The sequence below is a fragment of the Priestia sp. JV24 genome (genome assembly GCF_025910025.1).
GTDB classification, from domain to species: Bacteria; Bacillota; Bacilli; order Bacillales; family Bacillaceae_H; genus Priestia; species Priestia megaterium.
Map to the genome: position 1 here is coordinate 519045 of NZ_JAPCIN010000012.1, position 57671 is coordinate 576715.

General features: G+C 34.9%; 60 protein-coding genes, 2 pseudogenes and 1 riboswitch (1 of these 63 only partly in view). Of the genes and pseudogenes, 41 read left to right on the forward strand and 21 right to left on the reverse strand.

Annotated elements, in window-relative coordinates:
- The first annotated feature begins 50 nt into the window (after positions 1–50).
- Positions 51–257 (forward strand): DUF1272 domain-containing protein, encoded by a 207-nt coding sequence (locus OK414_RS08300; RefSeq protein WP_016766371.1) that lies wholly within the window; start codon positions 51–53, stop codon positions 255–257.
- Positions 258–644: 387 nt separating this feature from the next.
- Here OK414_RS08300 and OK414_RS08305 read toward each other — a convergent pair whose 3' ends face one another.
- On the reverse strand, positions 645–1142 hold the full coding sequence (locus tag OK414_RS08305) for a DinB family protein (protein ID WP_095379972.1): 498 nt from the start codon (positions 1140–1142) through the stop codon (positions 645–647).
- A gap of 213 nt (positions 1143–1355) precedes the next feature.
- Here OK414_RS08305 and OK414_RS08310 point away from each other — a divergent pair, with 213 nt between their 5' ends.
- Positions 1356–2144 carry a hypothetical protein gene (locus OK414_RS08310; protein ID WP_263045375.1) on the forward strand — a complete coding sequence of 263 codons (789 nt, stop codon included), beginning with the start codon at positions 1356–1358 and terminating at the stop codon, positions 2142–2144.
- 36 nt (positions 2145–2180) lie between these two features.
- On the forward strand, positions 2181–2693 hold the full coding sequence (locus OK414_RS08315) for a hypothetical protein (RefSeq protein WP_016766374.1): 513 nt from the start codon (positions 2181–2183) through the stop codon (positions 2691–2693).
- 237 nt (positions 2694–2930) lie between these two features.
- On the opposite strand, the gene OK414_RS08320 is transcribed toward OK414_RS08315, so the two are convergent.
- Together OK414_RS08320 and OK414_RS08325 are read right to left on the reverse strand one after the other, a co-directional pair.
- The gene (locus tag OK414_RS08320; RefSeq protein WP_034653083.1) at positions 2931–3242 is read right to left on the reverse strand and encodes a DMT family transporter; all 312 of its coding nucleotides are present in this window, start codon (positions 3240–3242) and stop codon (positions 2931–2933) included.
- The gene (locus OK414_RS08325) at positions 3242–3580 is read right to left on the reverse strand and encodes a DMT family transporter (RefSeq protein ID WP_034653082.1); all 339 of its coding nucleotides are present in this window, start codon (positions 3578–3580) and stop codon (positions 3242–3244) included. Before OK414_RS08325 ends, OK414_RS08320 begins: the two co-directional genes overlap by 1 nt.
- Before the next feature lie 184 nt (positions 3581–3764).
- On the opposite strand from OK414_RS08325, the gene OK414_RS08330 reads away from it, so the two are divergent.
- The 5 genes from OK414_RS08330 (at position 3765) to OK414_RS08350 (ending at position 6484) form a co-directional block, all read left to right on the forward strand.
- Positions 3765–4652, forward strand: a complete 888-nt coding sequence (locus OK414_RS08330; RefSeq protein WP_016766377.1) for a LysR family transcriptional regulator — start codon at positions 3765–3767, stop codon at positions 4650–4652.
- Positions 4653–4798: 146 nt separating this feature from the next.
- Positions 4799–5275 (forward strand): hypothetical protein, encoded by a 477-nt coding sequence (locus OK414_RS08335; RefSeq protein ID WP_263045374.1) that lies wholly within the window; start codon positions 4799–4801, stop codon positions 5273–5275.
- A 79-nt stretch (positions 5276–5354) separates the two neighbouring features.
- Positions 5355–5840 (forward strand): hypothetical protein, encoded by a 486-nt coding sequence (locus OK414_RS08340; RefSeq protein WP_016766379.1) that lies wholly within the window; start codon positions 5355–5357, stop codon positions 5838–5840.
- A 34-nt stretch (positions 5841–5874) separates the two neighbouring features.
- Positions 5875–6000 (forward strand): DUF5412 family protein, encoded by a 126-nt coding sequence (locus OK414_RS08345; RefSeq protein WP_252342945.1) that lies wholly within the window; start codon positions 5875–5877, stop codon positions 5998–6000.
- A 187-nt stretch (positions 6001–6187) separates the two neighbouring features.
- On the forward strand, positions 6188–6484 hold the full coding sequence (locus OK414_RS08350) for a hypothetical protein (RefSeq protein ID WP_263045373.1): 297 nt from the start codon (positions 6188–6190) through the stop codon (positions 6482–6484).
- A gap of 80 nt (positions 6485–6564) precedes the next feature.
- On the opposite strand, the gene OK414_RS08355 is transcribed toward OK414_RS08350, so the two are convergent.
- The 3 genes from OK414_RS08355 to OK414_RS08365 form a co-directional block, all read right to left on the reverse strand.
- Positions 6565–6711, reverse strand: a complete 147-nt coding sequence (locus OK414_RS08355) for a BH0509 family protein (RefSeq protein ID WP_013056404.1) — start codon at positions 6709–6711, stop codon at positions 6565–6567.
- A gap of 883 nt (positions 6712–7594) precedes the next feature.
- Positions 7595–7795 (reverse strand): cold-shock protein, encoded by a 201-nt coding sequence (locus tag OK414_RS08360; protein WP_016766383.1) that lies wholly within the window; start codon positions 7793–7795, stop codon positions 7595–7597.
- Between the two features lie 620 nt (positions 7796–8415).
- Positions 8416–9060: a hypothetical protein gene (locus OK414_RS08365; RefSeq protein WP_034653077.1), complete on the reverse strand. Its 645-nt coding sequence runs from the start codon at positions 9058–9060 to the stop codon at positions 8416–8418.
- Between the two features lie 455 nt (positions 9061–9515).
- On the opposite strand from OK414_RS08365, the gene OK414_RS08370 reads away from it, so the two are divergent.
- Positions 9516–11111 carry an acetolactate synthase large subunit gene (locus tag OK414_RS08370; RefSeq protein WP_216874765.1) on the forward strand — a complete coding sequence of 532 codons (1596 nt, stop codon included), beginning with the start codon at positions 9516–9518 and terminating at the stop codon, positions 11109–11111.
- 60 nt (positions 11112–11171) lie between these two features.
- On the opposite strand, the gene OK414_RS08375 is transcribed toward OK414_RS08370, so the two are convergent.
- Both OK414_RS08375 and OK414_RS08380 read right to left on the reverse strand, forming a co-directional pair.
- The gene (locus tag OK414_RS08375) at positions 11172–11732 is read right to left on the reverse strand and encodes a hypothetical protein (protein WP_263045372.1); all 561 of its coding nucleotides are present in this window, start codon (positions 11730–11732) and stop codon (positions 11172–11174) included.
- Positions 11733–12083: 351 nt separating this feature from the next.
- Positions 12084–13514, reverse strand: a complete 1431-nt coding sequence (locus OK414_RS08380) for a PQQ-dependent sugar dehydrogenase (RefSeq protein ID WP_034653073.1) — start codon at positions 13512–13514, stop codon at positions 12084–12086.
- 214 nt (positions 13515–13728) lie between these two features.
- On the opposite strand from OK414_RS08380, the gene OK414_RS08385 reads away from it, so the two are divergent.
- From OK414_RS08385 to OK414_RS08395, 3 genes and pseudogenes are all read left to right on the forward strand, one after another.
- Positions 13729–14103: a cupredoxin domain-containing protein gene (locus OK414_RS08385; protein ID WP_034653071.1), complete on the forward strand. Its 375-nt coding sequence runs from the start codon at positions 13729–13731 to the stop codon at positions 14101–14103.
- Between the two features lie 252 nt (positions 14104–14355).
- Positions 14356–14547 carry a hypothetical protein gene (locus OK414_RS08390; RefSeq protein WP_013082598.1) on the forward strand — a complete coding sequence of 64 codons (192 nt, stop codon included), beginning with the start codon at positions 14356–14358 and terminating at the stop codon, positions 14545–14547.
- A 122-nt stretch (positions 14548–14669) separates the two neighbouring features.
- Positions 14670–14843 (forward strand): annotated as a pseudogene (locus OK414_RS08395) (DUF3243 family protein); the annotation flags it as partial.
- Positions 14844–15091: 248 nt separating this feature from the next.
- Here the strand turns inward: OK414_RS08395 and OK414_RS08400 are convergent.
- Positions 15092–15262: a hypothetical protein gene (locus OK414_RS08400; RefSeq protein WP_013082601.1), complete on the reverse strand. Its 171-nt coding sequence runs from the start codon at positions 15260–15262 to the stop codon at positions 15092–15094.
- Positions 15263–15279: 17 nt separating this feature from the next.
- Complete coding sequence (locus OK414_RS08405) at positions 15280–15450, reverse strand: H-type small acid-soluble spore protein (protein ID WP_263045989.1); 171 nt, start codon at positions 15448–15450, stop codon at positions 15280–15282.
- Positions 15451–15854: 404 nt separating this feature from the next.
- Between OK414_RS08405 and OK414_RS08410 the strand changes: the two genes are divergently transcribed.
- Both OK414_RS08410 and dapA read left to right on the forward strand, forming a co-directional pair.
- Positions 15855–16142 carry a hypothetical protein gene (locus OK414_RS08410; protein ID WP_216874767.1) on the forward strand — a complete coding sequence of 96 codons (288 nt, stop codon included), beginning with the start codon at positions 15855–15857 and terminating at the stop codon, positions 16140–16142.
- 296 nt (positions 16143–16438) lie between these two features.
- Positions 16439–16617, forward strand: a riboswitch (Lysine riboswitch).
- 127 nt (positions 16618–16744) lie between these two features.
- A complete protein-coding gene (gene dapA, locus OK414_RS08415; RefSeq protein WP_263045990.1) occupies positions 16745–17632 on the forward strand; it encodes a 4-hydroxy-tetrahydrodipicolinate synthase in 888 nt (295 codons plus the stop codon).
- A gap of 261 nt (positions 17633–17893) precedes the next feature.
- On the opposite strand, the gene OK414_RS08420 is transcribed toward dapA, so the two are convergent.
- A complete protein-coding gene (locus OK414_RS08420; protein ID WP_074897199.1) occupies positions 17894–18739 on the reverse strand; it encodes a DMT family transporter in 846 nt (281 codons plus the stop codon).
- Positions 18740–19107: 368 nt separating this feature from the next.
- On the opposite strand from OK414_RS08420, the gene OK414_RS08425 reads away from it, so the two are divergent.
- Positions 19108–19533, forward strand: coding sequence for a CBS domain-containing protein (locus tag OK414_RS08425; protein WP_216874769.1), 426 nt, complete (start codon positions 19108–19110; stop codon positions 19531–19533).
- Positions 19534–19722: 189 nt separating this feature from the next.
- On the opposite strand, the gene OK414_RS08430 is transcribed toward OK414_RS08425, so the two are convergent.
- Positions 19723–20373, reverse strand: a complete 651-nt coding sequence (locus OK414_RS08430; RefSeq protein ID WP_095379977.1) for a DUF421 domain-containing protein — start codon at positions 20371–20373, stop codon at positions 19723–19725.
- Between the two features lie 499 nt (positions 20374–20872).
- On the opposite strand from OK414_RS08430, the gene OK414_RS29970 reads away from it, so the two are divergent.
- The 17 genes and pseudogenes from OK414_RS29970 to OK414_RS08510 all read left to right on the forward strand — a co-directional run bounded on the left by OK414_RS29970 (position 20873) and on the right by OK414_RS08510 (position 41422).
- Positions 20873–21055 (forward strand): GntR family transcriptional regulator, encoded by a 183-nt coding sequence (locus OK414_RS29970; RefSeq protein ID WP_404932074.1) that lies wholly within the window; start codon positions 20873–20875, stop codon positions 21053–21055.
- Positions 21056–21245: 190 nt separating this feature from the next.
- Positions 21246–22472 (forward strand): CynX/NimT family MFS transporter, encoded by a 1227-nt coding sequence (locus OK414_RS08435; protein WP_263045991.1) that lies wholly within the window; start codon positions 21246–21248, stop codon positions 22470–22472.
- 730 nt (positions 22473–23202) lie between these two features.
- Positions 23203–23898 (forward strand): Na-translocating system protein MpsC family protein, encoded by a 696-nt coding sequence (locus OK414_RS08440; RefSeq protein WP_034653045.1) that lies wholly within the window; start codon positions 23203–23205, stop codon positions 23896–23898.
- Positions 23899–24075: 177 nt separating this feature from the next.
- Positions 24076–24291: a hypothetical protein gene (locus OK414_RS08445; protein WP_034653043.1), complete on the forward strand. Its 216-nt coding sequence runs from the start codon at positions 24076–24078 to the stop codon at positions 24289–24291.
- A gap of 139 nt (positions 24292–24430) precedes the next feature.
- Positions 24431–25120, forward strand: coding sequence for a Na-translocating system protein MpsC family protein (locus tag OK414_RS08450; RefSeq protein WP_095379984.1), 690 nt, complete (start codon positions 24431–24433; stop codon positions 25118–25120).
- 117 nt (positions 25121–25237) lie between these two features.
- Positions 25238–25669 (forward strand): ATP-binding protein, encoded by a 432-nt coding sequence (locus tag OK414_RS08455; protein WP_263045992.1) that lies wholly within the window; start codon positions 25238–25240, stop codon positions 25667–25669.
- Positions 25670–26171: 502 nt separating this feature from the next.
- A complete protein-coding gene (locus OK414_RS08460; protein ID WP_034653037.1) occupies positions 26172–27560 on the forward strand; it encodes a PLP-dependent aminotransferase family protein in 1389 nt (462 codons plus the stop codon).
- Between the two features lie 112 nt (positions 27561–27672).
- A complete protein-coding gene (locus tag OK414_RS08465; RefSeq protein WP_263045993.1) occupies positions 27673–29001 on the forward strand; it encodes an MFS transporter in 1329 nt (442 codons plus the stop codon).
- 651 nt (positions 29002–29652) lie between these two features.
- The gene (locus OK414_RS08470) at positions 29653–30417 is read left to right on the forward strand and encodes an IclR family transcriptional regulator (protein ID WP_034653033.1); all 765 of its coding nucleotides are present in this window, start codon (positions 29653–29655) and stop codon (positions 30415–30417) included.
- A gap of 75 nt (positions 30418–30492) precedes the next feature.
- Positions 30493–31386 (forward strand): fumarylacetoacetate hydrolase family protein, encoded by an 894-nt coding sequence (locus OK414_RS08475; protein WP_263045994.1) that lies wholly within the window; start codon positions 30493–30495, stop codon positions 31384–31386.
- A 110-nt stretch (positions 31387–31496) separates the two neighbouring features.
- Complete coding sequence (gene gucD, locus OK414_RS08480; RefSeq protein ID WP_034653029.1) at positions 31497–32963, forward strand: alpha-ketoglutaric semialdehyde dehydrogenase GucD; 1467 nt, start codon at positions 31497–31499, stop codon at positions 32961–32963.
- Positions 32964–33065: 102 nt separating this feature from the next.
- On the forward strand, positions 33066–34370 hold the full coding sequence (locus tag OK414_RS08485; RefSeq protein ID WP_095379988.1) for an MFS transporter: 1305 nt from the start codon (positions 33066–33068) through the stop codon (positions 34368–34370).
- A gap of 308 nt (positions 34371–34678) precedes the next feature.
- Positions 34679–35599 carry a dihydrodipicolinate synthase family protein gene (locus OK414_RS08490; RefSeq protein ID WP_034653027.1) on the forward strand — a complete coding sequence of 307 codons (921 nt, stop codon included), beginning with the start codon at positions 34679–34681 and terminating at the stop codon, positions 35597–35599.
- Positions 35600–35718: 119 nt separating this feature from the next.
- Positions 35719–37707 (forward strand): annotated as a pseudogene (locus tag OK414_RS08495) (YjhG/YagF family D-xylonate dehydratase).
- Positions 37708–37903: 196 nt separating this feature from the next.
- Positions 37904–39358 (forward strand): GntP family permease, encoded by a 1455-nt coding sequence (locus tag OK414_RS08500; protein WP_263045995.1) that lies wholly within the window; start codon positions 37904–37906, stop codon positions 39356–39358.
- A gap of 346 nt (positions 39359–39704) precedes the next feature.
- Positions 39705–40967, forward strand: a complete 1263-nt coding sequence (locus OK414_RS08505; RefSeq protein ID WP_205662607.1) for a glycoside hydrolase family 18 protein — start codon at positions 39705–39707, stop codon at positions 40965–40967.
- Between the two features lie 119 nt (positions 40968–41086).
- Positions 41087–41422, forward strand: coding sequence for a L,D-transpeptidase (locus OK414_RS08510; protein ID WP_013082624.1), 336 nt, complete (start codon positions 41087–41089; stop codon positions 41420–41422).
- A gap of 147 nt (positions 41423–41569) precedes the next feature.
- Here OK414_RS08510 and OK414_RS08515 read toward each other — a convergent pair whose 3' ends face one another.
- The 3 genes from OK414_RS08515 to lgt form a co-directional block, all read right to left on the reverse strand.
- Positions 41570–42529: an aldolase catalytic domain-containing protein gene (locus OK414_RS08515; protein ID WP_016766402.1), complete on the reverse strand. Its 960-nt coding sequence runs from the start codon at positions 42527–42529 to the stop codon at positions 41570–41572.
- 476 nt (positions 42530–43005) lie between these two features.
- Positions 43006–44052, reverse strand: coding sequence for a YeiH family protein (locus OK414_RS08520; RefSeq protein ID WP_034653024.1), 1047 nt, complete (start codon positions 44050–44052; stop codon positions 43006–43008).
- 281 nt (positions 44053–44333) lie between these two features.
- Entirely contained in the window at positions 44334–45149 is an 816-nt protein-coding gene (gene lgt / locus OK414_RS08525) for a prolipoprotein diacylglyceryl transferase (protein ID WP_034653022.1), read from the reverse strand.
- A 260-nt stretch (positions 45150–45409) separates the two neighbouring features.
- On the opposite strand from lgt, the gene OK414_RS08530 reads away from it, so the two are divergent.
- From OK414_RS08530 to OK414_RS08550, 5 genes are all read left to right on the forward strand, one after another.
- Complete coding sequence (locus OK414_RS08530; protein WP_034653019.1) at positions 45410–45991, forward strand: MarR family winged helix-turn-helix transcriptional regulator; 582 nt, start codon at positions 45410–45412, stop codon at positions 45989–45991.
- 74 nt (positions 45992–46065) lie between these two features.
- Positions 46066–47094: a serine hydrolase domain-containing protein gene (locus OK414_RS08535; RefSeq protein WP_216874790.1), complete on the forward strand. Its 1029-nt coding sequence runs from the start codon at positions 46066–46068 to the stop codon at positions 47092–47094.
- A 220-nt stretch (positions 47095–47314) separates the two neighbouring features.
- Entirely contained in the window at positions 47315–48142 is an 828-nt protein-coding gene (locus OK414_RS08540; protein ID WP_234943179.1) for a mechanosensitive ion channel family protein, read from the forward strand.
- A 226-nt stretch (positions 48143–48368) separates the two neighbouring features.
- Complete coding sequence (locus OK414_RS08545; RefSeq protein WP_263045996.1) at positions 48369–49130, forward strand: class I SAM-dependent methyltransferase; 762 nt, start codon at positions 48369–48371, stop codon at positions 49128–49130.
- Positions 49131–49408: 278 nt separating this feature from the next.
- Entirely contained in the window at positions 49409–49882 is a 474-nt protein-coding gene (locus OK414_RS08550) for a hypothetical protein (RefSeq protein ID WP_034653014.1), read from the forward strand.
- Positions 49883–50097: 215 nt separating this feature from the next.
- Here OK414_RS08550 and OK414_RS08555 read toward each other — a convergent pair whose 3' ends face one another.
- Entirely contained in the window at positions 50098–50472 is a 375-nt protein-coding gene (locus tag OK414_RS08555; RefSeq protein ID WP_263045997.1) for a winged helix-turn-helix transcriptional regulator, read from the reverse strand.
- 102 nt (positions 50473–50574) lie between these two features.
- Here OK414_RS08555 and OK414_RS08560 point away from each other — a divergent pair, with 102 nt between their 5' ends.
- The 3 genes from OK414_RS08560 (at position 50575) to OK414_RS08570 (ending at position 53015) form a co-directional block, all read left to right on the forward strand.
- Positions 50575–51249 (forward strand): MBL fold metallo-hydrolase, encoded by a 675-nt coding sequence (locus OK414_RS08560; RefSeq protein ID WP_034653010.1) that lies wholly within the window; start codon positions 50575–50577, stop codon positions 51247–51249.
- Positions 51246–52052, forward strand: coding sequence for a carbon-nitrogen family hydrolase (locus tag OK414_RS08565; protein WP_263045998.1), 807 nt, complete (start codon positions 51246–51248; stop codon positions 52050–52052). Before OK414_RS08560 ends, OK414_RS08565 begins: the two co-directional genes overlap by 4 nt.
- A gap of 369 nt (positions 52053–52421) precedes the next feature.
- Positions 52422–53015, forward strand: a complete 594-nt coding sequence (locus tag OK414_RS08570) for a hypothetical protein (protein WP_263045999.1) — start codon at positions 52422–52424, stop codon at positions 53013–53015.
- Between the two features lie 307 nt (positions 53016–53322).
- Here the strand turns inward: OK414_RS08570 and speG are convergent, their stop codons facing one another.
- Entirely contained in the window at positions 53323–53847 is a 525-nt protein-coding gene (gene speG / locus OK414_RS08575; RefSeq protein ID WP_013056444.1) for a spermidine N1-acetyltransferase, read from the reverse strand.
- A 175-nt stretch (positions 53848–54022) separates the two neighbouring features.
- Between speG and OK414_RS08580 the strand changes: the two genes are divergently transcribed.
- Positions 54023–55345, forward strand: a complete 1323-nt coding sequence (locus OK414_RS08580) for a right-handed parallel beta-helix repeat-containing protein (protein WP_034653005.1) — start codon at positions 54023–54025, stop codon at positions 55343–55345.
- Between the two features lie 305 nt (positions 55346–55650).
- Here the strand turns inward: OK414_RS08580 and recA are convergent, their stop codons facing one another.
- From recA to OK414_RS08600, 4 genes are all read right to left on the reverse strand, one after another.
- A complete protein-coding gene (gene recA / locus OK414_RS08585) occupies positions 55651–56685 on the reverse strand; it encodes a recombinase RecA (RefSeq protein WP_016766415.1) in 1035 nt (344 codons plus the stop codon).
- A complete protein-coding gene (locus OK414_RS08590; RefSeq protein ID WP_263046000.1) occupies positions 56682–56876 on the reverse strand; it encodes a hypothetical protein in 195 nt (64 codons plus the stop codon). Before OK414_RS08590 ends, recA begins: the two co-directional genes overlap by 4 nt.
- Positions 56877–57136: 260 nt before the next feature.
- Entirely contained in the window at positions 57137–57559 is a 423-nt protein-coding gene (arsC, locus tag OK414_RS08595; protein WP_013056447.1) for an arsenate reductase (thioredoxin), read from the reverse strand.
- A gap of 24 nt (positions 57560–57583) precedes the next feature.
- A protein-coding gene (locus OK414_RS08600) for an arsenic transporter (RefSeq protein ID WP_263046001.1) crosses the window boundary here: on the reverse strand, positions 57584–57671 show its 3' portion. The gene runs 1211 nt beyond the window's last position; only the last 88 of its 1299 coding nucleotides appear in the window; its start codon lies beyond the right edge, outside the window; its stop codon occupies positions 57584–57586.

Consider the following 57671-nt stretch of genomic DNA (forward strand, 5'->3'; position numbering starts at 1 on the left):
AAATAGAAATTTATAGAATACAATTTAATTATATCAAAAGGAGGGATTTAATGGCTTTAGAAATGAGAAATACATGCGAAAAGTGCAATAAGAAACTCCATAATAGCTCTGTTGCTTATATCTGTACACATGAATGTACATTTTGTGATAAATGTAGTGAAAACGAGATGTATATTTGTCCTAACTGTGGAGGAGAACTAGTTAAAAGACCAAGGGGTAAAGAACATTCGTTAAGTTGCTCACTGAGCTTGTCATGAATTTAGATGCAACACTACATAGATAGTGCAGTCAAAACAGCTACTATCAATGAGGTGGGCATTCAACAGCGAGCCGCAACAGGTTTAAGTACGGAACAAATTATAAAGCATCATAGTGAAAGTTTACATGGTCATTGCAATGTTGCACACTTTCAATTGTCAGAAATGCAGAAGAAGACTTGCTTCGTCTGACATATTATTCTTATAGGTAATTAATTGCACGAAGACAAAGATTTTTAGAGTACTGAAAATCGAATTCAGTAATCAATTGATTTATAGATAAAACAAAAGGTAATAGCACATAACTAAAACAAAGCCCTAAAAGTGTCTAATCGACGATTCTTAGGGCTTTGTTTCTGCCAATCATTGGGGCTCAATCGGTTTGTATTAAGCAGGAAAGCCTCCTGTTGGCGGTGGCCATGCTCCGTTTAACCTTCTCATAATGACAATTTCACCTAGATGATAGCTGTTGTGAGAAGCAATATTACGCAGTAATCCCCCTGGGGTTTCACTTGGCCAAGCATCCAGAGGTTCTTCGATTGCTAATGTATCAGCTAAGTGACAAGCTTCGTCAATTCCATCACAAAAATGCTGGATTGTCTTTTTCCATTCTTCCTCATCAACCGGAGCAGGGTGTTCAGGCCAGCTTTTACTTACACTTTTCGGTCTTTCAGGGTTTTCTCCTTTAGCAAGGGCAAGTAAAAAGTCTTGCCAATAGCTCATATGCTTCACTAATTGATAAATAGAATAAGGTAATTCTTCTTGTTTATGTGAAGCAAGCTCCATATTAATATCAGTTATTGCGTTAATCGTCGGAAGATGGCCTCTTTCACCTCGCAGTGATTTGATAAGCGCATTACGAAATGCTGTATTCGTTTGTGTCATGTTTTTTCAGCCTTTCTTTTTCAAAGTATTAAGCTTGTAACAGTCTAACACAAATCAGTTTAATATATGTACTTCTGTGATTAACGACTTACTATAACAAAGCCACTAAAATAAATAGTATCAATCACAATTTTTTGTTTGTAAGTCACCTTTATATGAAGAAATATGGTTTAATATAAAATATATAGAAATAAGTAGAAAAAGGTACCCTTTATGGAAAGTGAAAAAGATTATGTGATTTTGAGAAAGACGATAACAACTCTTTCTACAAGCTTTATTTTAGCTTACCTTTTGACAATAACAGGTCTGGTTCAACAGCTAACTGACGGAGAAGAACTATCGTATCATACTGGAAATGACATGGCAGGGTGGTTCCTTGTATATCTTTTTTATGTAGGGGCAGTTATTGCTGTATACGGAAATTTTGTCTCAGTTATACTGGACGCTATTCGAAAGAAATGGCTTCCCAACATGAGATGGCTATTTGTCTTCTTCCACGGCATATTAGGCTTAATTAACGGCTTGTTTTTTCAAGATACATATTTGGCTTATTACGGGATGGCAGCTGCTATGTTATATGCATGTATAGATGTGTGGATAGAAAGAAGAATTGACAGGGAAAAAAGTACAAAAGTATTGCTAATTATACCTCTTATTCTTTTACTTCTCAGTTGGAGTATACTAGAAGCAATATCACCTAGTCTTCCGTCATTTACGAAAGAAGATGCTATAGAGTTTGCGACAAGTGGTGAAGGAACGGATATTGATCTATTTCCTGATAAAGCGGGAACGTGGAAAGGAACGTTTGAGGGATATCACGTTCAAAGAAGCACCCGTGCTAAAAAGTTAAATAAAGAGTTATACCTTGTGACCTTTGAAGAAAACTGGACCAACGGGAAACGAAAAGGACACTATGTAATGTCTTATAAAGTAAATCGCAGCAGTGTCTCAGGGTATGGCGGAAGTGATACAACACGAAAAGGTATTAGAACAATAAAATAGTAAAAATTAAGTTTATGAATAAAGGAGCTTTGATCTATGTCTAAAATTTCCCTAGCAGAGGCTGTGAAATTGAAAAGTGTATTATCAAAACGAATACACGAATTAGAAGAAGAGATGGATCGTGTTGCATTTGTAGAGATTGAAAAAGGGGAGAAGATTCCTCCTCAGGCTCGATCACTATCTGATGTTGAACAGGATTTAGAGGACATTCGAAAGGATTTGCGTCTACTTGATAAATTAATGTATCAGGCCAATATCCAAAATAATATTACTTATAATGAACACAAACTAACAATTGTAGAAGCGATTGAATATGCCACTCAATTACGTGCTAAAGCAAGAAAATACAAAGAGTTTGGATCATCGTCTAAAGAAGAATATCCCTACTATGGAGAAGGGGTATCCATTATTAAAGTGGCTACATTTGATCCTGAAGAATATCGTCTAAGAGGGCTAGAGGTTGAAAAGAAAGCAAATAGATTATCAAATTTAATTAACGCTAAAAACTATCAAATAGAGTTAGAGTTTGATGGAGATAAATATTTTTAACCCTTGAAGAGGTGAGACTCCCTTCAAGGCATAGAAGGAGAATGTTTAGTGTACTCAAAGTACTATTGTGATGGCGAGTGATAAAACCAATAATCCAATGACCCATTACACTGTTACTATTTACCAATAACTAACTATAGCAATGGACGGTCGATGACCAATACCTCCTTGTTTTTAACTCCTTCTATGGTGCCCTTACTTGTAAGTTAAGTAAGGGCCTTATTTATCTTATTTTTATTAGAAAGCTTTCAGTATAATAACACCTGTAATAATAAGAGTAACCGAGATAATCTTTCTTTTGTTTTTTGATTCCTTAAATATATAAATACCTAACAGCGTTGTACTAACAATCGTCAGCCCTGCCCATATAGCAAAAACGATTCCAATTTCAAAATAGTGCGTCGTTAGAGAAATAAAATAAATACAAGCAATGAAGAGTAGAAATGCGCCTATCGTGGGAACAGTTTGTCTAAGGCCTTTAGATAGTTTTACACACATTTGGCCTGCAATGCCTAAAACTAAGCCCATCGTTAAAAATACGTATCCCATTACGCTGTCCTTCTTTCTTTAGAGCTCCCTTTAATGTTAAGAGAAACTGCACCGATTATAATAAGAGAAACTCCTAAAATTTTAGATAAAGAAATAGTTTCATCAAAAAAGATAATACCTGTGACAACAACAAGTACAGTTGCTCCTCCTGCATACAAAGCACTTGCTACTCCTACTTCACCTTTGGCGTTAATTAGCATATAAGCAGCAATTGAAGAACAATAAAATAGTATGGCGAGAACAGTAGGAACAAAGTTTGTGAATCCATTTGTAAGATTAAGAAAAAATACTGCGATTACCTCCAAGATGATGGCAAGAAACAATAGTAAATAAAACACTCAGATCTCCTCCTTTCAGTCACCTGATTTTAAGAACTTTACGTAATTGCTACTAAATAATTGCAATAGCACTCGGATGTCATTATTTTATCTAGAGCTTGATATCTTGTAAAATAATGATAAATGATTATAGATATCACTATTATTAATACCTAAATCAATGTAAGTGGAAAGGAGGATGTTTATGGAAGTAGAAGATATACGCATATTTATGGCTGTAGCAGAATACGGCAGTGTAAGCCTTGCCGCTGATAAGCTAGGCTATGTCCAACCAAATGTAACAGCACGTATTCGGTCTCTTGAACGAAAAATTGGACACCCATTGTTTCATCGTCACAGACGAGGAATGACATTAAATGTAGAAGGTCGAAAACTTTTAACATATGGAGAACAAATGATGCGGCTGATGGATGAAATACAGAAAGCATTTCAAGATGAGCGTAACCTTGTTGGATCATTATGTATTGGATTAGTTGAAACGGTAGTAGGGTTTCCTGAAATCATTTCTTCCTATCATAATAAGCACAAAAATGTGGATATTTCTCTAGTGTCAGGAGTAAGTACACAATTAATAGAGAAAGTTCTTAAGTTTCAGTTAGACGGGGCATTTGTAGCAGAACCAGTAAATGTGTCAACGCTTGATCAAATTCCAGCTTTTGATGAAGAAATTGTACTTGTATGCAGTGCAAATGAAAAAGGGAAGAAGCAGATTCAGTCTGCCAAAGAGTTGCTGCACTTACCATTCATTTTATTTAATGAAGGCTGCCAATATAGAGAAAGACTACAGCAGTGGTTAAAAGACGAACAAATAGTATCACCAAAAATCATGGAATTTGCTACACTTGAAACGATTATGGGGACAGTAGTTTCTGGTCTTGGTGTGACACTTATAGCCCGATCATTAGCGGAAAGATATGAGCGGGAAGGGTTAGTACAACTCTTTTCAATACCTGAGCCTTACAGAAACCTCAGGATTGTGTATGTTCGTCGCTCCGACTCCTATCTAGGAGTAACTGAGGGTGAATTTATAAAGACAATCAGCGAAGTAAGAGAAGGGAAAAAGCAGAAATAAACAGACGGTTTTTTCATACAGAGCTTTTTTATTTACCCTATGTTTAATATGAATGCACCAAGTGTTAACTAGAAAGGTAAAAGTGAGTTTTTTAGCTCACTTTTTATATGGCATAAATCATAAATGCTTTTAAAGGAGCCAGCACAGTGAAAATAGAGGACCAAAAATTTGCAGAACGAGTGCTGAAAGACTTACTTATTGGCAGTCAAATAGACGGCCTGAAATTTGGGATTAATAGTTCTACAACTCTATTGTATTTTACTAATTATAATAGAAAAGATGATGGTGATTTTGTTTTAAACATCGAAACAAATTGGACTGTATATCCTGAAGCCTGTGATACATACCCATCATCAGAGGGTGAAGTGCCCTTTAATACAGAAGAGCAACATTTTAAGCATATTTGGGATATTAGGAGACAAAAAGTAGTAAACGTTCAGCTAGATACTGTATCGCCTCATCTTATCATTTCTCTAGAATCGGGGAGAGTTTTATTTGTGAATGGCTACGATCCTACCTACGAATGCTGGCAATTAGGAGACCCTTTTGGAGGAGTTGATTGGCTTTTAGTTGCAACTCCGGGCGGTGACATAGCTATTTGGTGTCTTAGTGAATTTGAATGAGCGTTATGTTAACTATTCTTGTATATAGTGTACAAAAAAATCACTTAGGAAAATGGTAAAACATATGGAGGAAACATGCATGAATACTATCTTAGAGAGCTTTTATGATTTAAAGGAAATAGTAAGTTCTTTTAATAATCTCCATGAGAAGTACAATTGGTTGTTGAGTGATTTAGATGGATCTTTTCCAGATAAGTATCTTCATTACTTTACTGACTACAGAATTTACAACAACAGAACGAACACTAGTACATACTGGATTACAGGTGAAAAGCTCACGGAGCTTGCTAATAAAGAGGATATCTATTTTATATGGGGAGTTTTCTCAGCCTTTGATAAGAAAGAAATTATAAATTTAGATGTGCTTAAAGAAGAGCCTTATGCTGATGGTAATCCGGATTTTTGGATTGAAGCACCAATAATTCAGCACCCTAAAGCAATTATAGAATTAGTTTTTTGGGACTCATCTTTAATTTTACTTCTGAGCAAGGACGAAGAAATATCTAGGTATTTTAGAAACAAGTTTGCAAAATGGAAAGACCTAGAGGAGTACAATAACGAGTAGTCTTATAACTTATATATACTATAAAAGAAAAAACATCTATCGGAACTATCCTCAGGAAACAGCCACGGTTAAATGGATAAATGACGAAACAGTTGAAATCAGTGACCATACATTAAACGTTAAACAAGGTACATTTAATGCTAATGATCGGAGTAACTAAATACTATTTTTAAACAATTAAGAGCTTTTGGTATTAATTATTTAAAAACGGGCTTAATAAACAAGCAAAGCTGAAGCATCAAGCTACACTTATTTACTGTTGCTAAAATCGTTTCCTAGCGTTCGTCTAGAAAACAGCAGAGTAGACATTATTTACATGTAAAAGAATAAACATTGGTAATTGGATTATGTATTCAAAAGGGGGGAGAACGGAAGAGGCAGCTGAATATGCTTTACATATTCAATGTTCTTGGCGTATTGCCAAAGGTAATAAAATTGAAGATATAAACGAACACACGATTGTAGAAAGAGTTGACTCGGACGAAGTAGGAGGGCTAAAGATTTTTTTACCTCAAGGTTATTTATTAGAGGTGTTTCCAGATACGTCAGAAGACGATGAATACAGCGAGTTCTCGAGACTTTTCAAACGGAAGGAAGACAGCTCTCACTTTGTTGTCACAGGAAATGGTCTTAAAAACGAGTAATCCTATAATTAAAGAAATGAAAAAAGCACAAACCCGTTGGAAACGAACGTTTTTGTGCTTTTTTCTTATTTTATAGTGAGTTACATATAATCATAAGCGGAATCATCAAAATAGAGCCAGTGATAATATTCAACCTGCGGATCTGTCATCTTCGAAACTTCTTCTTCATTGAATTTTTGATACTCAACTAATTTCTGCACTTTAGAATTTCTTTCCACTTGGCTCATTTTAAATCCTCCTTATAGTTTGAGAAGTAACAATGTATTTAAATGTAGAAAGCGTTTTCTTTTTCTTGTTTTTATTATATATCTCAATATGAGATTAAAACAATATCAATTATAGATGATTTTTCAAAAAACAATATAGAAATGGTATCATGGCGTCGGATAGGGACAACAAGGCTTCTGCAACCGAAATTAAATAATAGGTGACTCCCAATGGCAAGGCTAAAAATTTTTTGTTAGTATCGTTGCTTAATCCCTAAAAAACATTATGATAACTAGCTCTATAAATTAGAAATAAAGCTAACTGTGTTAAGCTAGCTTTATATTTTTTATGCTGTTTTCCAGAGCTGTAAATTTTCAACTATCGTTCACTTTGTTATAAAAACTCTTTAACATTTTCATCATGTTACGCCCTGAAGTTCTTGACATTTGATTATTATCTTCATCATCATGAGAACTCAGGTACCAACTTCCTTTGTTATCTTCATTTAATCTATATACCTTATTCGTTCTACTATCTGTATAAAAGTTTCCATCCTTCAGTCTCACACAATCCCCCCTCTACCAAGTGTCTATCCTGTATTATGCCCAAGATATCAATTTTATGAAAAAATTCATATACACAAAAACAGCAGATTTCTTAATACGCTTATTATTTTGTAAGTAATATACACAGGCGCAAAAAAGGATAAGAGCTATGAGTGAGAAAATATTTAGTGATGGAGAAATAGTAAATAGAAGAGTATGGAATGAATTAGTGACAATTTTAAAAAGTCATTATGTAAAAAAACACGAACTATAATTATTGATGAATAAGTGTTGATATAAAAATCTTTTTAAGTAAAAACAGACTCTGAAAATAGAGTCTGTTTTTTAGTATGGTTTCTTATGCTTTATTTACGTTTGTCGCTTGTGGTCCACGTTGTCCCTCTTCGATATCAAAAGTCACTTCTTGCCCTTCATCCAAGGATTTAAAGCCTTCACCTTGAATAGCTGAGAAGTGAACAAATACATCTTCTCCACCTTCGCGCTCAATAAATCCAAAACCTTTGTCAGCATTAAACCATTTCACTTTACCATGTTCCATTTTTTGTTGCCTCCTAAAATGTAGAAAATAAACCAGATTATCATTAAATCTAGCTTATTTATATATTATCCCAATGGAGACATCTTAAACTTAAATTAATTTGATCTTTTTAACTTTCTTTATCATCACTCATTCCATTAACATGTAACAAGTGTATGACTATAACATCATAGTGAGGTTCTCGTGCAAAAACTTCAAATAAACATGGAAATGATAGAAGTCGAGTATTAGCCACTGTTCACCCAATCATTCAGGGCATTGCATTCATAAATATGAACCTCAATTAGATACGAGAGCATAATGGGAGCTGTCTGTCCAAAAGAAAGGGAAGTTCACTCAAAAAATTTTTGAATAGTGGTGTAAAAATACATTCGATTAGATAGAAATCTATATACCTTTTTCATATAAATACAACCTTCGCACTAGAATCAATAAACTTGTTTCCAAATAAAAAATGACGCCGTTGGAGGCGCCATTTTTTATAGAATAGAGAAGGACACACCCTATGCACGGGCGGTACTCTTAACACATCGTCTTGATTTGATAATACCCAGCGTTTAAATTTACTAAACCTTTGGTTATGATGCTTTATGCAGAATATCTACGTTTACCTATTAAAATTATTTATTAAATTTCTTTGGAAACTGCTTCACAACTCCCGCAGATATAGTATCTGCCATTAAGATAATATGTGATACTCCTTCATCAATTGCAACGATTCTCGCCTCCCAATCTCTTTCTAAGCTTGCAGATAAATCATTTGTCACTAATTTTAGATGCATATACAGTAATTTTTTCAAATCTTCATTTTTTAAATAAGGGTTGGCCTGGCTAAGGAACGCTGCTATGTCATCAGCATTTCTATACCATTCTTGGTTTAATTGATTCACCAAGGCTTTCTTTCCCGTTTTAGCCGCATCTACAATCTTGCCAGCAATCACAATATGTTCCTTGAGCAAATCCGTAAGTTTATTCCCAGCTTTTTCTCCGTATATCGGCTTCACAGCATTCCCGATATCTTCTTGATTTTTTAATAACCTTGTCAACACTTGTTTTTGGTCTTCTGATCCTGCTGTTGTTGCACTTGTAATATAATTGCTTGTCCACAGTACATGATCCATCCAAAGTCTTCTGAATTCATTTTCAAACTTTACCTGAGATTGACTAACACGATGTTCTTGTGTTTCAGCACGAGCACTACTTGGTTCAACTAGCATGTTTAGCGAAAATAATAACATAAATCCCATCAATAATAATCTTTTCATAAAAAGCTCCCTCCAATTTAAACGAGTATGCGCCTTATTATTTGTATATGGGATTTTTTACATTCCTCAAAATGTTACATTCTAATAGTGATTTTTTATAGGGTATCTCCATACTTTCAATCAGCCAACATAGAGGAAGGGGGAGAGAGGATACCTTTTTGTAAGGTTAGAGCAGAAAAAATAAAGCTTTTTTTGTTCACTAACAAAGAAACAATCATTGAGGTCTAATTTCCTTCCAAGTTTTTTGACTCATTCAATTATTTATACATTCTCTAAAAAATGTCTTTAACATAAGAACCTAATGGCAACACTATAAACAATAGTTAGTGAATAGGATTTCTTTGCATAAATTTGGGGTTTTTTCCAGCTGAAACTCAAAAAATGAGATAAAGATTAATGAGCTATCCCTTTCACATAAGCTTGTCAGAATACTATCTAGAGAGAGGTCGAACAATATGAAAGTGACGGATACACTTGTTCAATGTTTAGAAAATGAGGGAGTTGAATATATTTTCGGAATACCCGGTAAAGAGACCTTGGACTTTATTGATTCCTTATCCAACTCTAAACAGATTCAATTCGTGAATGTGAGGCATGAGCAAGGAGCTGCTTTTATGGCAGATGTATACGGAAGGTTAACAAACAAAGTAGGGGTATGTTTATCAACATTAGGCCCTGGAGCTACTAATTTATTGACAGGTATATCTAGTGCAAAGCTAGACCATTCTCCTGTTGTTGCTTTAACAGGACAGGCTGCTTTGGGAAGGCAGCATAAAGATTCGCATCAGTATATGGACATTATCAAAATGGTGGAACCGGCAACGAAGTGGGGTGTTCAGATAAAAGATGCACAAACGATTCCTGAGATTATTCGAAAAGCATTTAAAATTGCACAAATGGAAAAGCCAGGACCCGTAGTAGTAGAATTGCCAGAAGACTTAGCAACTCAAATCGTTCCCATTAAACCTATTTCACTTACATCTATACCCGTAAGTATACCTATAATGGAGTCCATTCAGGCTGCCAATACTCTTATTGAGCAGTATGAGAGACCTTTTGTTATTATCGGTAACGGCGCTATTAGACAGGAAGCCGTGGATGAGCTTCAACGATTTATTGAACGCCTTCAATCACCGGTTACCCATAGTTATATGGCTAAAGGTGTACTGTCTAAAGATCATCCACAAAATTTCTTTACGTTTGGATTTAATGAAAAAGATGAAGTGCTCGCAGGCTTAAAGGAAGCTGATCTACTTATTGTAATTGGGTTTGATCTTGTCGAAAGGTTACCCAAAGAATGGAACACAGAAAAAACACCAATTTTACATATAGATACTTTACCGGCAGAAGTAGATGAATATTACCCTATAGAGGTCGAATTGGTTGGAGATATAAAGCAGACTTTACGAGTATTCAATCAGCTTGATATTCCTTCTAAACCATGGATTCCCTCTGGTAATCTCCAGAAACAAATTAAGCAATCTTATCACATTGAAGAGAAAAAGATAGATAGCGATTTGCTGCCTTTGACAATCGAGAATATCTTGCATATTATTGACAAGCTCTCTTCAGAGAAAACAATTGTGATTTCAGATGTGGGAGCTCATAAAGTATCTATAGCCCGAACTTATCAACCTAAAAACCCTAACAGGCTCATTATATCAAATGGTCTAGCTTCCATGGGTATTGCTCTACCAGGCTCAATTGGAGCTAAGTTAGCCTGCCCTAATGATCCAGCTATTTGTATTACTGGAGATGGAGGAGTTTTAATGAATTTTGCTGAAATAGAGACGGCAAAGCGCTTAGGGCTTTCATTCATCATTATTGTTTTAAACGACTCTACATTAAAAATAGAGCAGGAAATGATGAACAAAAAGTTTGGTAAGAGCTATGGAATAACTTTTACAAACCCAGATTTTGTTCAACTGGCAAAAAGCTTTGGAATTAAAGGCGAACAGGCAAATAGTTTAGTTGGATTTGAAAATATAATGAAAAGAGCCTTACAAAGTTTAGATGAGATTGTCCTAATTGACGTTCTTCTAAAAAGCTGATTGCGATTTCACCATTATTTTAACGAGTTATCTTTGTTAAGGGATTAATTTGTAGATTCACTAGGAAATAAATGTTTTTAATTTTTTGAAATAAGCTAAGCTGAGTTCAACCCAAATCCAACTATAAAGGAAAGTAAATACAAAAATTAAACCAGTAGTAGAAAGAGAAAAATTTTTAGAAATCACGGGACCTAGTACTGGGAATTTGAAACCGTACAATAGGGTAATAATCCCAACAGTTAATAGAGTGGTCCCACTTATAATAATGTACAATCTCTTTTTTAAAAAGTAAAAAGCGGCTCCTATGCCCATTCCCAATATTCCTGTTGTAAAAGGAAAAATAATAAGTTCACTTGGCTGGATAATCAGAAGAAGCAGATTTGTTAGTATATAGGTAATAAACCCTAGAGGGAGCGAAAGTATAAAACAAAAAAGAATGGGTGCAGTAGAGAATGGACTAATAAAAACTCCTATTCCTGGTAAGAAACCTCCTGCTGATTGAAAAAGGGCTGCTAAGCTGGCGAAAAGAGCGCCTGAGACAAGCTGCTTAGTTTTAGATAGTCTATTAAAAAAAAGCTGCGCAGATTTTACTTCACTTGAAAGAGACTTTAAAAAGTACATGAATTTCACCTCGGTTAACTGTTTTTACATTATAAGGGGTTAAAGAGAGATTTAGATCATTGCCTGATATATCAACTCTTACATGTAATATATAAAGAAATTAAGCGGGAGGACTAATAAGTCGCATTTACTTTTAAAGGAATAGGCCATATCCGTTAAGATAAATTTCTTTATCTTTCTAAAGGTATGTACTGTAGCCCATAAAATGAATCTTTTATGGGCTTTATTGATTAAAGGCTTTTTTATTTTCTAGAAAGTTCATTTGTTCATTCCTACAAAATAGCTGGTAAAAAAATTAAGCTATAATTTTTAGGAGAAAATCAATACCCACTCGAATTTTATAAATATAAATCATGGAACAATTTCAAAAACAGTACCTTGATTAAAGTCAGACACTTTCATAGAGCCATAAACTCCTAAATAAAGCTTGGTTTGATCCAGGTTCGTTCCCAAACTAACGTAGTAAGCTGATTGGGAACCAAAATTATAATCAACTTCCACAACACTAAAATCATTTAGCTTACAATCTGTACCTGCTCTGGTATAAGCTAAAACTCCTCTAATTGGGGATTGAGATTCTTTAACCTGTGCAATATCCGTAAACATAACGCTTCCTGTTAAGCTAGAGATTTTATTCCCCATATATGGCTGAACTCCTGTAAGGGAGGTCCCTCCAAATTTATTGGGGCGGGGATCTTTGTGAAAATAACTTGTTAAAGGCTGAATACGTCTCACTGAAGTTTTTACCGCTTCATTGTAATAAGCAATTATTTTCTCATCCAAGGCCGGATTTTCAGAACACCTTTTTATAAACGAAGTCGGAAAATCTCCTTCCCATCCCCGCCAGCCAAGGTTAATAAATCCTTCTTGGCTGGGTTTGGCTCTCATTAAAGAAGCTTGAACAAGTTGAGGAACAGGTATTGGCTTATAATGAACAAATGAAAAAATCGACTCTACTACGTCTTGTCCAACATTTCCCACATATTTGATGTACTGATTATAAAATTTTTGAAATGAAATACCCGTTATATTGCGAACACCCTTAGCAATGAGCGTAAGAGTTTCCTGAATAGGTGAGGGGAGTTCACTAAAACGTGTGACTACGGGTGGATTATGGATAAATGTATTCTTACCTACATCAATTTCAATTATTTTCCCGTAAATTTCTATATCATCCTGACTTAAGTTAAAGGGGTCATAGCCTGATCCACCATCTCCGGTTGTAAAGATAAGTTTTCCAGTTTCAGGTGAAAAGTTTAAGCTGTTGACACCATTATGATTAAAAAATGGTCTTCTTAAGTTAAGTAACGTCCGTCTTTTTTGAGGCTGAGCATTTGGTTGGAAAACCCATTCTTCCACTGTATCAATATGATCATATTTAGTTTCTCTATTTATCCACCTTAAGTTTGAAGTTTTAGGATCACACGGGTTAGGCCTATAATGTTCGGAAAGTGCACCTGGGCCTTGTGTTCCAGCTGCTGAGTAATGAAGATAAAACAGACCATTATAATAAAATTCTGGATGAAACGCTAGCCCTAGCAATCCTCGTTCATCATATCCTCCGCGGGAAACACCTGGTTCAGACGTACCTAATTTTATGATTCGTGAGCGAATATCTAAAAAAGTCTGTATAGCTTCGTCTCTTATGTAAAAGATCTCTCCTACTTGGGTTGCAATAAATAAACTTTCAAATGAGTCACCAGGAAGTATAGCTGTTTTCAACACAGTAGGTAAATTTATTTTACTAACAATAGGCCGTAAACTAACCTTAGCTTTTATCAACTAACTTGACACTCCTTTTTAATGGTTTCTTTTATAAGAATATGATTGTAACTGTTCTATTAGTATCAATACTATTTTATAAAGTTAGGCAATTTAATGGAATTTGTGCTTTCTATAAATAGAAATAAAGGAAAAATAATGATTAATTCAAAAAAATAGTGATATTATTTTATGAATTGGAAAAGAATATGGCTTATAAAAGGAGTGAATGCAAATGTCTGTGAAAAACTGGTTAATGGGATTAGTCGTTTTGTTTACGATGGTTATCAGTGTGATGACTTCAGGATTACTCGGTGTTTTGGCTGAATCCGACGCGGTAAGACAGAAAGCCATGGAGGTTCAGTTGAACGATGATTTCTTTAATCCAGAAACCATCACTATCCCGAGTGGAAAAACGACAACATTGATATTAAAAAATGAAGGTCAGAAAGAGCATACCTTCACAGTAGAAAAGCTCGGAATTGACGCTGAAGTCCAGCCTGGAAAAGAAAAAACCATTACCGTAAAACCACAAAATCCTGGTACATATGAACTGATATGTAGGTATCATTTTAATAGTGGAATGGTGGGGAAAGTAATAGTCAAATAACAAGCAGGGCCAATCGGTCTCTGCTTTTTGAATTGAATATAACATACTTTCTTAATTAACATAATAGATTTTAAAGGTATAAATAAATCGTTCACAATTTCAAAAAAGTAATAAATATTTATTTCAAATATATACTAAATGAAGAAAAAGCACAGGAAAGTATAGAATAAAAACAGCATTTATATCCAGGTTATTAAAAAATGTATCCTTAATGAGCAATGAGCATTGTTTAATTAAAAGGAGGAATTTTATATGGTCGATAATCAATCAAATAATTTAGAACAGGTATCAGAGAACAATACAGATGAAACCAAATTAGGTGATCTTGAGAAAGAGTTTGTAACAAAGCCTGCTAAGTCGTCTTCTGATCCTTATCCGCATAAATATTATACTGGAGACATTTCTATGGTTTCTAATGCTGTGCCACGAAACGATAAAGAATAAAAGTTTCTCTTATATATTAATATATAAGAGAAACTTTAGACCATTTAAGCTTAAGCTCTGTATTTTTTCAGAACCAAAATACATCTCATAAAAAACAGTTATGTTTCATTTGTTATTTTAAAGGGTTAAATGATAATCAATTAGCTCTAGCAGCTAAAAAAATAGCTGACTATCTCGCAGCACATGAGGAACCACAAAATGAAGAGCAATACTTGTTACATGAGTTATGGAAAGTTGGAAACGAGGAAGAACAACATCATCTTGCTCATATGCTTGTTAAATTAGTCAAAGAATAATCTAAATCAATTATAGATTGCTTTTTGCCATTATTTATTAAGGGGTCAAGCGTATTCAATCAACGTAGCAAAGAGCCACTTGCGTAAAACAAGTGGCTCTTTATAATGGTTAGGTGTCAGGTAATATCGTTGCAAAAGTAAGAATAAGCCGAAATCGAAATATGTTATCTGAAAACTCTTCTATTGTCAACTTAATAAAAATGCATAACTACAGAAAAGAAATAAGGGTCGGTTATTTTCTTCTCTTTTTATTCATTTTCTTTAGAATCTTCTTGATAATGCTCATTTAAGTATGGGTTCTCTGTCGTAGCAAAATTAACAGATTGAAGGCTAGTTTCAGGATCCATTCCATAATAGCCTTTTAGTTCCGCATTTTCTAGCTCGCCACTTCTAAGTTTTGGTTCTTTTTTCTCTTTCATGCTGCACCTCTTTTTTCTTATAAATCAAGGACTGGAACCATACGGTCTTCATCATGTGTTCCTCTCGCATGAACGGTAGCTATACTTGATGTTTCATCTACACTTTTAATCCAAATAGGAACTCCGTGGTAATGAACATCAATTTCCTTGGGGGAAGAAAGAATTTGTTTAGCTCGATTTATTTCCATGTTATCACCTCATTTTTTAGTATGTCCTTGTGATGCATCAATTAAAAGATAAAGCTATATTTCCTCACCAATAACTTGACTACATTCTATAACTCACTTCGTCAAAAATTAATCTATTCCTTAACCTTACAAAAATCGAACATCAATGGGTTTGCTTAACCTCATTTTATTCTTTAATTCGAATACGTATAAATATGAAAAATGAGCACATACTGTACCTAATCAGATTCCTCCTTTTGCTGACGAATCGTTTCTCCTTTAATATGTTAAGTTTACAAAAAACATCTGTCTTCACAGGTGTTTTTTATTTTGAGAAAATATATTATTTGTATACAAACTAAGTTTTATTTTACTTCTAGTAGGGGAATAAAATAGTAAATTAAATCGGAGAGGATGAGGGATTTATGTTAGAGATGGAGGTAAAGAACCTTCAAAGGTCAGAAACTAAATTTAGAAAGGCTGAATCAGAATACTTAAATAAGGCAATCGAAGAATATTTCGTTCGTCGTACATACCATAATGCACCAGTAGTTGATGCACTTCGATATGTACTAACGATTGATAATAAAAGGGAACGTTTAGAAAGTGCCGTTGAACTTTTTGGAGATAATATCAAAGAAGTAAATAACCAAGATATTATAAACTATTTAAATCAATGTAGATGTTATAAGGAAATAAGAGATACAGTCTAAATTTGATGCTATCTTATGAAAAAATTTATAGTTCATAAATAACCAAAAGAGGATTGGAGATATGAACTATAAACAAAAGGATTATTATATTAGCGCAAAAGAAAATGAATATTATAAAGTACTAAATGTAGTCGATTGGATTTGAGTCAATAATCCGGAGGCATTCTCTCAAAAATAAGGGTAAGGACTTAATTACATGGTGTCCATAAAATTATACTTAAATGATTCTTGCGTGAAAGGAAATTTACTGTTATATTAAATTCAATTAAATATTTTCTTATTTCAATATTTTTTGAAGTGAGGATAGAGGTGCAAAGATCATAAGTATACAATTTGAGGAGAATGAGATCCAATGACAATTGTGGAAAGGGGTATTTGCCGAAGCTGAAAGAATCTCATGTTCTTGAAGCTGGTTCTGCTGTTGAATAAATACAGAACTGTCATATGGGAAACTGTATGGAGGGCTATCTTACGCACGGAAACTATTTTTGATAAATATTGTTTCTACTGCAGCAACGAATCCCTCGTTGCTGCTTTTTTGCGTTTCTTATGAATGGCTCTGACCCCTCTAATTTTAAAAATTTTATAAAGGGTGTGTAGTTATGAATTTTGGCCAAGTATTAACAGCAATGGTTACCCCGTTTGATCAGAATGGCGAAATTGACTTTAACGCGACGAAAACGTTGGTTGAGCATTTAATTACAAATGGCACAGACGGCTTAGTTGTAGCTGGTACAACTGGAGAGTCTCCAACATTAACCACAGAAGAAAAAATTGAATTATTCAAATGTGTTGTAGAAGCTGCTGCTGGAAGAGTCCACGTCATCGCTGGAACTGGCTCAAACAACACGCAAGCTTCGATGAGCTTAACGAAACTTGCAGAGGAAACAGGAGTCGATGGTATTATGCTCGTTGCTCCATACTATAATAAGCCGTCTCAAGAAGGCTTGTACCAGCATTTTAAAACGATTGCCGAATCAACCTCTCTACCAGTTATGCTTTATAATATCCCAGGGCGAAGCATAGTTAACATTTCTGTTGAAACAGTTGTTCGTCTATCAGAGATCCCTAATGTTGTGTCAATTAAGGAAGCAAGTGGCAACTTGGATGCCATGGCAGAGATTATTAGCAAAACACCTAGCGACTTTACACTATACAGCGGCGATGATGGGTTAACAATACCAGTATTAGCAATTGGCGGGGCAGGAGTTATTTCAGTTGCTTCCCACATCATTGGCAATGATATGCAAGAAATGATTAATGCCTTCAAAAATGGCGATGTCCAAAAAGCTGCTGCTACACATCGCAATCTGCTTCCAATTATGAGAGCATTATTTATTGAGCCAAGTCCTTCACCAGTAAAAGCTGCATTAAATCTAAATGGAATACAAGTTGGCGGTGTTCGTTTGCCAATGGTTCCTTTAAGCAATAAAGAGCAAAGTGCACTAGAAAAAGTTCTGCAAGCTAGCGGCATTAACGCTACCTGTTGAAATAAATAAAAACAGGTTAGGAGAGAGAGCATAGCTAAAACGACCGATTCAATCGATACATTAAGGCAAGATTGGTACCCAAAGCTCAAGATGGATGAATCATCATTTAGCTAACTTCTAAAAATAGAAAAACTCCCTTAACGCATTGGGGGAGTTTTTCTGTTTTTTTATGTATGTATACTATATACATCTTCAGTTGCCATCCAGAGGGAGACCTATTTCACTATATGTTCATTCTTCTGTCGGTATTGGTGCAAGAACTTATATCTTAGTCAACACGATTCCGCATAGAGTAAGAATAATTCCTATTAATTGATATTTTTTAAGTCTCTCTTTAAAGATAATTAAGCTCCCGATTAAAACAACAATACAATTTAAACTAATGATTGGATAAACCACACTGGATGGACCTTCCTTTAGGGCGAATAAATAACAGCTGTAACCAATCGTACTTAATATACCAACTAGTATACCTATCTTTATTTCAATTTTATGTGCAGTTAATTTTTTAAATTCTTTCCGAGCTAATAAACTTAAATAGACAGCTCCTCCGCCATACATTGAAACAAGCATTTCACCCATACTAAAGTGCTGATACGTGCTGAATTTCATAATAACACCAACTGTGCCGATAGATAGAAGAGCTAAACAGCAGCTCAAAATCCATAATTTATACTCTATGTGTGCCGTTTTGTTTGGTTGATACTGAATAATACAAGCTGCCAATATAATAATGACGATACCAATCCAATTTGTTAAAGGAATGGATTGAGGAAATAATAAGGATGTAGCTATAACAACAATGACTGTATTCATCGCAATAATGGTAGATGTAATACTCGCAGGTCCTTTCTCAAAGGCTTTCGACATTTGGATATTTCCATTGGCATTTAAGATACCGATTAGTGCCCCCGTTAAAATAGGTAAAATGTGAAATTCAAAACTTCCTTTAATAAGAGTAAATAATAAGAGGATAAAAAAAGAAATCCAATAAAAGAAAAGTTGAATACACACTTTAGATAAATGTTGAAGAGCACCCCATTTAAATAAAGTATTGTTTACTCCGAAGCATACAGCTGTCCCTAAAGCAGATATAAACCATAACATAGTGTGTAATTCCTTTCTAGTAGTTTTTATACTACTAAATTATACAATTTATATAATAGTTTTAATATTTCAATTTAATGAAAAATAGTTTCGAATAACTCTTTTGTAAAAGTATAAAGATGAGAAGAAGAAAAGTATAAATTTATTACGAACCAAAGGGCTGTGCTCTTTTATTAAAACCTCGTTCCCTATCATTCTTACACCTTTTTACTGTCCAATAAAATGCGATGAATTTTTCAAATCCATTCACCATTTTCTTCTTATTAAAACCTAAAGCTTTGTATCCTAAAACTCAAATGGACGTTTTAGAAGATGAGGTGCGGGAATCAAGTGAAGTAAGACAATGATTAAATAAAGGAGGAGTTGCTATGAATATAACAGAAGTGATGACTTCTAATATTGAGACAGGTAACCTTAAAAGTTCATGTGGTGAGATAGCTAATATGATGAAGAATGTAGATGTAGGAGTTATTCCAATTTGTGAAGATGATAAGCTAATAGGCCTAATAACGGATCGTGATTTAGTCGTCAAGGGATTAGCTAATAATTTTAATACGAATACACAAATATCTGAAATGATCAATACTGATGTCATTACCGGTACAAAATACATGTCTGTAGAGCAGGCTTCAGATCTCATGTCTCAGCATCAAATACGCAGACTTCCTATTGTAGAAAACGGAAAACTCATTGGGATGGTTTCTTTGGGAGATTTAGCGGTAAGTAATACTTCAAATAAAGAAACAGGAAAAGTTCTTGAGAATATTTCAGCTCCTGCTGAGCTTAATAAATAAAAAAAGCCCTTTTTGTACTTCATCTTATAGATAGGAGCAAGCTAATAAAAATTAGCTTGCTCTTAGTTTATACATAACAACACATGGCTATTACAGCTTTTAAAGATCTTGTATTCAATAGCTCCAGCAGTTTATGGCTTTCTATAGAATTAGCCAAGTTTAAACCCATTTTCGTCCTAGATTTTTTTATCATTCATTTTTTATATCCACAAAAAGTTGCCCGTTTAAAAAACTACAATATAAAATACGTTTCACGTCTTTGTATCCTCTTTGTTTCAATTCGTTGAAAAGCCAAGAAGAATTTTTATTTATTAGATTTAAATGCTTTTCTTGAATGATCCCATCAATAACAAGGGGAAGTAAAAATACAGATCCTGATTTATCTTTGCTTTCTGATTTTTTAAATGCAGATAATGTACCCGAAGGCTCTAATATCGCATAATCCACCTCACGGATATCTCCTATATTTTTATCCCGAAGCTGTAAAAGCAAGTCGTCCAAATTATAACGTGATTTCCTCATTTGCTTTTCATCAATCTTTCCTTGCCTTATTACAATAATAGGTTGCCCATCTAGTACTCTGCGTAATTTTTGACTTTTTAATTGGATATATGTAAGACCTATTTGGATAACTGTTAATATAAGAATAGGTACAAGTTGATAAAGTAAAGAACCTCCCGTATCCTCAATTGCAACAACTCCAAGTTCACTTATCATAAGCACAACAACAAGGTCAATGACATTTAGCTGATTTATGCCTCGTTGGCCGAGAAAACGAAAAATAATAATAATAACAACATATAATAATATTGTACGCCAGCTTACTTCGATGATTTCCACTTTACGTTCTCCTTTCATTAGAATCTTTTTCTCTCTTGGAACAGGGATGAATGTAATATATAGATTTATACACTTAGCTGATTCTCTAGGATGATTATTTCTTTATGTTAGAAATTAAATGAATAACGTACAAAGTGTTTAAAGTGTTATTCATGGCACTAGATTTTTAACAGAAGCATTATATAAACAATTAACTGGGGAGAATCTTCATTATGTTAACTTTGTTTTGTATATCATATGCATTAAAAAAGATGCCGTTTAGGCATCTTGAATAGTTTGCTCAAAGTATTAGTATTTATACGTTTAGCTGTCTAATACCGCAGCCATATTTATACTCTCGTATATATGTGCTAAAATAACCAATGAACCAATCCCTCTAAAAATTAGAGGGATGTACAGTTGATATATTAAAGGCAAATCGTATGTCACTTGTAGAAGAAGTTGTTTTCCAAATCGAATCCTTAAATGAATCTAGAGTATATGGGAAAATGGAAGACAGATCCTTTCTGAAACGAATTTAATGCAACAATTTGAAGTGAGCCGAAATGCATTGAGAGAGGCTATACAATCTGTCGTACATACTGACCGACTACAAGCAAAGCAGGGAAAAGCTTATGAAAAAGCTGACATCCAGCTGCATAAAACAATGTTAGAAGCATCACATAAATCATATGTTAATTGATTTATATAACCATAGGATAGATTTTTTACATACATTTGGTCATCAAATAGTTGAGGTAAATTCTTATACCGATTTTAATTGAACCTACTTTGTAAACTTGTGGATGCTATCATGGCAATCTGCACAGTAAATGAATATATTACTTAATTTTAGAAACTTTAAGATTATATACGGAGGGTCTATAACTACCATGGGTATCCCACACACACCAAATCAACTAGAACAGCCAAAACTAAATATAAATCCTAAAATAGGATTACTGATTATAGGCATTATCCTAATTGGAGCTAATCTCAGAGCCCCTTTAACATCTGTGGGCCCACTGGTAACTTCTATTCGTAACAGTTTAGGAATATCTAATACTTTAGCAGGAACAATAACTACAGTGCCTTTACTAGCTTTTGCATTCCTATCTCCTTTTGCTCCCAAGTTAGCTCGGCGTTTTGGCATGGAGTTTACGCTATTTATTTCTTTAATCTTATTAACAATCGGAATTGGAATACGTTCTTTTGGTGGAGTAGAAACATTATTTGTAGGAACGATTTTAATTGGTTTATCTATTGCTATTGGAAATGTATTGTTACCTAGTCTAATTAAACATAACTTTGCACAAAAGATAGGCATGATGACAGGAATTTATGCAGTTTCTATGAATTTATGCGGCGCTATTGGGTCTGGTATAAGTATTCCCATTTCTTCAGTATCAGGTTTAGGATGGACCGGAGCCCTTGGATGTTGGGGGATTTTATCTCTTCTTACCATTTTCATTTGGCTACCCCAATTGCGAAATCGACATAAGTCTACAAAGTCTCAACAAACAGTGCAAAAGGTGGAATCTATTAACTTATGGCGTTCTAGATTAGCATGGAATGTCACATTATTTATGGGATTTCAATCCTTTATCTTCTATACAGTTATTACATGGATGCCGGAAATTCTTGAACAAAAAGGATTGAATACTCAGGACGCTGGCTGGATGTTATCGTTAATGCAGCTTGCTGTACTTCCTATTACGTTCCTCGTTCCTATTTTAGCCGGCCGTTTGCAAGATCAGCGTTTATTAGTAGTCATTCCAGCTGTTTTGCTTATTGGAGGATTATTCGGTATCTTGCACGGAAATACACTCCTTATCCCATTGTGGATTATTATGGTTGGAATTGGAGTCGGGTTTGTATTTAGTTTGGCAATGATGTTCTTTAGCTTACGCACACAAAGTACTAACGAGGCAGCAGAATTATCCGGTATGGCTCAATCATTCGGTTATCTTTTATCTGCTGTAGGGCCTGTGCTATTTGGAGGACTACACGACATTACACACAGCTGGACTATCCCTTTATTGATGCTAGTTTTAGTTTCAATCTTTATTTTTATCACCGGTATGGGAGCAGGGAAGAATGAATATGTGACTTCTAAATAATAAAGAGGTATAAAAGCCCTTTAGAACTGAGGTTTTAAAGGGCTTTTATACTTGGTATTATTTGACGGCTTCTTTTTCTACCAATCATCCGCAAAGTTATTTTATGATTTCCTACAGGAATTTTTCACTAGATTAGATGATTTTAAGAACTGATTTATACTCAAGAAAAAGCACGTGATTAGCAGAGAAAAGTGATATATTACATTTTTTGTTACCTGGATCCCTTTTTGGGGAATATGAACAAAAAAAATCCCTTGAAAACAAGGGATTTAAGAAAGGCTACGATTATGAATAAGTAAAGTAAGAAATAAGCAAACAGCCGCAGCCAAGTCCTTTCTTAAGAAAGCTTTGGCTTTTTTGCACGTTTCCAAAGTTTAATTCTCTTTTACAAACAATTGTCCTTGCTCTAAAAATATATAGATTTCTACTAAGAAATAAAAAATTCGTTATCTGTCCCGACTGAATAAAAAAATTCCATTCATCATCTTATAATAAATTTCTTTATTGAAAACAGCAATACGAATCTAACGGATTCGTATTTTCCAGTGACATTCCAAATACTTCCCAAGCAATAGAAAGAAGAGGTTTTGAACGTTTATAATTAGGTTAAACATAAGGTAACAAATTATTTTTTATTTATTCTGTATATTTAAATTATTCGTTCGTAGTGGTACAATAAAATGATGGAAAGAAGATATGATGCTTCTTTCTTAATAAAGGATGAAGAAATATGGATATTAAGACTCAGCAAACAAAGCTGGCGAATAATGTGGGCAAATTGTTACGAGATAACTTTGGAAAAGGCCCTGAGGCTGTTCATGTTACGATATATGAACCTTATGTTGTTATTTATGTCAGTGGCTTCGTATCACCTATGGAGCAAGTACTGTTAAACCAAAATGAAGAACTTCAGGTTATGACTACAAGAGAGCTGTTGGTAAAGACTCTTGAACCTCAAATCACTGGGCAAATTAAAGGGATTACAGACCTCGACATACAGCACTTATATTATGATTGGAACTTAGATCACCACTCCGGAATTTTTGTGGGAGTGTGTCTGGACGATTTGAAAGCCGATTTGACTGAGGGGGACCCTTACCCAGGAAAACAAGCAATTCATGATCGAATCATAAAGATGAGTGAGATTGCCCAAAAAGGACCTGAAAAAATTTCTTCATATAAATTAAGCGATCGTACATTGGTCATCGTACGCGAGGGAATACTGGTGGCTATTGAAAAGCAGCTAATTTCGTTAGGTTTTGATGACACCTTACGCATCTCTAAACGTCCTTTGGAAAAAGGAATCTTACGACAAAACGATGACTATGATGAGATATTAAATGCGGACATTCTTGATATTTTTGTAGATTGGGATTTTGAAAAGGATAATAGTATTATTACACTTATCTTAAAACCAAAAAATTAATGAGGCAGTAATGAATTGGACACACTGTGCCAAACATAAGCCGAGGAAGCAAAGGACATACCTTTTCTTTTTCGGCTTATTTTTGTTGTCTAAAAAGAGTAAGTCCTTTTGTAACGGAATAATCCCCTAAAACAGCACCTGAAAATAGGATGTGCCAACAGAAAGGATTTGGTCGGGATGGCTGATAATCATGAGATTGTATTGTTTATGAAAGAGCTTCATCGATTGTTGCAGGATTACCAAAAGTATGACAATGAATTACACAAAGAAGAAATTAGCAAGGATATACTACTTTTAAGTACCATTATCTATGGAAGTAAAATTGGAATTTTAAATAAAAGAAGAATCTTTAAACACAGGAAATACAAAGCTAAACAGAAACCAATCTATTAAAGTTATACTAGTATGCCTCGTTTACACTTTATAAAAAGTGAATTCTTATTGCCGAAAATGATCTTATGAGGAAGAAGGATTTTTCATAAAACATCACGAATAGTATACCTTATGAAACTAGAAACTAGGTGCACCATCTATGGATAAAACGAAACTGGAAAAAGAATTAAGTAGCTATATGGGAAGGTTACTTCGTGAAAACTTTGGAAGAGGTCCTGGAGGTGTATTCACCGTCATTTCTCCTCCTTTTATAACCGTTTATTTTAAAGCCTTTTTATTACCTTTAGAAAAGACTTTGTTAGACAAGGGACAAGTTATCTATGTTCAAAAAACACGTGATTTGTTAATGGAGACTCTAATTGAAGAGATAAAAGGATATATACAATTAAATATACATTTAGATATTGAAGAATTTTATTATGATTGGAATTTAGAGCTGCAGTCTGGGATGTTTATCATGATCCATTCGGATAAAGAAAACATAGCTAATCATTCCTATAAAAATCAGAAATTGCTGCATAAAGAAGTTGAGGAAGTAACTCAAAAAGCAGAAAAGTTCCCTCACAATGTTTCTTCTTATCTATTAGATCAGAGAACACTTCTTATAATCAGGGAAGGTATTATGGTAACTATAGAGAAAGAATTAGTTCAATTAGGATTTGAAGAAAACCTTACTTTGGCTAAAAGAAATCTCGAAAAAAGGCTACTTCATGAACATAGTCAATCGTTAGAAGTAATTTTAGATTCAAAGGTAACAGATATACTAGTAGCATGGGACTTTCATAAAGATAAAAGTACAATTCTTCTGATTTTAAACCCAACTTCATAACGGCATTGATAAGCTAGGCACTGAACTAGATGTAGGCCAAAAAGAAAGGTTATGTAACCTTTCTTTTTGGCCTATTGTTTTTTTACTACTATTAAAATAAAGAAAGTGGTGATAATTATGCTATTTCAATCGGATGAAAGAAAGGAACTTTTAACTGTTGAGATACACACGGAAGTGGATATAGTAGAAGCGCGTCAGAAAGGGCGAATGTTTTCTAACTGCTTAGGCTTCAGCGCACTTGATCAGGCCCGAATTATTACGACTATTTCAGAATTATCCAGAAATATATATAAATATGCCACTACCGGAAAAATTACAATGGAAATAATAGAGAAAAAACCTGAAATAGGACTCAAAATAATAGCTATAGATAAAGGACCAGGCATTAAAAATATTCAAAAAGCGCTAGAAAGTGGCTATACAACGTCAGGAGGGTTAGGCGTTGGTTTATCAGGGGTGAAAAAATTAATGGACGAATTCACCATATCATCTCAAGAAGACCATGGCGTTAACATCCAGGTTATAAAATGGAAAAAAAGAAATAAGTAAAAGGAACACAAGTTAAACTGTAAACATTTATCTACAACAGTAGGTAAAGATTTGTATAGATTTATCAGTAGCTAGACTGAAAAATCTATTTTTCATTAAGCACTATTAAGGTCAAAAAATTTTAAAAAGTTTAAGAAAGAACGGACTTCCTCTTTACAAAAGACTCCTTTATTGAATAGGAGATAGCTTCTAAAAACATCATCCCCTGATGATCCTGCTCTAGGATAAGGTTAAGATATTTCACATGCGTGAGTTGGTACTTTCAGCATGTGTTTCTCCTCTATTAACTCTTAGCAGTAGGACAAAAATGTTTCTTCGTAGTAGTCACAAGAGGCTTAGAAACATGAAAAAAAGGTGTAGAAAAGTATGAATTGTATTTAATCGTTAAAATAATTGATCATAATCAAGCCTCAAAAACCATAGATTCTTGGAAATTATTAATAATGATAATTGTGATATAAACAGTGCAAGTATATAATTGTGTGAAAAAAGGATGGATACTATGCCGATTAATTCGTTTGAAAACTATCCGATGAGCTGGAAACCATCTGTTGATAAAACAAGAAAGCCTATTTACCAAGCCATTGCAGGACAATTGGAACAGGATATTATCAAGGGAGTTTTATTACCTGGAACAAAACTTCCTCCACAGAGAGAGCTAGCCGATTATTTAGATTTAAATTTGAGTACGATTTCAAAAGCATTTAAAGTGTGCGAGCTAAAGGGTTTATTAAGTGCTACTGTTGGAAGCGGTACATTCGTATCGTATGATGCGTTATCCAATGCGTATTTACTCGAAGATATAAAGCCTAGCCACTTAATTGAAATGGGCGCGACACTGCCAGACAATGATTCATACGAGCCACTTCTCCTTCAACTAAAAGATATGCTACAAGAGACTGATTACGAAAAGTGGTTTAGTTATGGGAGGCCAGGTGAAAGTCTTTGGCAAAAAGATGCAGCTGTAAAGCTGATGAGAAGAGGCGGATTCAAAACAACAGTTGATCACATTTTATTTGCAAATGGAGGACAAAATGCAATTGCTGCAATACTAGCGAGTCTTTGTCAGCCTGGAGATCGCATCGGGGTTGATCATCACACTTATCCAGGTTTAAAAACGGTTGCAGCTATGCTTAGTGTGCAATTAGTACCGATAAAATCAAAGAATTATGAAATGAGTCCAACTGCTTTTGAATATGCATGTAAAAATGACAATATTAAAGGCATTTACTTGATACCCGACTATCATAATCCAACTGCTTGCTGTATGTCCGTTAAAAACCGAGAAAGGCTTGCTGTGATTGCAAAAAAATATAACCAATTTATTATTGAAGATGCAACGTATCATCTCCATCATGAGCGACCAATGCCAGCAGTGGCATCATATGCACCAGAACAAGTCATCTATATTGCGAGTTTATCAAAATCAATAGCACCAGGGTTACGACTAGCATATGTAGCAGCACCTAGTCGATTTAAAGAGCCTATTTCAAAGGCACTTTATAATTTAAATATATCAGTTTCACCATTATTAGCAGAGCTAACAGCACGTATTATTGTGTCAAATCAATTTGAACCCTTAGTAGAGAATCATCGTGAACAAGCTATTCTCAGAAATCGAATTGCAAATCAATATTTAGAAAATTACACGTGTTTAGGTATGGAAACTGGTATATTTCGTTGGTTACTATTACCTGAAAAGATTACAGGTGCAGAATTTGAAACATTAGCTGCGCAGCAGGGCGTACAAGTGTATGCAGCAGAACGCTTTGTAGTTGGAAACAGTTGTCCAGACAGAGCTGTAAGAATCGCTATCTGTGCACCAAAAACGATTGGAGAGCTTGAGCAAGGATTGATTATCCTTAAACGTTTACTTAACGACTATTTATAATATTGTTTGCCATACAATTATAATATTGTATGGCTTTTTTATCCATGTTATGATAATCCAAATCTAGTGAGAATATTTTCAAAAATAGAATGAGTTTTCTGAAAGGAAGGTTATGATGGTACACGAGGATCATGTAAAAGCTTCAGACAACCAATCAACTTGTTTACAAGAATATGTTAATTCACCAGAGAAACAAAAAGCTTTATATAAACGCACCTTATTTGTTGTAAGTGTTTCTCAAATCTTTGGCGGTGCAGGATTGACAGCAGGAGTTACTGTCGGTGCACTTATTGCACAACAAATGCTTGGTACAGATGCCTATGCAGGAGTACCGACGGCTCTATTTACTTTAGGATCTGCAGGAGCTGCTTGGTTAGTAGGAAAGCTTTCTCAAAAAAAAGGGCGACGTGCAGGACTTACGACGGGTTTTATTCTAGGGGGAGTTGGAGCGATTGGTGTTATTTTTTCTGCCATTCTTAATAGTATTTTTCTTCTTTTTTTTTCGCTCCTCGTTTATGGATCAGGAACAGCTACTAATCTACAAGCGCGTTATGCAGGAACAGATTTAGCCAAAGCAAAACAACGGGGGATCGCTGTTAGTATGGCCATGGTTTTCACTACATTTGGAGCCGTTGCAGGCCCGAATTTAGTTGATGTGATGGGGAATTTTGCTCTTTCTATTGGTGTCCCAGCACTTGCAGGCCCTTTCATTTTAGCAGCAGTTGCATATATAGTAGCTGGTCTTGTATTTTATATTATGCTGCGTCCGGATCCGTTACTGATTGCAAGAGCAATAGAAGCGAATAAACAAGAACGTAACACTCAAAAAAATTTAAACAATACTGAGCAATCAACGAACAAAAAAGGAGTGGCTGTTGGGGCCACAGTTATGGTCCTTACTCAAATTGTGATGGTTGCTATAATGACCATGACCCCTGTGCACATGAAACATCATGGCCACGGGCTAACTGAAGTAGGAGTTGTAATTGGCTTTCATATTGGTTCTATGTATCTTCCTTCATTATTTACAGGGGTCTTAATTGATAAAATTGGACGAACGGCGATGACAATTGCTTCAGGAATTATCCTTCTTTTAGCTGGGCTGGTAGCAGCTATGGCACCGAGTGATTCAATGGTTCTTCTAGTGGTTGCTCTATCGTTACTTGGATTAGGATGGAACTTAGGGTTAATTAGCGGGACAGCTCAAATAGTGGATGCTACAGAACCATTAACACGTGCGAAAACACAAGGTACTATAGACGTTTTAATTGCTTTAGCAGGAGCTTCAGGAGGAGCTTTATCAGGAATAGTTGTGGCTCAATCAAGTTATGCCGTTTTATCATTAAGTGGAGGAATTCTATCTTTGATATTAATTCCGGTTATCATATGGGCTTATAGGAGTACAGGTGAAAATAAAGTTAAAGTAGGTCAAGGACTTTAATTTATCTGTGGTATGGAAGCTTGGCTCTCAAATAAATGATGTTACTCAAATTTACTTGTATTCTTCCACTTTCGTTTAAATAATAAACTTATTGGCAATCAATAAATTTGTTACCTTTCTTACAGACGATACACTAACATTTCAATCACACGAAAAACCTTCTACCTAACAGAGTAGAAGGTTTTTCGGTTTCAATTATTCATTGAAAATAGGTGTTGTTTTAAGAGATGTTTGGTGAATCCCCCCATGTAAAACTGTTTTAAGACTAAGTTTAATGTTCTCTTTTACTCAGGCAAACGTACACTCGCTATAATTGTGAAAAGCAAACTCCCATGCTAGAGAGCTTGCTCTTTTTACTTCCTAATATATAAATCCTGTTTGACAAAAAACGATCTTTTTCAAGTACACCAAAAACGCACATTTATGATACATAGATTTTGAGTAAGTTTTAAAACAGGAATAAGATATGATTATGAAGGAAAAGAATTGATTATAATCAATTCTCAAAAATCATGACTTGTAATATAGTCTTCTACATTTGAATAAAAAAGTGGTTGACTTTTCAGAATAATTAGTATTATAGTTATATTATAAAATTGTTTGTAATAATAAAAACAAGTTTTATAATATAAAACAAAAGGGTGAAACTCCATGCCTATTATTCAATCAGTAGATCGCGCCCTTCGTATCCTTGACCTATTTGATGAACATACGACAGAATTGAAAATAACAGATATAAGTGATCAAATTGGTCTTCACAAAAGCACTGTTCATTCATTATTGAAAACGCTTCAACAACGTGGCTACATTCATCAGAACCTCGAGAATGGAAAGTATGGACTAGGGATGAAACTTTTTGAAAGAGGAAACTATGTTATTCAGTCTTTAGATATTAGACAATTAGCTAAAAAATATCTGATGGATTTATCAGCAAAAACAGGACAAACTACACATTTAGTCATCTTAGATGGTAAAGAAGGAACGTATATTGATAAAGTTGAAGGTCCTATGGCTGTTATTCTTTATTCTCGCATAGGAAAAAGAATTCCACTTCACTGTTCTGCAGTAGGAAAAGCTTTGATTGCTTTTAAAGAAAAGGATGAACTAGAGAAAATTTTATCTGGGTATGAGTATACTGAGCAAACCGAATTCACCATTACAAATGAAATTGAATTTTTGCAGGAACTTGAAAAAGTTCAAAGTCAGGGTTATGCCGTCGATAATCAAGAGAATGAACCTGGTGTCCGTTGCATTGCAGCACCTATTAGAAATCACGAAAATAAGGTTATTGCCGCTATAAGTCTTTCGACACTTATCGCAGGAGTAGATGACATTCAGTTAGGAATCTTTGTTCAGCAACTGAAACAAGCAGCTTCCGAATTATCAGAGCAGATGGGGTATGGGATACCGATTTAATAAAGAGGTTCCCTTCTCTTTTGTCTATATTAAAAAACTGAGTTTTATATTATAAAACAAATGGAGGTTATTTATATGCGTATTATTCGATATTTAAGTGAAGATTCAAAACCTGTTTTGGCAGCCCTTACATCGGAAGAAACAGTTTACCCTCTTGAGCAGGAAGGGTTTATAGAGCTAATTCATCAAGCGAACGCACAAAAGATTTCTCCTCTTTCTTTTGTTCAAAATATGATTTCTAAGTCTAAGCCTATCTCACAATCTATTGAAGAACTTTCATTACTTGTACCTATTATTGCTCAAGAAGTATGGGCTTCCGGAGTTACTTACGAACGTAGCCGCGATGCTCGAAACTATGAAGCTACAGATGGAAAATTAGACGCTACCACATTTTACGACAAAGTATATGACGCAGAACGTCCAGAAATTTTCTTTAAATCTACAGCTGCTCGCACAGTTGGACCCAATCAGGAAGTTTATATTCGTAGTGACTCTAAATGGCAAATCCCCGAACCAGAACTAGGTTTGATTATTAGTCAGGAAGGTGAAATCCTTGGTTATACAATTGGAAATGATATGAGCTGCCGTGATATTGAGGGAGAAAATCCTCTTTATCTACCACAGGCAAAAATGTGGAAGCATTCTTGTTCTATTGGACCAGCCATTCTCCTCACCGAATCCGTAAAAGATCCATATGACTTTGATATCATATGCCGTATTTATCGCCATGGAAATCTTGCAGTAGAGGGAACAGCTAGTACACGTCAATTAAAAAGAAAATTTGAAGAATTGGTTTCGTTCTTAGTACGTGATAATGAAATTTTTGATGGGACCGTATTATTAACTGGCACATGTATTGTACCACCAAATGACTTTACATTATTAGAAGGGGATCAGATTGAAATTGAAATTCCTAGCATTGGTATATTAAAAAATAGTGTAAGGTTACCAAGCAAAATTTCGGTCTAATTAAATGATTTCAAACTTAATTATTAAACTCAAATTATTTTTTTGATTTTAAATATCAGAAATTTATGAATTTATTAAATTTTGATTCAGATAATATGGAGGGAAATATGATGAATATAACAACAGAAGAGAAAATGTATTTAAACTATATTGATGGAGACTGGGTAACGGGTTCTGTGGAGCAAGTGGATAGCAGTACCAATCCTGCTAATCGACATGATGTAGTCGGTTATGTACAGCATTCTGAAAAAGAAGATTTAGATCGCGCTGTTGCTTCTGCTAAAAAAGCTCAGGTTTCCTGGAATAAACTGTCCGGGGCTGCTCGTGGTGAATATTTGTATAAAGTAGCAAATATGCTTGAGCAGCGCCTAGATGAAATAGCAAAGACAATGACCCGCGAGATGGGAAAAACATTTCCAGAAGCAAAAGGTGAAACTGCAAGAGGGGTCGCAATTCTTCGCTACTATGCAGGAGAAGGTCTAAGAAAAGTGGGAGATGTCCTACCTTCAACAGACTCTGAAGCATTTATGTACACAACCCGTGCTCCTCTTGGGGTAGTGGGTGTTATTACACCTTGGAATTTCCCAGTAGCTATTCCTATTTGGAAGATTGCTCCTGCTCTTATTTATGGAAATACTGTTATTTTGAAGCCAGCTCGAGAAGCAGCAGTTACTGCTGCAAAAGTTATGGAATGTTTTGCAGAGGCAGGTTTGCCACGTGGTGTGATTAATATGGTAACGGGTTCTGGTTCTGTTATCGGACAAGGTATTATTGATCATCCAGATATTAATGGGATTACGTTTACAGGGTCTGATGCAGTCGGTAAACAAGTTGGTTTAGGCGCACTAAAACGTGGTGCAAAATATCAATTAGAGATGGGCGGAAAAAATCCAGTTATCGTTGCTAACGATGCCGATATTGAACAAGCAGTAGAGGCAACTATTAGTGGAGGATTGCGTTCCACTGGACAAAAATGTACAGCTACAAGTCGTGTAATTGTACAAAGTAAAATTTATGATGAATTTAAAGAAAAGCTGATTGAACAAGTGAAAGAAATAAAAGTTGGAAATGGCCTTGAAAAAGATGTTTGGATGGGGCCTTGTGCAAGTGAAGACCAGCTTAACACGGTACTTGCCTACGTAGAAAAAGGTGTTGAAGAAGGGGCTTCGTTAGTTTATGGAGGTAAACGTCTAGTTGAAGGGAATTTGGCTGATGGTTTCTATATGGAGCCTACTATATTCGAAAACGTGACTAGTGGTATGACTATCGCTCAAGAGGAAATCTTTGGTCCAGTACTTGCCCTTATGAAAGTTGAAACGTTAGAAGAAGCACTGAATGTTGCAAATGATGTAAAGTTTGGACTCAGTGCTTCCATTTTCACGAAATCAATTGGGCGTATGCTTTCATTCGTAAATGAGATGGATGCTGGTCTTGTGCGTATCAATGCAGAATCTGCCGGGGTAGAATTACAAGCACCATTCGGAGGAATGAAACAATCTAGCTCTCACTCTCGTGAACAAGGTCAAGCTGCAATTGAATTCTTTACTTCTATTAAAACAGTATTTGTAAAACCGTAACTCCATTCTTTAATCATTGTATGAAATTAAATAATGATAAGGAGGTGCATAACTATCACTTCGTTTGTTTTCATCTATTTTAATTGATTAGGAGATAAACAAATGCAAATTGAAACTAAAGAGCCCGTGCTTTCTACTGCACCAAAAAAAAATTGGAGATGGACGGTTGTAATCTGGTTAATTATAGGTGGGTTTATCAACTACCTAGATAGGGCAAATCTATCCATTGCTGCTCCGCAAATGATGAAAGATTTACATTTAACAAAAACAGATATAGGACTTTTAGGTACAGTTTTTTCCTGGTCTTATGCTTTAATGCAACTTCCTGCTGGTTGGCTAATTGATCGTTTTGGTACAAAAAAGATATATTCAATTGCAGTTTTGTGGTGGAGTGGAGCTACATTTATGATGGGACTCTTTAATAAGCTACCTTCATTTATTATTGTAAGGTTACTACTAGGGGCTGGTGAAGCACCTTGCTGGCCAACAGGTGCAAAAATAACATCTTATTGGTTTCCAAAAAAAGAAAGAGGATTTGCAACAGGCCTCTGGGATTCGTCATCGAAATGGGGTCCTGCTATTGCTCCTCCTCTTTTAGTCGCAATCATGTTGGCTTTTGGATGGAGATCATTATTTTATATTACCGGTATTGCAGGAGTGTTATTTAGTATTGCTTTTTGGATTTTTTATAAAAACCCTGAACATAGCAGAAAACTTTCTAAAGAAGAATTCGAATATATTCAATCAGAAGGTGCTGGCTTTGAGGAAAACCTAGTAAATTCAAAAATTAAATGGAGATCGTTATTTAAATACAAAACTGTTTGGGGAATGATTTTAGGATTCTTCTGTACCATTTGGATTTGGAATATCTTCTTAGTCTTCCTTCCTCTATATCTCGTTGAAGTGCATGGGGTTACGCTTCAAGAGCTAGGCATTTATGCAAGTATCCCGTGGGTGGGTGGAATATTTGGTGCTATTTTTGGAGGGTATCTTACAAAAAAACTAGTAGATAAGGGCATAACGTCTCCAGTTAAGGCAAAACGTGCGCTAATTAGTATCTGTGCTATATTAGCTGCTATTGTGGTGATTTTTGTTCCTTTTGTGGATAGTCTTGCTATGAAAATAACTTTATTCACACTAGCACTTTGTTTTATTTCCGCAATTACAGGAAGTGCTTGGGCTCTTGCTGGTGATATTGCCCCTCCTTCTATGGTTGCATCTGTAGGCGCTATACAAAACTTTGGAGGTTATTTTGGAGGTGCACTCTCACCCTTTATAGCAGGTTTAATTGTAGATAAGACTGGATCTTACTCTCTTGCCTTCATATCAGGTGGTATTATTGCAGGATGTGCAGCACTTTGTTATTGGTTTTTAGTGAAAAACCCTATTCAAGAGAGAGTAGAATAATAAAATGACTATAAATAATGTGATATTAAGGAGGCTAAGCAAAGATTTATAATAACATTGCTTAGCCCATAATAACTAAATTCTTATTAGGTTAATTAAAGCATTTAAAAAGAAACAATTCTAGCTACTACACGTATCTAAAGAGACCCTTTATTAGAAGAAAGTCAATTCTTAACAAATAGAAGATATAGTAATCTCTTATTATCTTTTTGCCAAAATACAAAAAATTATATTTAAACAATTAAGTTAAGTTTTTATATGAGCTTAAAAAATTTGTTTTTATTAAATTTTAAAAGGATGGAAATATAATGAAAAAAACAACAAGGTTTCATGGGGTAATTCCGCCTGTCTCTACAATAGTAGATCAAAATGAATGCTTAGATGAAAAAGGAATGAAAAATTTAATTGACTTTCTAATTGAGTCTAAAGTAAATGGGCTGTTTTTTTTAGGGTCGGGCGGAGAATTTAGTCAAATGTCAACTTCTTTAAGGAAGAAAGTAGCAGAATTTGCAGTTCAGTATGTAAATGGACGTTTGCCAGTTTTAATTGGCACTGGTACTCCAAGCACAAAAGAGACTATCTCACTAAGTATGCATGCAAAAGAAATAGGGGCAGATGGGATCGTAGTTATTAACCCATATTATTGGCCGTTATCCGAGGATAATCTCTTTCAGCATTTTGCTCAAATTGCTGAAAAAGTAGATATGCCCACCCTTTTATATAATTTCCCAGCATTAACAGGCCAAGATTTATCGCCAGAATTTGTTCTTAAACTAGTCGAATCTTATCCTAATGTTGTAGGCATTAAAGAAACCGTTGATGCAGTCTCTCATACAAGGGAAATGATTTTAACTGTAAAGGCTGCCCATCCTGATTTTGCTGTTTTCTCAGGATACGATGATCATTTTTTAAACACGTTATCTCTCGGTGGAGATGGCTCCATTCCCGGCACTGCAAATTTTGCACCAGAGTTTTCTGTAAATATTTATCAATCTTTTATGGACAAAGACTATGCTCGCGCAATTGAATCACATCGTCTATTGTCAGGTTTATTATCCTTATATCAAATAGATAAGCCTTTTGTAAGTGTAATTAAAGAAGCTCTTTCTTTAAGGGGGATAAAAGTTTCTACAAACATGATAGCTCCAGCTCGCGAACTTAGTGAAAGAAAGAAGGAACAAGTAGAACAAATACTAGGCCAGGCACTAGGGACAGAAAAATTTTCATAAATTATTAATGAAAGATGTTTTTTTCGAGGAACCTATATTCTCCAATTAATAGAAGATAGTATGTGCAACATAAAAATATATCTTTTTTTATAAAAAATCTTATTAACGGAGGAATACATATGTCATTGCAATCCATATTTGGCGAAGAGGATGTATCTCTTTATAAAATTCAAACTCATGCGAAGGGAGCAGATGGTTCACTCCCACTTACACCCGAAATGTTGCTAGATTCACCAAGTGGTGACCTTTTTGGATTATCACAAAATGTTGGTATGGGCTGGGCACCTTCAAATCTACTTGGAAAACAAGTTCTAATTCTCGGTACTCAAGGTGGAATCAGGAATCATGATGGTACTCCAATTGCATTAGGCTATCATACTGGGCATTGGGAAATAGGTTTATTAATGAAGGCATCAGCCCAAGAGATCAGTAGACAAGGTGGCGTGCCCTTCGCAGGGTTCGTAAGCGATCCATGTGATGGGCGCTCCCAAGGAACTGCTGGTATGTTTGATTCCCTTCCTTTTCGAAATGACGCGGCTATAGTTTATCGAAGATTAATTCGCTCACTGCCTACTCGCAGGGCAGTTATTGGAGTAGCTACATGTGATAAAGGTCTTCCAGCAATGATGGTAGCTCTGGCATCAATGCATGACTTGCCAACTATCATTGTCCCTGGAGGTGTTACTCTTCCACCTACAAATGGAGAAGATGCAGGAAAGATTCAAACAATTGGGGCAAGATACGCAAACAACGAAATTACTTTGCAAGAAGCTGCTGACCTTGGATGTCGTGCTTGTGCTACACCGGGAGGAGGATGCCAATTTCTTGGGACAGCTGGTACCTCTCAAGTTGTTGCGGAAGCTGTTGGAATGGCTTTACCCCACTCAGCACTAGCACCTTCAGGCCAGTCAGTATGGATGGAGATGGCTAAGCAATCAGCACGTGCAGCTTTAGAAATGGAGAAGAAAAAGATTTTCACCAAAGATATAATTACAGATAAAGCTATAGAGAATGCTATGGTCATTCATGCAGCTTTCGGGGGTTCAACAAATTTATTACTTCATATTCCAGCAATTGCTCATGCAGCTAATTGTAAGATACCTACCGTTGAAGATTGAACTAGAATCAATAAAAAAGTTCCTCGTTTGGTCGATGTACTACCAAACGGTCCTGTAGGCCATACAACTGTTAAGGTATTCTTAGCAGGTGGAGTACCGGAGGTGATGCTTCATTTGAGAAAATTAGGTGTTTTGCATGAAGATGTACTAACAGTTACTGGAGAAACTCTTGGTTCAAACCTCGATTGGTGGGAAAAATCAGAAAGACGTGCAATTATGAAAAAACAATTGTTAGAAGCTGATGGAATCAATCCTGATGATATTATTATGGATCCAGCCAAAGCAAAAGAAAAAGGTCTAACTTCCACAGTTACATTCCCGAAAGGAAATATTGCCCCTGAAGGATCAGTAATTAAATCAACTTCTATTGATCCATCTGTGGTAGGAGAAGATGGGGTATATCGCCATATAGGAAAAGCAAAGGTCTTTACTTCAGAAAAAGCAGCCATAAAATCGATTAAAACAGGAGGCATAGAAGCAGGAGATATAATGGTGGTTATGGGCGGTGGTCCTTCAGGAACCGGAATGGAGGAAACATATCAATTAACATCGGCACTAAAACATTTGTCTTTTGGAAAACATGTCTCCTTACTTACAGACGCGCGTTTCTCTGGTGTCTCTACTGGTGCATGTATCGGACATATTGGACCTGAGGCATTAGCTGGGGGACCAATTGGAAAATTGCGTGATGGAGACATAATTGAAATCATTATTGACCGTAATCAATTAGTGGGTTCAGTTAATTTTGTTGGAACAGAGAATACGAGACTTTCTTTAGAAAAAGCAACTAAAGTCCTGCAAGAACGTGACCTTCATCCAGAACTAAAACCGGATCCGGGTCTTCCAGATGATACTCGTTTGTGGGCTGCGCTTCAATCGGTTAGTGGAGGAACGTGGCGTGGAAATATCTATGACACAGATCGAATTATTGAGGTTCTAAAAGCAGGCGTAGAAGCATTAGACAAAGAAAAAACATTAGTACAGAATTAACCTATTAATATTAATTTAATTTAGGGACTTAATTGAAAGCGTTTACCAAAGGGCGTTTTTTCGAATAATTGTACTTTATGACTAGTAAACAAAATAGCATAAGCGTCCTAGAGTTACTTACTAATTAAAATATAAAGTTAGTGTTTCAATAAGTGGAGCAAGTAAAAATATTTTAATTATTTTTTGGAGGTATATCATGCCATTATTTATAGTAGCGATTGGGATTATTCTGTTGCTAATTTTGATTACTGGATTTAAATTAAATACATTTGTTTCATTGATAATTGTATCTTTTGTTGTATCTTTAGCACTTGGAATGCCTATGGAAAAGGTTGTCACATCCATTGAAGCTGGATTAGGAGGTACACTTGGTCATATAGCTTTAATATTTGGGCTTGGTGCAATGCTTGGGAGATTAATTGCTGACGCAGGGGGAGCTCAGCGTATCGCCATGACTCTAATTAACAAATTTGGAGAAAAAAGAATTCAGTGGGCTGTTGTAGTTGCTTCGTTTATTGTAGGTATAGCTTTATTTTTTGAAGTAGGATTAGTTTTATTAATCCCAATTGTATTTTCGATTGCGAAAGAATTAAGAGCCTCTATCTTGCACTTAGGTATTCCTATGGCTGCAGCTTTATTAGCAACTCATAGTTTCCTTCCCCCACACCCAGGACCAACAGTCATAGCTGGTGAGTATGGTGCTGACATTGGATTAGTTTTACTCTACGGTATTATTGTTGCAATACCAACCGTCATTATAGCAGGTCCTTTATATACTAAGATGGCTAAAAAAATTGTACCTGATGCATTCAAGAAGACGGGTAATATAGCTTCTTTAGGTGAACAAAAAACATTCAAACTTAACGAAACACCAGGTTTCGGCATAAGCGTATTAACTGCAATGTTTCCTGTTTTATTAATGTCTATATCTACAATTCTAGATATGATTCAAAAATCAGTAGGATTTGAAGATGATACAACGATTGAAATAATTCGTCTTATAGGAAACCCTTCATCTGCAATGTTGATATCTTTAATTCTTGCATTTTATACAATGGGAATAGCAAGAAATACTCCTATAAAAGAAGTTATGAACTCTTGTACATCATCAATTGCTGCAATTGGTATGATGCTATTAATTATTGGAGGTGGGGGTGCCTTCAAGCAAGTACTAATTGATGGTGGTGTAGGAGATTATGTAGCAGAATTGTTTAAAGGAACTTCAATGTCACCTATCATACTTGCTTGGGTAGTTGCTGCGTTATTACGTATCTCTTTAGGGTCAGCCACAGTTGCGGCTATATCCACTGCAGGATTAGTTATTCCAATGCTGTCTCAATACGATGCTAATTTAGCCCTAGTCACTCTTGCAACGGGAGCGGGAAGTGCAATTTGCTCACATGTTAATGATGCAGGATTTTGGATGATTAAAGAATATTTTGGATTAAGTATGAAAGAAATATTTTCAACATGGACAATACTTTCCACTATTACTTCCATAGCCGGATTAGGGTTCATTTTGTTATTAGATGCATCCTTAACTATCTCGATAATGTTAATAATTTCCATTAGCCTAGTAGCAATGTATTTCAGTATTTTTAACCAGCCTTTCAAGCAATCTAAGGATAAAAGCGATGTTTTGGATGTATAAAGGTATATATATAAAGCCTTTAAAAAAATAAAAGATTAAAAAGGCAGCCAAATATTTGGCTGCCTTTTTAGCAAAATCGCACAACTAGACTATGCTTTTAATTACCTCTACTTTATGATCCAATCCCAGTTGTTATACTAGCTTTGATCATATTCGGTATTTCTCTGTATAGAAGAAATGATCCATCGTTTTCTGTATGTAAGGTAACCATTTAGATTGTTTTATAAACGCCTGCCTCTTTATGTTATATAAACAAACAATCCTCATATACATTTATTGAATGGCTTCTTTAAACTTGTCACGAAATAAAACATAAGTTGATAAAGATTACATAGGAGGAGAAAACATGTTTGTTCATATAGTTCAACCTGGTGATACCCTGTCTTCAATAAGCAGTAGATATGATTATCCCATTGCGCAGCTTAGGAGGGTAAATGGGTTAGAAGAAACAAATATTGTTCCAGGTCAAGCCTTACTTATAGCTTCTTATGTGTACACAGTTCAACCTGGTGATACGATGAGGAGTATTGCTAAAAAAGCTTATGTATCCTTAGAACAATTAAAAGGAGCTAATCCTTCAGTCCATTATAATTATTTGCAGGTGGGAATGAAAATGAAAATCCCTAATATATCAGACTATATTGCAGGTACACTGGAGTATTATGCCGTTCGAAATCCAGAATTAGATCGCGATTTAATTACTGATTTTGCAACTTATTCCTCGTCCATTTCTATCTTTGAATATCATTTTGGCACCAATGGAGATATTATGAATGATTTAAACGATTTAGTAGCAATTGAAACGACTTGGAAAAACCGAGTTACACCGTTAGTTACGATTACTAATCTAACTTCTGAAGGGTTTAGTTCTGATCTTGCCCATCAAGTTTTAAATAATCCTCAAGCAAGAAACAATCTTGTTAATAATATTTTTTATTTAGTATCTAGAAAAGGATACGGCGGGGTGAATATTGATTTTGAACGTGTAAAGGCCGAGGATAGAGATTTTTTTACAGGATTTTTACGTCAGCTGGGTGAACGTTTAAAACCTGCAGGGTACGTACTGACCATAGCGGTTCCAGCGAAGACAAGCGAAGATATTCCTTGGTTAAAAGGATATGATTACGGGGGAATAGGTGCCGTTGTTAACTATATGTTCATTATGGCATATGATTGGCATCATGCAGGCAGCGAACCAGGGCCTGTTGCACCTATTACTGAAGTAAAAAAAACAATAGAATTTGCGATAAAAAGTGTTCCGCGAAGAAAACTTATCATTGGAGTCCCTTTGTATGGATATAACTGGTCAATTCCTTACAAGCCCGTCACAGTAGCATCTGCTATATCCAATCAAGATGCGATTAAAACAGCGATGAAATATCAGTCTCCCATCCAATATTCTAAGGAGTATAAATCACCATTTTTTCAGTATAGAGATCAAGGGGGACAGATGCACGAAGTATGGTTTGAAGATGTAAGAAGCATGAGTGAAAAAATGGTGTTAGTTCGTAAATTTGGTTTGCAAGCAATAGGAGCTTGGCAATTAACACTTGGATTTACGCCAGGGCCTTGGCTTTTAAAGAAATTTTTCACTATTAGAACGGTATAAATAGCACTAATTTTTATGAATCAATTTAGATATTTTTCAGTTAACAGTTATTCGATATACGTGGTTAATAATAAAAAAATTCTATTTATATTAACTTATAAGAGATTGGAGGTAGTGCTATGGCAAAAAGGATAGATGTCTCAATAAAGCAGCATCAATTAAAACTATATGATGGAGCTAAATTAGTAAAGACATATCCGATTGCTGTAGGGAAAATGATTACTCCAACTCCAACCGGAAAATTTAAAATTATTAATAAAGATACTACCCCTCCAGCTGTATTTGGTCCCTTATGGATGGGACTGTCAAAACCTACATATGGAATACATGGGACTAATGATCCAGCTTCTATTGGCAGAGATATGTCACATGGATGTGTCAGAATGGACAATGAAGATATTCTAGAACTTTCCTCTGTAGTTCCCATTGGAACGCCGGTTTACATACATAAATAATAGTTTAAGAAGAGTGTGACTGTTTACATTTAGTTAATTGTCGAGATCGAGGTTATCAAAGTTTAAGTAGATGCTATACAATCACGGGCTCTTTGTACGAAAACAAAAAAGTACCCCGATTAACAGAGGTACTTTTAGCATTTTAACTTATTTTGATGCTGGAGACGTAGTAACTTCTGGAGACGTTACTTTGTCATAAAAATCTACGAATTTGTCACGATCCTCGCTATCACGGTAAGCCATAGCAACACGTGGATGTTCATTCAGTACACCAGAAATCATGTAAGGAATGATATACCCCCACTCCCACTTTTGACGCATTTCAAGCATATGTTTTTCAATTACTCCAAGAATCGGCTTCATCTCATAGCTTGGTTTTGGGATGTAGCTAACAAGCAGCTCTGTGTTACAGTTACCAGCTGCACGGCCCATACCATAAACAGATGAATCAAGGAATGTAACTCCATTACGCATCGCAGTTAATGTATTAGCAAAAGCTAACTGCATGTTGTTATGCGTATGGATCCCAAGCTGTTTGCTAGGAATCATAGCTTGGAACTTTTTCACTTGATGCTCAATATCCGCAGGGTCTAGGCTTCCAAAGGAGTCAACGATATATACAACATCTACGGGGCTTTTCTTTACCATTTCAAATGCTTCAATAAGCTGATTTTCCGGTACGCTAGACAGTGCCATAATGTTAAGTGAAGTCTCATAGCCCAAATCGTGAAACATTTTTATAAGCTCTAAGCCTTTATCTACTTCGCGAATATAGCATGCCACTCGAATCATATCTAACATACTTTGTTCACTCGGCAGAATGTCGTTTGGATCTACGCGCCCAATATCTACTAAGGCAGATAGCTTCGTAAACTTTTTCTCAGGGATAATTTCTTTGAGAAAGTTATCGTCAAGAAATCTCCATGGATTGGGCTCGGTTGCTTGAAGAAGCTTAGGTGAATTTTTATAACCGACCTCCATATATTCAACGCCGGCTGCGCTTAGGCCGTTATATAAGTCTTGCACAAATTCAACACTAAAATCCCAATTATTAATTAAACCTCCGTCACGAATGGTACAGTCTATAATTTTGCTATTATGTCCCATGGTAGTTGTTTCCTCCTATGTATTCTATTTATATAAATATTGTTTTAAACTTTATCGCTTTTATGCTTTTAAGTGTTAAACTCTCCTATTGTGTTTATACCATGACTAATTCAGAGGCGTCAATGTATTTTCTAAATGTTTCACTGCTTTACTGCATTTCATGGTAGGAGATGCTTCGGCTTTTTATCCGCTTGATGCTCTTAAAACAACACCAAGTTCAGCACTACAACCCCTAGTATATACAAACACAACCTTTATTACATCACTACTTACTGCAATAAAGATTGTTTTTTAAGTGAAACTGTTTATTAGGGAGGGAACTGCCATTAGTATCTAGATTATAGGTTTAGATTGCTCTATAATTAATCCATAAATTTGGGAAGAAATTTAAAACCTGAGAAATAAGAAACTTTTTTTGCATTAACAGTTGTATAGGAAATATTAGTTGTTACTTAATCATTTTAATTTACTTGTCTTTACATCGTCCAAAACGTAAGAAATGATAAGAGTATAGAGGTAATAAACATCGCAATCAACGGCTTTAATGCTTTTGTTCGAAGAGCTTTCAAACTTACATTTAACCCTAGCCCGACCATAGCCATTGTTAAAAGAAAGGTAGTTAGAGTTGAAATATCATTCATGATCGTCTTAGGTATTATAAGGTGCTTACCAACGACATAACTCCCAAAAATACTCATGATTATAAAACCTATTAAAAACCAAGGGAATTCAATCTTGGTATCCTTTTCAATTTTTCCTGTTCGCTTCATCCAGTACATTAAGATAAAGCTTAATGGCACAAGTAAGAGCACTCTGCCTAACTTAGCCAACAGTCCAATAGCTAGAGCATCGCGTCCAGACGGTGCTGCAGCTAGAGCTACATGGGCAATTTCATGGAGACCTACGCCTGACCAAATTCCATATTGAATATTTGTTAAATGTATATAAGGTCTTAAAATGGTATATCCAATCGCAAATAGGGTTCCCACTAAAGCAATAACACCAGCTCCGATAGCTGTATCTTCTTCTTTTGCTTTTACAATTGGAGAAACAGCTGCAATAGCTGCAGCACCGCATATTCCTGTTCCTATCCCTAAAAGAAGGGATAAACCGCTATCAGCCTTCATCCATTTGGCTAGAAAAACCGTTAAAACAATCGCAAATACAGCCGTTCCCACATCGCGAAGCACCAATCCTAACCCATGATGAATAACAACATCAATATTAAGCTTTAGTCCATATAAAACAATCGCATAGCGCAACAGCTTTTTAGAAGAAAACTCGATTCCAAATCTTATTTTTTCAGGGTACCCCCAAATTTGACGATAAATGACTGCTATTATAATTGAACAGGCTAGTGGACCAATATGATCGAATCCCGGGACTTTCGCTAATCCATAAGCCAGTAAAGCAAAAAGAAAAGTAAAAGCAATTCCTCCGGCCCATAAAGAAACATTAGATGACGTCTGGGCATTTGTTCGTGAGAATAGAGTCCGTTTTTGGGCTTTATTTATATTTAACATACATTTCATCTCCAATATGAATTCTTATCAAGTGCAGCTTCACACAAGAAGAGTATACTTTAACTATAAAAGAAGGTTTATTATTAGTAAAATATATATAAATCATAATTTCGATTAAAAATATTAATAACTAATGCGTAAAAGCAGCAAGTTGATCTTCAGATTCACTGAAAATCAACTTGCTGCTTTTATTGGTTTTTTAGTTCTCATTACACGTTTTGATATCTGAAACATAGTCCATCAACTACTAATTTTACAAAACTGCATAAAAATATCGGTTCTTATGAGAGAAAGACAGCCTTACTAGTTGCCAAGCCTTTTTTGCGTCTATACCATAGCAGAATCAAGCTGCCTAGCACACAAAGGAAAGAAACTAATTGAGCTATTCTGATATGAGAGGTTAACATTAAGCTATCTGTACGCAGTCCTTCTATAAAAAATCTTCCTATCGAATACCATAGCAGGTAAGTAAGAAAGACTTCGCCTCTTTTTAACAAGGATTTTCTTAGTACGATTAGAACAAGCACACCTATTATGTTCCAAAGTGATTCATAGAGAAACGTAGGATGATAGTAAGTTCCATTTATATACATTTGGTTAATAATAAAATCAGGCAAATGTAAAGCTTCTAAGAACTGACGTGTAACAGGTCCGCCATGTGCTTCTTGATTCATGAAGTTTCCCCACCGGCCAATAGCTTGGCCTAATAATAAGCTAGGAGCTAAAACATCAGCCATTTTCCAAAAAGAAAGATTCTTTTTTCTGCAAAACCATATAGCTGTTAATACAGAGCCAATAATTCCACCGTGAATAGCTATGCCTCCATGCCAAATTGCTATAATTTCGCCTGGGTGGTCTTTATAATAACTCCATTCAAAAAGTACGTAGTAAATTCGAGCAGTAATGATAGCAATGGGTAGTGCTAGCAGAAGTAAATCAGAGATGGTTTCTGAAGAGATCCCTCGTTTCTTTCCTTCTTTCGAGGCTAACAAGAAGCCTAAGAAAGCTCCTATTCCTATGATAATTCCATACCAATGGACTTCAAGTGGACCAAGATGGAAGGCGATAGGGCTTAAAGGTTGTGTGTGTTGGTTCATGTCTTTTCTCCTTTACTTCATATCGATTTTCTTACATTTTTTAAGAGTAGTATTAAATTAGAGTGCCTTTTTAGTATATCTAATTGGATAAAGAAAGGACAACTTTTGCTTACGAACGATCATGATTTCTTTGCCTACTTTAGTGTAACAGAATAATCTCCTTAGAATAGTCAAAATTAAAATAGACAGTACATTGACTTAATTACCAAAATATACTATTCTCATTTTAGACAATACACTGTCTAAAATGGAGGGTGAATATGGATATTTATAAAGAGCTTTTCTTAATGCAGCAAACTTACGCTACCTTATTTTCTCTGGCAAATAAAATTCAAGTAAAAGGTGATAAATCTCTTGAACTTTTAACATCAAGACAGCATATGGCTATGGTGGCAATTGCTCATTTACCTGAAGATGAAACAACGTTGAATAATATTGCTAGAAAATTAGGAACTACAAAACAAAGCGTCAAACAGTTAATTACCATTATGGAAAAGAAGGGTTATGTTGACGTAGTTCCTAGCAGTAAAGATAAGCGTGCAGTTAACGTAAAAATTACAAAAGCGGGAAAAGAAGCACTGCTTGTTGTCTCAGAAAAAGGAATTTTCTTTTTGGAAGAACTTTTTAAAAAGTTCTCAACTGAAGAGTTGGAAATAATGTGGAAGCTTTTGAAGAAACTCTATAGCTTCGATGGGGAAGAACATGATGGATTTGAAGAAGAAGGCAACATCAAAATGGATGATGATCACGATGAATTACAGTTGAGAGTAATAGGAGAACTTGAAAGTCGAAGAGTTCAAGCAATTGATAATATGAGAAAGAATATAAAAAAAACTCGATAGGCTAATCTAACTTAAAGCATATCGATTAATCCTTTTAAAATTTTAAAAATAAAGGATAAGGGAGAGCAATCATTATGTTTGAAATCAGCGATGAAACATTACGATTAATTAATAAAACCTGCAAAGGAAAAAAGCACTTGAAACTAACCGTTGGCTACTTAACGGACAATCAGTCTATTATAAAAGTCTATAATGAAAGCGGTGAAATTGACTCGGCAAAAAGATATCATTATGAAATTGGTTCTATTACGAAAACTTTCACTGTATCGCTGTTATCAAAATACATATTTGAAAACAAGGTGTCGTCAAACGACTCTATACAAAAATACATAAAAGAACTTAAAGAAGATACGTGTTATCCTACATTGCTCCGCCTCGCTACTCACTCTTCTGGATATTCAGGAAGCTTACCTTTAAATAAACGGGAATATTTTAAAATAATTTTAGGTGTGATTTTTGGAGGAAGCGATTTGAATAAAAATAATCCGTTGCACATGGATTTTAACAAAATGAAAATGCTAATTGAAAGAACTAAATTGAAAGAAGTAGATTATTCGTGGAAATATTCTAATTTCGGTATTTCACTTATTGGATATGTGTTAGGAACTGTTTCAGGCAAAGGATATTGGGACACTATGAATGACTTTCTTCATAATGAGCTTAGACTAAAGGATACTTATTTAGGTACTTCAAATAATAATTTACAAGGTTATGACCGCCAAAATAATGATTGCGGCAACTGGCAGTGGGACAAAGAAAACTTTATATCACCGGCGGGGGCAGTATCCTCAACGGCTGAAGATTTACTTGAATACGCAAAAATAAATATGTACGAAGATAAACCATATCTTTCTTCTTGTCATAAAAAACACGGTAATGGAACAAAGAAATTTGATATGGGTCTTGGATGGTTGCTTTTAAAGAGAAATAATAATGTAATGTTGCACGGCGGTGGAACAGGATGCTTCAGCTCATTTTTAGGGATTGATAAAGAAAATAAAGTTGCGTCCGTCGTTTTAGCTAATTATAGACTAGGTAGAAATAATGATGAACATATAGGAATGTCTTTATTAGAAAGCCTGCAAAAGTCAAAAGATATATAAGAATAGTCTACAAAAAAACGAAGAAAATTAGTCTATTACAGTTCACCTTACCTCTTTACTCTCAATTAATTGAGAGATTATCATCAATATACCGACCTTCAAAAAGCATAGATACCGCTTCTTTTTTTGATGAAACCGTGCTATTATCATTAAGGTTTATAAAGAACAGAAAATTTGTGTCTTTACGTACATTCTTTTGGTATAGTGTTAGAAATAAGGAGTGGGTAAGTTGGTTTTTACTGAATTCTTCCAGCAGTTTCCCGTAAAGGTTTTAACGGTAGCGCTGTTGATTATACTTATCGTTTATTTTATTCGCAAATTCATTAAGCTTTTCTTTGATAAAACGAGCTTTTTAGATGAAAAACGAGAAGAAACCTTAATGCATTTTTCTAATCAGGTGACAAGAGTAGTAGGCCTGGCTTTTTTCTTTATTTATGTGCTTAGCCATTTCTTTGACTTCGGAAAGATTCTCACTAGTTCAGTAGTGTTGGCCAGTGCCCTGGCAATAATCCTCCAGCATATTATTCGTGATTATATAATGGGACTGACTTACTTGTTTGAACGCCAGATCCATCACGGAGATTATGTTATTCTCAACGGAAACCGCCAAGGAAAAATAGAAGAAATCACCATGCGCTACTTAAAGATTCGCCAGTATGACGGCTACCTCTATACCGTCTCATATAGCAACATTACGGAACTTCAGAACGGAACCCGAGGAAGACGCCGGGTAAATGAAAGTCTTATTCTCAACTATAGGCAAAACCCGGACGATGCTTTTAAAGTAATGGAGCAAGTAGCACAAACATGTAACGAGAAATATGGCCAGTATTTGCTGAAAGATGTGAATGGAATTCCTATAGAAAGTTTTCAATTCAATCAAATTACTGAACTGAACGTAGGTTTTAAAGGTCACCAATATTCATTATCAGGCCTTGTGAAGGAAGCTGATTTTGTAGAAGCGGGTCAAAAGGTGAGATATGAACTCGCAATGGCTGCCTACAAAAATGACCTAATGATGGCTGAAAGCTTCGAGACAAGCCATTAAAAATAAAACTCGTATATTGTTTATATACAAGCTTTTATACTTAAGATAAAAACACCCTTTTAATTTTTAAAAAGGGTGTTTTTATTTTTAAAAATATCTATTAAGTACTTCTCCAGTACAGATTAATTATCTGAAACGGAAAAAATTAATTAGTATATCTAAATTATTCTTCTAGCGACATGGTAAAATTAAACAAAATACTAAAAGAGGTAAAGGGGGAGTAACTATGTCACAAAAAGCTAATTATACAAAAATCAACTCAAAAATGTGGGATGAGTGGGCTTCAGCTGGAGGAGAATGGTCATTAGCTATTAATCATCAAGATTTCGCAGATGCAACTCAAGGTATTTTTGATATTTACTTAACACCTTGTAAGCCTGTTCCACATAACTGGTTTATTCCATTTAAAAAAGCAAAAATATTGGGACTTGCTAGCGGAGGAGGACAGCAATGCCCAGTCTTTGCAGCACAGCATGCGGAAGTTACGGTTTTTGACTACTCTGATAAGCAATTAGAATTAGAAAAAATGGTGGCTACTAGAGAAGGCTATTCCATTGATTTAGTTAAAGGAGATATGAGTAAGACATTGCCCTTTGAAGATGAGACGTTCGATATGATTTTTAATCCTGTATCAAACTGTTATATTCAAGATGTTGAACACGTTTGGCAAGAATGTTTCAGAGTTCTTAAAAAAGGTGGCGTTCTGCTATCTGGCTTTGCAAATCCTGCTCTTTATTTATTTGGAGAAGATGAGAAAGCATTGCAAGTGGTTAATAAATTACCTTATGACGGAACTAAAAACACTGTAGAAAATGATGAAGAACTTATAAAGAATGGCGGTGTACAGTTTAGTCATTCTTTAGAAACTCAAATTGGGGGACAGCTAAAAGCTGGATTCACTCTACAAGATCTTTATGAAGATCATCACCACAAAGGGAAAATCACTGAATATATGCCTTGTTATATTGCGACTAAATCTATTAAATAATAGTTGGTTATCATATTGAATGAGCTACCTCAACTTTTTCCAATACGGCGTCATAGTAGAATAATGGCTCAAAAATGAGATGCCATGTTCACCGAGAGAAATGGCAGAAAAAGTGGGCGAGCTTTTAGAAAAAAACTTATAAGCCTATTTTTGGTTGAACAGATGCTTCAAAAGAATGAAATGGTTTACCTCCTATTTTTAATTACAGTATTTTTTGTTTTAACGTGGAAAAAAAGGGTAAATATTCTAATAATCACCTAAAAATAGGAGGAGATCAAATGAGAAAAGCGAAACAAGCTGTTGTAGCTTCTGCCGTAGGCTTAGCTGTGTTAGCGACGCCATTAGCTCTACCGAATTTAGGAGGTTCTGCAGGCTCCGCAGAAGCTGCAGAAGTTGGAGGAGACGTAACAGTTGATCCCGTAGCCATAGGACAAGCGATTGCAGATGCGGCTAAAACAGCCGACAATCGAAATGGTTTCGTCAAGGGAGCAATGGAAAAAGCATTCTTTGAATCAGGTCAACAATACAATGTAATGGTTATGAATTTGAGCCAAGGGTATAATTCAGATCAATTACAAGGTGTTCAATATTTTGACACCGTAGATTATGATGGTATTACCTATGGTGTCTGGGTATTTGAAGAAGGAACATTTATTAATGAAGGCGATGGAGGTTATGATAACTGGGCTTTCAGAGGATGGTTTGAACGAACAGGAGATGACGAGAAAACAGTCAATTTTCATAGACCTTAATTAAAAATAAAGATAAAGATAACAAGAGATTCCCATTAGGGAAGAGCATAGGAAGAGCCTTTACCGCCATGGTAAAGGTTTTTCTCATTGAATAAGTTTGCATTTTCAAGTTAATATAGTTTCGCGGATACTACTTAATTAAGTACTTATATTATAAAAAAACAAGGCGTTATTAATAAAGAAGTAAAATATATTTAAGGAGTTTATTTAAACCGTTACAATCTTTTTAATTCTTCTTCCTGCTGACTTATATAAGCATTGCCCCACTTCTCTAAAGATTTTAGTATTGGAACAAAGCTTTCTCCAAGATCTGTTAAATAATATAAAACCCTTTTAGGGTTATCGTTTGTTTCTTCTCTTTCAATCAATCCGTTTTTTTCCATATCCCTAAGCTGCAGTGTAAGGATACGCTGGGTAATACCCGGTATTTCACGGCGCATTGCATTATAATACATGGGTGATTTTGATAACAAAGATAAAATAATACCTTTCCATTTACCACCCATCATATGCATCGTTAACTCAATTGGACAAGCACGCTTTACAGTTAACGTACAAGGACCGTATTGATCATTTTTAAAGTCTGACATTTTTTCACCTCAATGGCTAGTAACAAAATTGTGCCTTCTTGTTACGTCTATTTTTTCTTACTAAACTTATATTATCAAATAAAACAAAAGAAGGTGCATCAATTGGAATTTGTCCAAATTTCTAGACATATTTACAAACTTACTTACAAAACTGTTGTGGGAATTCCTGTCAAAATTAATACATGGTACGTGCTAGATGGTGAGAGTGTTCATATCATTGATACAGGAATGAAAGACTATGCACATACTCAGTTAAATATAGCAAAATCTTTAGGTATCCCCAAAAGTATTTTACTCACACATGGCCATTTAGATCACATTAATGGCGCCAAGTATTTAAGAGATAATTTAAATATTCCTATTTACGCCCACGAAGTTGAAGCGCCTTTTATCAATGGCGAAAAACCATATCCAAATAAGGCAGAAAAAGAAACAACAGGGGTGGAACATCAAGTCGAAAGTCTAAGTAACAACATCATTAAAAAGTTACCTGTAGATGTGTATTTAACACCCGGTCATACACCAGGACATGTGATATACCACCATAAAGATGACAATGTGCTGCTAACTGGAGACTTATTCTTTTCTAACGCTGAATCCTTACATCCGCCGATTCGAAAGTTTACAGTTGATATGGGTGAAAATATTAATAGCGGACGAATTATAGATAAAATTAAACCTTCTATTATTTCTTCATCACATGGCGAAGATGTCAAATACAACTGTGATTTATATCCTATTTATAAATTTATATATGAAGAAGAGGGAGAAAAATGAAAATACAATTATTTCAAACAGAGATTATAGAAGGTGAAGTTAAGCAAAACGAAAACCGCATTGAGTCCTTATTTGAAGAAAAGCTGCATATAGATACTGAGATTGTTGTGATACCTGAAATGTGGAATACAGGTTATGATTTAAAAAATGTAGCAGAAAAAGCAGATATTGATTTAAAGAGAACTTTTCCCTTTATTCAACGTTTAGCAATTAACCATCAAGTGAATATCATTGCAGGTTCAGTTTCAAATAAAAGAAATGAAAATATTTATAATACAGCCTTTGCTGTATCAAAAACGGGTAAGCTGCTCTATCAAAAAGATAAGATACATCTCGTGCCGATGTTGGATGAACATCATTATTTAACAGGGGGAGATGAAGTCCCAGATGTCTTTGAGATTAACAATATCAAAGCCAGTCAAATTATATGCTATGATTTACGTTTTCCAGAAATCACACGCTACCCAACGTCTCAAGGTGCAAAAGTCATATTCTACGTTGCACAATGGACTACCAGAAATATAGACCATTGGAGAACACTATTGAGGGCAAGAGCTATAGAAAATTGTGTTTATGTCATTGCATGTAACAGCGTGGGAAAAGTGAGTAATGAAAATCATGTCGGCAACACTTACGCAGGGCATTCAATGGTCATTGATCCAAATGGAAACATCGTAGAAGAGGGGGGAGATCAAGAAGAGATTATAACAGCGGAAATTCATATACAGAAAGTTACAGAACAACAAACATACATTCCAATATTTGAAAGCCTGAGACCGGATATTTATAAGCATGCAGAATAGAAATGTATATTATCTCAAATTTGGATGTTATCAGACTATCTTATGAAGGTTTACTAAAAAAAGAGGAAATTCCACCTGAAAATACTATATTTTTTAAAATTAACATATGTATAAAAGGTGCACTTCTTATACATTAGTTTCTCATCCACCTACTGAGAAAACGTTGATCAGTCAACAATGTATAAAAAGCTGCATACTCCGGAAAAAGGGCCCTTGGAAGAACTATCCTTCGTCAAGGGTCCTTTTTTATAATGTTTTCTGGAAGAGTGATTGTGTTAACAAATTATGTACGAATTATACATACGCTTTTATAAGGATTTTAATATATAATTAAGGTAAAAAAGAATTATTTTAGGAAGAGGAAAATGTGTGAAACATAGTCAATTGTTGCTTTTATCGCTAATTAGTAGTTTGTTCGTTATTTTAGTGTCCTTGTTCCAGTGGGATCTGGTTGATATTATAACAGAATTTTTAATGTTACCTATTTGGTTATTTGTATATGCTTTCTTTATCATAATGACTATATGGACATTAATTCATCTTTTTAAAAAGAGAAAGTGGCAGCCGTTTGTTATTCAGCTCATTACTATCTCATTATGGTTTTTCTTTCCATTCAATCAAGTCAACTTAGATCTCAACTTTAAAATCGATCAAGATAAGAGAGAAGAGGTTGCAACTAAAATAGAAAATGGTGTTATTAAACCTAATGTATCTGATAGTCCATCACTTATTCAATTACCTAAAAAGTATACTCAATTGTCTAAAGGTGGGGGTGACATCGTAGTAGAAACGAAAGGAAAGGCTAAATCAATTCTTTTCTTTACATACCGTGGGATGCTAGACAATTTTTCGGGATTTGTATATAACCCAAACGATAACAAACCTTCAAAAAGCGATTTTAACGGGGATTTTAAACAAATAAAAAAAGTACATAAAAACTGGTATTATGTATCTTCTTATTAAAAAGAACCTGCTGTTTTGATAGCAGGTCCTTCTTGTTACTTATTTCTTTTTTAACCTTTTAACAACTTTAAAAGCTAGGAATCCTATTAAACCAATAATTATTAAGAATAATAGCAATCCTGTTGGATTAAATGTACTCATAATACCATCCTTATGATTTCTATAATTTATAATTTACAATTTACAATGTTATCATATTTAAATGGTTTGCACATTTCTCCTTCAGGATTTTTTACTCCTATAATAGAAGCCCAATTTCATTCTTTCTTCTTTTTTTGGTGACCAGGACTCTTATACTAGTTCAACCTTAGTTTTTATTTTTGGTTTGTAAATATTCTTTTTGAAACATACACATTCTTATAGCGTTATGATAGCTTCCATCAACAAAAAATTCATCCTTTAACTCGCCTTCGATAGAAAAACCAACCTTCTTATAGATATGAATTGCTTTTTCATTTTCCTTGTCTACAATTAAGTAAAGTTTATGCATATTCAATACCGAAAAGGCATAATTCATTGCTAGGTTTGTGGCAACCATTGCATAGCCATGACCTTGATACGTAGGGTCGATGATAATTTGAAACTCTGCTCTACGATGAATATAATCAATTTCGACTAATTCCACTAGTCCAAGCATATCCCCGTCCTTTTCAAGGATGAAACGACGCTCACCTTGATCGTGAATATGTTTATCATATAAGTCCTGTAGCTCTACAAAAGCTTCATAAGGCTCTTCAAACCAATAAGACATAATGTTTGCATCATTATTGAGTTCATGGACAAATTTTAAATCTTCTCTTTCCAAAGGACGTAACTTAAGTTCCTTATTCATTTCTCAAACCTCCACATTCTAGCATTACTTTAGCACTTTCCGTTTTAAATGTAAAAGTTGCTGTAGTTTTAAAAAATAACAAGACATGGTGCGATGTTTTACATCCTTATTAAAAGAACCATAGTATAATTTAAAAATCTCGCAAGTGAAATTGATTAACTTTAAGGAGGATCTTATGAAAAAAGCAGTTGGTATTATTCTTATTTTACTGTGCTGTATAAATCAAAGGGTTGAGGCAGCTAATCAACCTTCAGCAGCTCCTATAATACATCATGAAATTTATGTTTCTCCTACAGGGGATGACAAAAACCTGGGTACTAAAAGCAAACCTTTTAGAACATTAAGAAAGGCAAGTGAAGTAGCTCAGCCCGGAACTACCGTTTACATCAGAGGCGGTACCTACTATGAACAATTAATTATTAGCCGTTCAGGTACTAAACAAAAGTCTATTATCTTCAGGAACTATAAAAGTGAAAAGCCTCTTATTAGTGGAGAAAAAATAAAAAGCCGTTCTACAGATGGAGGGCTAGTTAGCATAAAAAATAAGAGCTACATAACAATTCAAGGTTTGAATATAGGTCATTCGTCTACTTCTAAGGCACAAAATACACCATGCGGTATTTTAGTAGAAGGAAGTGGAAAGCACCTTCGAATTATTAATAATCATATTTTCGATATTAAGACTGCACATAAAAATGGAAACGCTCATGGAATAGCTTTTTATGGATCCAAAGCGCCGCGTTCGTTAGAAAACATTGAAATATCGCGAAACCTACTTGAAAACTTGACCTTAGGTTTTAGTGAAGCACTAACTCTAAATGGAAATGTTAAAGATTTTATCGTCAATGCCAATACAATTCGAAACGTTGATAATATTGGGATTGACGTAATTGGCTTTGAAAAAGTAGCTCCTATTGAGAAATATGACCGAGCTCGTGAAGGACTCATTAGTGAGAACCATATTTACAACGTCAGCAGTTATTCAAATCCTGCTTACAAACATGAATACTCCGCTGGGGGAATCTACGTAGACGGAGGAAAAGATGTTATTATTGAGCATAACGTTTCAAGTCATAACGATCTAGGAATAGAAATCGCAAGTGAACACTATGGTAAACAAACTAGCAATGTTCAAGTTATACGAAATATGATTTATAAGAATCGTTTTACAGGAATTTCAATTGGAGGCTATGATAAAAAACGTGGAGGGACGATAAATACTCTTATTGAACATAATATTTTATATGGAAATGATATGATGAACATGGATGGTGGCCAATTACTGATGCAATATCATGCAACTCATAACACTATTAACAATAATGTTATGGTTTCAGTAAAATCTAATTTGCTTCTGGCCAATCTTCATTACTCAAATAAATATAATCAACTTAATCATAATGTGTACCTAAATAAAAGTAGAGATAAAGCGAATCGATGGATATGGAAGGGGAAAGAAATAGAAAGTTCTACTATCGTATCACCTAGGCTTTTTTAATGAAAATTTCTTTTTAGAAGATATTCTTTATTTAGTTGCTCGCTGGGATTCTATTAGAGACCGGAAGATTATTCACTTCACTATCTGCCGATTATACTTTTTATTTCATTGAAACAAAAAGAAAGGTGGGTTTATTGTAAATATACGAATGGGTTGCAAGAAGATTTATGTTGTTTTTCTATATGAATAGCGCTTGTTTAGTTGCAAATCAATAGCCTTGACATAAAAACACCCCGATCATTAGAGTTATTTATCTAACAATTGGGGTGCAGTGCAAGCCTTGGTAAAGGTGTTTTATGCTGTTATTAGTTTTCGTTTTCTCTATCGTTATCAATACCACTATCATTATTAACATTATCACTATATTTGAAATCAATAATTCTTTTTCTAATTTCTTCTCTAATTTCTGGGTTTTCTTTTAAGAAAATCTTAGCGTTTTCTCGCCCTTGTCCTAAACGCTCCTCATTATATGAAAACCAAGATCCAGACTTTTGAACAATATCTACTTCAGAACCGATATCTAAGATTTCTCCTTCTTTTGAGATGCCTTCTCCATACATAATATCTACTTCAGCAATGCGGAAAGGAGGTGCCATTTTATTTTTGACTACTTTAATTCTTGTTTTATTACCAACTATGTCATTTCCTAGTTTAAGTTGTTCAGCACGGCGAACCTCAAGACGAACGGAAGAATAGAATTTTAGTGCTCTTCCACCTGGCGTTGTTTCCGGATTTCCAAACATAACGCCTACTTTCTCCCTGATTTGGTTGATGAAGATGGCAATGGTTTTAGACTTATTGATTGCTCCAGATAGTTTACGAAGAGCTTGAGACATCAAACGAGCTTGTAAACCTACGTGAGAATCTCCCATTTCTCCTTCAATTTCTTTTTGTGGAACTAATGCTGCTACTGAGTCAACAACAATAATGTCTACAGCACCACTTCTAACTAATGCTTCAGCAATTTCAAGTGCCTGTTCACCAGTATCTGGTTGAGATAACAGTAACTCATCAATATCTACACCTAGTTTTCTTGCATAAACTGGATCCAGTGCGTGTTCAGCATCAATAAAGGCAGCGCGACCTCCATTTTTTTGTACTTCTGCAATTGCGTGTAAGGAAACGGTTGTTTTACCTGAACTTTCGGGCCCGTAAACTTCCATAATTCTTCCTTTGGGATAGCCATTAATTCCAAGAGCTATATCTAAAGCTAATGAGCCTGAGCTAGATGCCTCAACTTTTGTATGTGTGCCTTCTCCCATTTTAATAATGGATCCTGTACCAAATTGTTTTTCAATTTGTTTTAGAGCCATATCTAGTGCAGCTTTTTTATCATTCATAATTTGAAACCTCCGATTGTTATTATGTTTACAATAAACGCCAAGGTATTTCGATAAAGAATAAGAGTTGGCTCAAATGTTTTTGCTCCGTGCGAGACAATTTTATGTTTAATTGTCTTAGTTTGTTTTGGTGTTTCTTTATTCATCTCTAAACCCTTAGTATCGAACAAATGTTCCTGTTGTGTAATCATACAATAAACGCATCTAATTGTAAAGGTGAAAGTTTTTCTACAAACTAGCTAAAAGAATATCTTATATTTATAAAAAGTAAGTGTATGCTTTTACTGTTATATAAGTAGAATCGATTACAATCTGCATTTTTAAATTTGTATGTATATGAATCTACGAATCTGGTTAGACTACTAAAGTATTTCTTACATTCCTAGTTGCTATAAAGCAGATTTCAGGAAGAAATAAAGCAGTCTACACAAATAGACTGCTTCTTGATTAATTATTTACCTGTTTCAGCAAAACGCTGAATACGTTCAGCGATTTCATCACGTACACGCTGGAAAAACGCCCATTTTTCTTCTTCTGTTCCTTCAGCTTTTGCTGGGTCATCAAATCCCCAGTGTTCACGCTTCACGTGGGGAGGCGTTACTGGGCAGTGATCTGCTGCATGGCCGCATAATGTAACGACCAAATCCGCATTATTTAGAATTTCAGGATCAATGACATCAGATGTTTGATTTGAAATATCAACACCAGCTTCTTTCATTGCTTTTACAGCGTTAGGATTTAATCCATGAGCTTCTAATCCTGCACTGCGTACATCCCATTCATCATTATTTAGATATTTTTTTGCCCATCCTTCAGCCATTTGACTACGGCAAGAGTTACCTGTACATAAGAAATAAAGTGTTTTTTTAGACATGTGTAAAATCTCCTTTATGATGTGTTAAGAAATAATTGATAACCAAATATATAAACCAACAAGCGTAATAAACAATGTTGGGATGGTTAAGATAATACCTGTTTTAAAATAG

Coding starts and splice junctions, on each gene's coding strand:
- OK414_RS08300 (WP_016766371.1), top strand. CDS start 51: ATGGCTTTAGAAATGAGAAATACATGCGAAAAGTGCAATAAGAAACTC.
- OK414_RS08305 (WP_095379972.1), bottom strand. CDS start 1,142: ATGACACAAACGAATACAGCATTTCGTAATGCGCTTATCAAATCACTG.
- OK414_RS08310 (WP_263045375.1), top strand. CDS start 1,356: ATGGAAAGTGAAAAAGATTATGTGATTTTGAGAAAGACGATAACAACT.
- OK414_RS08315 (WP_016766374.1), top strand. CDS start 2,181: ATGTCTAAAATTTCCCTAGCAGAGGCTGTGAAATTGAAAAGTGTATTA.
- OK414_RS08320 (WP_034653083.1), bottom strand. CDS start 3,242: ATGGGATACGTATTTTTAACGATGGGCTTAGTTTTAGGCATTGCAGGC.
- OK414_RS08330 (WP_016766377.1), top strand. CDS start 3,765: ATGGAAGTAGAAGATATACGCATATTTATGGCTGTAGCAGAATACGGC.
- OK414_RS08340 (WP_016766379.1), top strand. CDS start 5,355: ATGAATACTATCTTAGAGAGCTTTTATGATTTAAAGGAAATAGTAAGT.
- OK414_RS08350 (WP_263045373.1), top strand. CDS start 6,188: ATGTATTCAAAAGGGGGGAGAACGGAAGAGGCAGCTGAATATGCTTTA.
- OK414_RS08355 (WP_013056404.1), bottom strand. CDS start 6,711: ATGAGCCAAGTGGAAAGAAATTCTAAAGTGCAGAAATTAGTTGAGTAT.
- OK414_RS08360 (WP_016766383.1), bottom strand. CDS start 7,795: ATGGAACATGGTAAAGTGAAATGGTTTAATGCTGACAAAGGTTTTGGA.
- OK414_RS08365 (WP_034653077.1), bottom strand. CDS start 9,060: ATGAAAAGATTATTATTGATGGGATTTATGTTATTATTTTCGCTAAAC.
- OK414_RS08370 (WP_216874765.1), top strand. CDS start 9,516: ATGAAAGTGACGGATACACTTGTTCAATGTTTAGAAAATGAGGGAGTT.
- OK414_RS08375 (WP_263045372.1), bottom strand. CDS start 11,732: ATGTACTTTTTAAAGTCTCTTTCAAGTGAAGTAAAATCTGCGCAGCTT.
- OK414_RS08385 (WP_034653071.1), top strand. CDS start 13,729: ATGTCTGTGAAAAACTGGTTAATGGGATTAGTCGTTTTGTTTACGATG.
- OK414_RS08390 (WP_013082598.1), top strand. CDS start 14,356: ATGGTCGATAATCAATCAAATAATTTAGAACAGGTATCAGAGAACAAT.
- OK414_RS08400 (WP_013082601.1), bottom strand. CDS start 15,262: ATGAAAGAGAAAAAAGAACCAAAACTTAGAAGTGGCGAGCTAGAAAAT.
- OK414_RS08405 (WP_263045989.1), bottom strand. CDS start 15,450: ATGGAAATAAATCGAGCTAAACAAATTCTTTCTTCCCCCAAGGAAATT.
- OK414_RS08410 (WP_216874767.1), top strand. CDS start 15,855: ATGTTAGAGATGGAGGTAAAGAACCTTCAAAGGTCAGAAACTAAATTT.
- dapA (WP_263045990.1), top strand. CDS start 16,745: ATGAATTTTGGCCAAGTATTAACAGCAATGGTTACCCCGTTTGATCAG.
- OK414_RS08420 (WP_074897199.1), bottom strand. CDS start 18,739: ATGTTATGGTTTATATCTGCTTTAGGGACAGCTGTATGCTTCGGAGTA.
- OK414_RS08425 (WP_216874769.1), top strand. CDS start 19,108: ATGAATATAACAGAAGTGATGACTTCTAATATTGAGACAGGTAACCTT.
- OK414_RS08435 (WP_263045991.1), top strand. CDS start 21,246: ATGGGTATCCCACACACACCAAATCAACTAGAACAGCCAAAACTAAAT.
- OK414_RS08440 (WP_034653045.1), top strand. CDS start 23,203: ATGGATATTAAGACTCAGCAAACAAAGCTGGCGAATAATGTGGGCAAA.
- OK414_RS08445 (WP_034653043.1), top strand. CDS start 24,076: ATGGCTGATAATCATGAGATTGTATTGTTTATGAAAGAGCTTCATCGA.
- OK414_RS08450 (WP_095379984.1), top strand. CDS start 24,431: ATGGATAAAACGAAACTGGAAAAAGAATTAAGTAGCTATATGGGAAGG.
- OK414_RS08455 (WP_263045992.1), top strand. CDS start 25,238: ATGCTATTTCAATCGGATGAAAGAAAGGAACTTTTAACTGTTGAGATA.
- OK414_RS08460 (WP_034653037.1), top strand. CDS start 26,172: ATGCCGATTAATTCGTTTGAAAACTATCCGATGAGCTGGAAACCATCT.
- OK414_RS08465 (WP_263045993.1), top strand. CDS start 27,673: ATGATGGTACACGAGGATCATGTAAAAGCTTCAGACAACCAATCAACT.
- OK414_RS08470 (WP_034653033.1), top strand. CDS start 29,653: ATGCCTATTATTCAATCAGTAGATCGCGCCCTTCGTATCCTTGACCTA.
- OK414_RS08475 (WP_263045994.1), top strand. CDS start 30,493: ATGCGTATTATTCGATATTTAAGTGAAGATTCAAAACCTGTTTTGGCA.
- gucD (WP_034653029.1), top strand. CDS start 31,497: ATGAATATAACAACAGAAGAGAAAATGTATTTAAACTATATTGATGGA.
- OK414_RS08485 (WP_095379988.1), top strand. CDS start 33,066: ATGCAAATTGAAACTAAAGAGCCCGTGCTTTCTACTGCACCAAAAAAA.
- OK414_RS08490 (WP_034653027.1), top strand. CDS start 34,679: ATGAAAAAAACAACAAGGTTTCATGGGGTAATTCCGCCTGTCTCTACA.
- OK414_RS08500 (WP_263045995.1), top strand. CDS start 37,904: ATGCCATTATTTATAGTAGCGATTGGGATTATTCTGTTGCTAATTTTG.
- OK414_RS08505 (WP_205662607.1), top strand. CDS start 39,705: ATGTTTGTTCATATAGTTCAACCTGGTGATACCCTGTCTTCAATAAGC.
- OK414_RS08510 (WP_013082624.1), top strand. CDS start 41,087: ATGGCAAAAAGGATAGATGTCTCAATAAAGCAGCATCAATTAAAACTA.
- OK414_RS08515 (WP_016766402.1), bottom strand. CDS start 42,529: ATGGGACATAATAGCAAAATTATAGACTGTACCATTCGTGACGGAGGT.
- OK414_RS08520 (WP_034653024.1), bottom strand. CDS start 44,052: ATGTTAAATATAAATAAAGCCCAAAAACGGACTCTATTCTCACGAACA.
- lgt (WP_034653022.1), bottom strand. CDS start 45,149: ATGAACCAACACACACAACCTTTAAGCCCTATCGCCTTCCATCTTGGT.
- OK414_RS08530 (WP_034653019.1), top strand. CDS start 45,410: ATGGATATTTATAAAGAGCTTTTCTTAATGCAGCAAACTTACGCTACC.
- OK414_RS08535 (WP_216874790.1), top strand. CDS start 46,066: ATGTTTGAAATCAGCGATGAAACATTACGATTAATTAATAAAACCTGC.
- OK414_RS08545 (WP_263045996.1), top strand. CDS start 48,369: ATGTCACAAAAAGCTAATTATACAAAAATCAACTCAAAAATGTGGGAT.
- OK414_RS08550 (WP_034653014.1), top strand. CDS start 49,409: ATGAGAAAAGCGAAACAAGCTGTTGTAGCTTCTGCCGTAGGCTTAGCT.
- OK414_RS08555 (WP_263045997.1), bottom strand. CDS start 50,472: ATGTCAGACTTTAAAAATGATCAATACGGTCCTTGTACGTTAACTGTA.
- OK414_RS08565 (WP_263045998.1), top strand. CDS start 51,246: ATGAAAATACAATTATTTCAAACAGAGATTATAGAAGGTGAAGTTAAG.
- speG (WP_013056444.1), bottom strand. CDS start 53,847: ATGAATAAGGAACTTAAGTTACGTCCTTTGGAAAGAGAAGATTTAAAA.
- OK414_RS08580 (WP_034653005.1), top strand. CDS start 54,023: ATGAAAAAAGCAGTTGGTATTATTCTTATTTTACTGTGCTGTATAAAT.
- recA (WP_016766415.1), bottom strand. CDS start 56,685: ATGAATGATAAAAAAGCTGCACTAGATATGGCTCTAAAACAAATTGAA.
- OK414_RS08590 (WP_263046000.1), bottom strand. CDS start 56,876: ATGATTACACAACAGGAACATTTGTTCGATACTAAGGGTTTAGAGATG.
- arsC (WP_013056447.1), bottom strand. CDS start 57,559: ATGTCTAAAAAAACACTTTATTTCTTATGTACAGGTAACTCTTGCCGT.